The 56,592-nt window shown below is 60.2% G+C and carries 51 protein-coding genes and 2 pseudogenes (1 of these 53 only partly in view); 35 read left to right on the forward strand and 18 right to left on the reverse strand.

Annotation, left to right across the window (positions count from 1 at the left end; genetic code table 11):
* Positions 1-198: 198 nt before the first annotated feature.
* From recC to BMH52_RS26735, 6 genes are all read left to right on the forward strand, one after another.
* On the forward strand, positions 199-3,651 hold the full coding sequence (gene recC, locus BMH52_RS26710) for an exodeoxyribonuclease V subunit gamma (RefSeq protein ID WP_073845573.1): 3,453 nt from the start codon (positions 199-201) through the stop codon (positions 3,649-3,651).
* A complete protein-coding gene (recB, locus tag BMH52_RS26715) occupies positions 3,648-7,319 on the forward strand; it encodes an exodeoxyribonuclease V subunit beta (RefSeq protein WP_073845575.1) in 3,672 nt (1,223 codons plus the stop codon). Before recC ends, recB begins: the two co-directional genes overlap by 4 nt.
* Complete coding sequence (gene recD, locus BMH52_RS26720; protein ID WP_073845577.1) at positions 7,316-9,385, forward strand: exodeoxyribonuclease V subunit alpha; 2,070 nt, start codon at positions 7,316-7,318, stop codon at positions 9,383-9,385. Before recB ends, recD begins: the two co-directional genes overlap by 4 nt.
* 142 nt (positions 9,386-9,527) lie before the next feature.
* On the forward strand, positions 9,528-10,094 hold the full coding sequence (locus BMH52_RS26725; RefSeq protein WP_014719921.1) for a YfiR family protein: 567 nt from the start codon (positions 9,528-9,530) through the stop codon (positions 10,092-10,094).
* Positions 10,091-11,353 (forward strand): diguanylate cyclase domain-containing protein, encoded by a 1,263-nt coding sequence (locus BMH52_RS26730; protein ID WP_020302524.1) that lies wholly within the window; start codon positions 10,091-10,093, stop codon positions 11,351-11,353. The genes BMH52_RS26725 and BMH52_RS26730 overlap by 4 nt, the downstream gene beginning before the upstream one ends.
* Before the next feature lie 5 nt (positions 11,354-11,358).
* Complete coding sequence (locus BMH52_RS26735; protein ID WP_014719919.1) at positions 11,359-11,847, forward strand: OmpA family protein; 489 nt, start codon at positions 11,359-11,361, stop codon at positions 11,845-11,847.
* A 155-nt stretch (positions 11,848-12,002) separates the two neighbouring features.
* On the opposite strand, the pseudogene BMH52_RS26740 reads toward BMH52_RS26735, so the two are convergent.
* Positions 12,003-12,098: pseudogene (locus tag BMH52_RS26740) on the reverse strand (DUF3077 domain-containing protein); the annotation flags it as partial.
* 148 nt (positions 12,099-12,246) lie between these two features.
* Between BMH52_RS26740 and BMH52_RS26745 the strand changes: the two are divergent.
* Genes BMH52_RS26745 through BMH52_RS26755 form a run of 3 tightly spaced genes read left to right on the forward strand, consistent with a single transcriptional unit; the run spans position 12,247 to position 15,043 of the window.
* Complete coding sequence (locus BMH52_RS26745) at positions 12,247-13,194, forward strand: TauD/TfdA family dioxygenase (RefSeq protein WP_072434968.1); 948 nt, start codon at positions 12,247-12,249, stop codon at positions 13,192-13,194.
* A 53-nt stretch (positions 13,195-13,247) separates the two neighbouring features.
* Entirely contained in the window at positions 13,248-14,096 is an 849-nt protein-coding gene (locus tag BMH52_RS26750) for an EamA family transporter (RefSeq protein WP_073845579.1), read from the forward strand.
* Positions 14,096-15,043, forward strand: a complete 948-nt coding sequence (locus BMH52_RS26755; protein ID WP_073845580.1) for a LysR substrate-binding domain-containing protein — start codon at positions 14,096-14,098, stop codon at positions 15,041-15,043. Before BMH52_RS26750 ends, BMH52_RS26755 begins: the two co-directional genes overlap by 1 nt.
* Before the next feature lie 46 nt (positions 15,044-15,089).
* On the opposite strand, the gene BMH52_RS26760 is transcribed toward BMH52_RS26755, so the two are convergent.
* Together BMH52_RS26760 and BMH52_RS26765 are read right to left on the reverse strand one after the other, a co-directional pair.
* Positions 15,090-15,380: a DUF3077 domain-containing protein gene (locus BMH52_RS26760; RefSeq protein WP_034133670.1), complete on the reverse strand. Its 291-nt coding sequence runs from the start codon at positions 15,378-15,380 to the stop codon at positions 15,090-15,092.
* A 330-nt stretch (positions 15,381-15,710) separates the two neighbouring features.
* On the reverse strand, positions 15,711-16,658 hold the full coding sequence (locus tag BMH52_RS26765; RefSeq protein ID WP_014719918.1) for a LysR family transcriptional regulator: 948 nt from the start codon (positions 16,656-16,658) through the stop codon (positions 15,711-15,713).
* 133 nt (positions 16,659-16,791) lie between these two features.
* On the opposite strand from BMH52_RS26765, the gene BMH52_RS26770 reads away from it, so the two are divergent.
* Entirely contained in the window at positions 16,792-18,309 is a 1,518-nt protein-coding gene (locus tag BMH52_RS26770; protein ID WP_014719917.1) for a CoA-acylating methylmalonate-semialdehyde dehydrogenase, read from the forward strand.
* A 15-nt stretch (positions 18,310-18,324) separates the two neighbouring features.
* A complete protein-coding gene (mmsB, locus tag BMH52_RS26775; protein ID WP_020302522.1) occupies positions 18,325-19,212 on the forward strand; it encodes a 3-hydroxyisobutyrate dehydrogenase in 888 nt (295 codons plus the stop codon).
* 47 nt (positions 19,213-19,259) lie between these two features.
* Here mmsB and BMH52_RS26780 read toward each other — a convergent pair whose 3' ends face one another.
* Positions 19,260-19,604: a cupin domain-containing protein gene (locus BMH52_RS26780; RefSeq protein ID WP_003230905.1), complete on the reverse strand. Its 345-nt coding sequence runs from the start codon at positions 19,602-19,604 to the stop codon at positions 19,260-19,262.
* Between the two features lie 364 nt (positions 19,605-19,968).
* Here BMH52_RS26780 and kynB point away from each other — a divergent pair, with 364 nt between their 5' ends.
* Complete coding sequence (kynB, locus tag BMH52_RS26785; RefSeq protein WP_054896995.1) at positions 19,969-20,619, forward strand: arylformamidase; 651 nt, start codon at positions 19,969-19,971, stop codon at positions 20,617-20,619.
* Positions 20,616-21,473, forward strand: coding sequence for a tryptophan 2,3-dioxygenase (kynA, locus tag BMH52_RS26790; protein WP_014719914.1), 858 nt, complete (start codon positions 20,616-20,618; stop codon positions 21,471-21,473). Before kynB ends, kynA begins: the two co-directional genes overlap by 4 nt.
* 160 nt (positions 21,474-21,633) lie before the next feature.
* Here the strand turns inward: kynA and BMH52_RS26795 are convergent, their stop codons facing one another.
* The 4 genes from BMH52_RS26795 to antA all read right to left on the reverse strand — a co-directional run bounded on the left by BMH52_RS26795 (position 21,634) and on the right by antA (position 26,071).
* Positions 21,634-23,034: an amino acid permease gene (locus BMH52_RS26795; protein ID WP_044274391.1), complete on the reverse strand. Its 1,401-nt coding sequence runs from the start codon at positions 23,032-23,034 to the stop codon at positions 21,634-21,636.
* Between the two features lie 71 nt (positions 23,035-23,105).
* Positions 23,106-24,113, reverse strand: coding sequence for an anthranilate 1,2-dioxygenase electron transfer component AntC (antC, locus tag BMH52_RS26800; RefSeq protein WP_073845582.1), 1,008 nt, complete (start codon positions 24,111-24,113; stop codon positions 23,106-23,108).
* A gap of 75 nt (positions 24,114-24,188) precedes the next feature.
* Positions 24,189-24,680 carry an anthranilate 1,2-dioxygenase small subunit gene (antB, locus tag BMH52_RS26805; protein ID WP_072434978.1) on the reverse strand — a complete coding sequence of 164 codons (492 nt, stop codon included), beginning with the start codon at positions 24,678-24,680 and terminating at the stop codon, positions 24,189-24,191.
* Positions 24,680-26,071 (reverse strand): anthranilate 1,2-dioxygenase large subunit, encoded by a 1,392-nt coding sequence (antA, locus tag BMH52_RS26810; RefSeq protein WP_020302518.1) that lies wholly within the window; start codon positions 26,069-26,071, stop codon positions 24,680-24,682. Before antA ends, antB begins: the two co-directional genes overlap by 1 nt.
* A 311-nt stretch (positions 26,072-26,382) precedes the next feature.
* Here antA and BMH52_RS26815 point away from each other — a divergent pair, with 311 nt between their 5' ends.
* Positions 26,383-27,375 (forward strand): AraC family transcriptional regulator, encoded by a 993-nt coding sequence (locus tag BMH52_RS26815; protein ID WP_034128801.1) that lies wholly within the window; start codon positions 26,383-26,385, stop codon positions 27,373-27,375.
* A gap of 143 nt (positions 27,376-27,518) precedes the next feature.
* On the opposite strand, the gene BMH52_RS26820 is transcribed toward BMH52_RS26815, so the two are convergent.
* On the reverse strand, positions 27,519-28,394 hold the full coding sequence (locus BMH52_RS26820) for a LysR family transcriptional regulator (RefSeq protein WP_073845584.1): 876 nt from the start codon (positions 28,392-28,394) through the stop codon (positions 27,519-27,521).
* A 114-nt stretch (positions 28,395-28,508) separates the two neighbouring features.
* On the opposite strand from BMH52_RS26820, the gene BMH52_RS26825 reads away from it, so the two are divergent.
* The 3 genes from BMH52_RS26825 to catA are packed head-to-tail and all read left to right on the forward strand — an operon-like array spanning position 28,509 to position 30,908.
* Positions 28,509-29,636, forward strand: a complete 1,128-nt coding sequence (locus tag BMH52_RS26825; RefSeq protein ID WP_014719907.1) for a muconate cycloisomerase family protein — start codon at positions 28,509-28,511, stop codon at positions 29,634-29,636.
* A gap of 12 nt (positions 29,637-29,648) precedes the next feature.
* A complete protein-coding gene (gene catC / locus BMH52_RS26830) occupies positions 29,649-29,939 on the forward strand; it encodes a muconolactone Delta-isomerase (RefSeq protein ID WP_014719906.1) in 291 nt (96 codons plus the stop codon).
* Positions 29,940-29,978: 39 nt separating this feature from the next.
* Positions 29,979-30,908: a catechol 1,2-dioxygenase gene (catA, locus tag BMH52_RS26835; RefSeq protein WP_073845586.1), complete on the forward strand. Its 930-nt coding sequence runs from the start codon at positions 29,979-29,981 to the stop codon at positions 30,906-30,908.
* A gap of 123 nt (positions 30,909-31,031) precedes the next feature.
* On the opposite strand, the gene BMH52_RS26840 is transcribed toward catA, so the two are convergent.
* Positions 31,032-31,505 (reverse strand): Lrp/AsnC family transcriptional regulator, encoded by a 474-nt coding sequence (locus BMH52_RS26840; RefSeq protein ID WP_003194103.1) that lies wholly within the window; start codon positions 31,503-31,505, stop codon positions 31,032-31,034.
* 144 nt (positions 31,506-31,649) lie between these two features.
* On the opposite strand from BMH52_RS26840, the gene kynU reads away from it, so the two are divergent.
* A complete protein-coding gene (gene kynU, locus BMH52_RS26845; RefSeq protein WP_073845588.1) occupies positions 31,650-32,900 on the forward strand; it encodes a kynureninase in 1,251 nt (416 codons plus the stop codon).
* Positions 32,901-33,032: 132 nt separating this feature from the next.
* Entirely contained in the window at positions 33,033-34,439 is a 1,407-nt protein-coding gene (locus BMH52_RS26850) for an amino acid permease (RefSeq protein ID WP_073845590.1), read from the forward strand.
* On the opposite strand, the gene BMH52_RS26855 is transcribed toward BMH52_RS26850, so the two are convergent.
* Positions 34,385-35,275 (reverse strand): LysR substrate-binding domain-containing protein, encoded by an 891-nt coding sequence (locus tag BMH52_RS26855; protein ID WP_073845592.1) that lies wholly within the window; start codon positions 35,273-35,275, stop codon positions 34,385-34,387. The two genes, BMH52_RS26850 and BMH52_RS26855, sit on opposite strands and share 55 nt — an antisense overlap.
* Before the next feature lie 185 nt (positions 35,276-35,460).
* Here BMH52_RS26855 and BMH52_RS26860 point away from each other — a divergent pair, with 185 nt between their 5' ends.
* The 4 genes from BMH52_RS26860 to BMH52_RS26875 all read left to right on the forward strand — a co-directional run bounded on the left by BMH52_RS26860 (position 35,461) and on the right by BMH52_RS26875 (position 39,803).
* Positions 35,461-36,225 (forward strand): sulfite exporter TauE/SafE family protein, encoded by a 765-nt coding sequence (locus tag BMH52_RS26860; RefSeq protein WP_014719902.1) that lies wholly within the window; start codon positions 35,461-35,463, stop codon positions 36,223-36,225.
* A 41-nt stretch (positions 36,226-36,266) separates the two neighbouring features.
* Positions 36,267-37,163: a LysR family transcriptional regulator gene (locus BMH52_RS26865; protein ID WP_073845594.1), complete on the forward strand. Its 897-nt coding sequence runs from the start codon at positions 36,267-36,269 to the stop codon at positions 37,161-37,163.
* A gap of 103 nt (positions 37,164-37,266) precedes the next feature.
* Positions 37,267-38,160 carry an NAD-dependent epimerase/dehydratase family protein gene (locus tag BMH52_RS26870; protein WP_073845596.1) on the forward strand — a complete coding sequence of 298 codons (894 nt, stop codon included), beginning with the start codon at positions 37,267-37,269 and terminating at the stop codon, positions 38,158-38,160.
* 197 nt (positions 38,161-38,357) lie between these two features.
* A complete protein-coding gene (locus BMH52_RS26875; protein ID WP_073845599.1) occupies positions 38,358-39,803 on the forward strand; it encodes a SulP family inorganic anion transporter in 1,446 nt (481 codons plus the stop codon).
* A 29-nt stretch (positions 39,804-39,832) separates the two neighbouring features.
* Here BMH52_RS26875 and BMH52_RS26880 read toward each other — a convergent pair whose 3' ends face one another.
* Complete coding sequence (locus tag BMH52_RS26880; RefSeq protein ID WP_032902520.1) at positions 39,833-40,207, reverse strand: lysozyme inhibitor LprI family protein; 375 nt, start codon at positions 40,205-40,207, stop codon at positions 39,833-39,835.
* A gap of 189 nt (positions 40,208-40,396) precedes the next feature.
* On the opposite strand from BMH52_RS26880, the gene BMH52_RS26885 reads away from it, so the two are divergent.
* Genes BMH52_RS26885 through BMH52_RS26900 form a run of 4 tightly spaced genes read left to right on the forward strand, consistent with a single transcriptional unit; the run spans position 40,397 to position 44,549 of the window.
* On the forward strand, positions 40,397-41,800 hold the full coding sequence (locus tag BMH52_RS26885) for a gluconate:H+ symporter (RefSeq protein ID WP_073845601.1): 1,404 nt from the start codon (positions 40,397-40,399) through the stop codon (positions 41,798-41,800).
* A 25-nt stretch (positions 41,801-41,825) separates the two neighbouring features.
* Entirely contained in the window at positions 41,826-42,686 is an 861-nt protein-coding gene (locus BMH52_RS26890; RefSeq protein WP_072434992.1) for a MurR/RpiR family transcriptional regulator, read from the forward strand.
* A gap of 1 nt (position 42,687) precedes the next feature.
* Positions 42,688-44,151, forward strand: a complete 1,464-nt coding sequence (locus BMH52_RS26895) for an amidohydrolase family protein (RefSeq protein WP_073845609.1) — start codon at positions 42,688-42,690, stop codon at positions 44,149-44,151.
* Between the two features lie 29 nt (positions 44,152-44,180).
* Positions 44,181-44,549: a glyoxalase superfamily protein gene (locus BMH52_RS26900; RefSeq protein WP_014719894.1), complete on the forward strand. Its 369-nt coding sequence runs from the start codon at positions 44,181-44,183 to the stop codon at positions 44,547-44,549.
* Between the two features lie 639 nt (positions 44,550-45,188).
* Here BMH52_RS26900 and BMH52_RS30060 read toward each other — a convergent pair.
* Positions 45,189-46,052, reverse strand: a complete 864-nt coding sequence (locus BMH52_RS30060; RefSeq protein ID WP_370706066.1) for a methyl-accepting chemotaxis protein — start codon at positions 46,050-46,052, stop codon at positions 45,189-45,191.
* Positions 46,053-46,091: 39 nt separating this feature from the next.
* Positions 46,092-47,108: pseudogene (locus BMH52_RS30065) on the reverse strand (methyl-accepting chemotaxis protein); the annotation flags it as partial.
* Positions 47,109-47,363: 255 nt separating this feature from the next.
* On the opposite strand from BMH52_RS30065, the gene BMH52_RS26910 reads away from it, so the two are divergent.
* The gene (locus BMH52_RS26910) at positions 47,364-47,981 is read left to right on the forward strand and encodes an FKBP-type peptidyl-prolyl cis-trans isomerase (protein WP_014719893.1); all 618 of its coding nucleotides are present in this window, start codon (positions 47,364-47,366) and stop codon (positions 47,979-47,981) included.
* 60 nt (positions 47,982-48,041) lie between these two features.
* On the opposite strand, the gene BMH52_RS26915 is transcribed toward BMH52_RS26910, so the two are convergent.
* The 3 genes from BMH52_RS26915 to BMH52_RS26925 form a co-directional block, all read right to left on the reverse strand.
* Positions 48,042-48,299, reverse strand: coding sequence for a hypothetical protein (locus BMH52_RS26915; RefSeq protein ID WP_005791321.1), 258 nt, complete (start codon positions 48,297-48,299; stop codon positions 48,042-48,044).
* A gap of 160 nt (positions 48,300-48,459) precedes the next feature.
* Complete coding sequence (locus tag BMH52_RS26920; RefSeq protein WP_014719892.1) at positions 48,460-48,801, reverse strand: zinc ribbon domain-containing protein YjdM; 342 nt, start codon at positions 48,799-48,801, stop codon at positions 48,460-48,462.
* Positions 48,802-48,971: 170 nt separating this feature from the next.
* Positions 48,972-49,940 (reverse strand): polyprenyl synthetase family protein, encoded by a 969-nt coding sequence (locus tag BMH52_RS26925; protein WP_014719891.1) that lies wholly within the window; start codon positions 49,938-49,940, stop codon positions 48,972-48,974.
* 239 nt (positions 49,941-50,179) lie between these two features.
* Between BMH52_RS26925 and rplU the strand changes: the two genes are divergently transcribed.
* The 7 genes from rplU to BMH52_RS26960 all read left to right on the forward strand — a co-directional run bounded on the left by rplU (position 50,180) and on the right by BMH52_RS26960 (position 55,716).
* Positions 50,180-50,494, forward strand: coding sequence for a 50S ribosomal protein L21 (gene rplU, locus BMH52_RS26930; RefSeq protein ID WP_007950961.1), 315 nt, complete (start codon positions 50,180-50,182; stop codon positions 50,492-50,494).
* Between the two features lie 34 nt (positions 50,495-50,528).
* Positions 50,529-50,786 (forward strand): 50S ribosomal protein L27, encoded by a 258-nt coding sequence (gene rpmA, locus BMH52_RS26935; protein WP_003176049.1) that lies wholly within the window; start codon positions 50,529-50,531, stop codon positions 50,784-50,786.
* Positions 50,787-50,978: 192 nt separating this feature from the next.
* The gene (gene cgtA / locus BMH52_RS26940; RefSeq protein ID WP_003194084.1) at positions 50,979-52,202 is read left to right on the forward strand and encodes an Obg family GTPase CgtA; all 1,224 of its coding nucleotides are present in this window, start codon (positions 50,979-50,981) and stop codon (positions 52,200-52,202) included.
* Positions 52,203-52,311: 109 nt separating this feature from the next.
* Positions 52,312-53,430, forward strand: coding sequence for a glutamate 5-kinase (proB, locus tag BMH52_RS26945; RefSeq protein WP_019817476.1), 1,119 nt, complete (start codon positions 52,312-52,314; stop codon positions 53,428-53,430).
* A gap of 16 nt (positions 53,431-53,446) precedes the next feature.
* Positions 53,447-53,911: a CreA family protein gene (locus tag BMH52_RS26950; RefSeq protein ID WP_014719889.1), complete on the forward strand. Its 465-nt coding sequence runs from the start codon at positions 53,447-53,449 to the stop codon at positions 53,909-53,911.
* A gap of 102 nt (positions 53,912-54,013) precedes the next feature.
* Positions 54,014-54,496, forward strand: coding sequence for a glutathione peroxidase (locus BMH52_RS26955; protein WP_014719888.1), 483 nt, complete (start codon positions 54,014-54,016; stop codon positions 54,494-54,496).
* Positions 54,497-54,612: 116 nt separating this feature from the next.
* Entirely contained in the window at positions 54,613-55,716 is a 1,104-nt protein-coding gene (locus BMH52_RS26960; protein ID WP_014719887.1) for an NADH:flavin oxidoreductase, read from the forward strand.
* A 379-nt stretch (positions 55,717-56,095) separates the two neighbouring features.
* Here BMH52_RS26960 and BMH52_RS26970 read toward each other — a convergent pair whose 3' ends face one another.
* Positions 56,096-56,592, reverse strand: the 3' end of a protein-coding gene (locus BMH52_RS26970; protein ID WP_019817477.1) for a glycosyltransferase family 1 protein. The gene runs 682 nt beyond the window's last position; the window shows 497 of its 1,179 coding nt (coding positions 683-1,179); its start codon lies off the right edge, out of view; its stop codon occupies positions 56,096-56,098.

Below are 56,592 nucleotides of genomic sequence, written 5' to 3' on the forward strand. Positions count from 1 at the left end.
GTAGAGGTGTCAACATGTGAGAGTAGGTCATCGTCAAGATTAAATTCCGAAACCCCAATTGCGAAAGCAGTTGGGGTTTTGTTTTGCGCGCTCGAAAAGTGTCCGCCTTGTCCCCGCACGCCTGTCAGGCTGTGCCCGCCCCGTGCGCCACAGTGCTAAAGTCCACCCCTCGATTTTGCTTTTCCCAAGGAAGCCGTTATGCCGGACGCGACGTCCCTCAGCCCTGGATTCATGGTGGTTCACGGCAACCGCCTGGACGAACTGCGCAGCCTGGTGGTCAGTTGGATGCGCCGTTACCCACTGGCGCCTTTGGAAAACGAAATCGCCCTGGTACAAAGTAACGGCATCGCCCAGTGGCTGAAGCTGGCCTTGGCTGAAGATCCGCAAGAAGATGATATGGGCGGCTGTGGCATTGCCGCAGCCATCGACGTACAACTGCCTGGCAGCTTTATGTGGCAGCTCTATCGCATGGTCCTGGGCCGCGACGAAATCCCGCCCAAGTCCCTGCTTGATAAAGCCCCGCTGACCTGGCGCCTCATGCGTCTGTTACCCGAGCTGATCGACCAACCGCACTTCGAACCTCTGCAACGCTTCCTGACGCAAGACACCGACCTGCGCAAACGCTACCAACTCGCCGAGCGCCTGGCTGACCTCTTCGACCAATACCAAGTCTACCGTGCCGACTGGTTGGAAGATTGGGCCGCAGGTCGGCACCAACTGCGCAATGGTCGAGGTGAGTCCAAACCGCTCAACCCAGCCAACTGCTGGCAAGCCGAGCTGTGGCGCGCGCTGCTGCTGGATGTGGGTGAAGCAGGCATGGCCGAAAGTCGGGCCGGCGTACATCAGCGTTTCATCGAGCGCATCAACAGCCTTGAACAAGCACCGCCCGGCTTGCCTCCCCGGGTGATCGTCTTCGGCATCTCATCGCTGCCGGCCCAGGCGCTGGAAGCCTTGGCGGGTCTGGCCCGTTTCAGCCAGGTCCTGCTCTGCGTGCATAACCCCTGCCGCCATCATTGGTCGGACATCGTCGCTGACAAAGACTTGCTGCGTAACGAATACAAACGCCAGGCGCGCAAAGCGGGCATGCCCGTCACTATCGACCCACAAACTTTGCACCAGCACGCCCATCCGCTGCTCGCTGCCTGGGGCAAGCAGGGCCGTGATTACATCAGTCTGCTGGACAGCTACGATGATCCCAACAGCTACCGCGCCGCATTTCGCGACGGTCGTATCGACCTGTTCAGCGACAGCGAACCCACCACGCTGCTCAACCAACTCCAGGACGATATCCTTGAACTGCGCCCGTTGAATGAAACCCGTGAACGGTGGCCCGCTGTCGACTTGCAACGCGATACTTCGATCCGTTTCCATATCGCCCACAGCGCCCAGCGCGAAGTAGAAATCCTCCACGACCAATTACTTCATCGCTTCAGCGCCGACCCCACCTTGCGCCCTCGGGATATCATCGTCATGGTCCCCGACGTCGACAGCTACGCACCGCATATTCGCGCGGTCTTCGGCCAGCTCGAACGCCATGACCCACGCTTTATCCCCTTCACCCTCACAGACCAAGGTCAACGTGGCCGCGACCCGCTGTTGATTGCTGTGGAGCACCTGCTCAAACTCCCCGACAGCCGCTTCCCCGTCAGCGAAATCCTCGATCTGCTCGACGTCCCGGCCCTGCGCGAACGCTTCGCCATCAAAGAGCGTGACCTGCCCACCTTGCATCGCTGGATCGAAGGGGCCGGCATCCGCTGGGGCCTGAATGCCGAGCAACGCGCCGGTTTGGGCCTGCCCGCGGAACTGGAGCAGAACAGCTGGCGATTCGGCCTGCGCCGTATGCTGCTGGGCTATGCCGTCGGCACCGGCACGGCCTGCGACGGTATTGAACCTTATGACGAAATCGGTGGCCTCGATGCGGCCTTGATCGGCCCGCTGGTCGGCTTGCTCGACGCCTTGCACGATGCCCATCAAGCGCTATCGGAACCCGCCGCGCCACAGGCCTGGGGCGAGCGTCTACAACGGTTGATGCAGCTGTTTTTCCTGCCCAGCAGCGAGCACGATGACTACCTGCTGGGCCAGCTCGAACAGCTAAGAGAAACCTGGCTGGAAACCTGCGAATCCGTCGGCTTGCAAGACGAGTTACCCCTTACGGTAGTACGTGAGGCATGGCTTGCCGGATTGGATCAGGGGCGCCTGTCCCAGCGCTTCCTGGCGGGAGCGGTCAATTTCTGTACGCTCATGCCCATGCGTGCGATCCCGTTCAAGCTGGTCTGCCTGCTCGGCATGAACGACGGCGATTACCCGCGGGCCCAGCCACCCCTGGATTTTGACCTGATGGGCAGCGATTACCGCCCCGGCGACCGTTCTCGCCGTGAAGACGACCGCTACTTACTGCTCGAAGCGCTGCTGTCAGCCCGTGACCAGCTGTATATCAGCTGGGTAGGCCGCAGCATCCGTGACAACAGTGATCGCCCGGCCTCGGTACTGATCGGCCAACTGCGCGACCACTTGGCCAGCGGCTGGCAGCACGCCAACAATGATCAGCCGCTGCTCGACGCAATGACCCAAGAGCACCCGCTGCAACCCTTCAGCGCACGCTACTTCCACGAAGGCGATTCGCTGTTCAGCTATGCCCGCGAATGGCAATTGCTGCATCAGGCACCGGCGGTCATCACCCAAGAGCAAGGCTTGACCCCTCACCAACAGGAAGAACCCCTGAGCCTTGGCCAGTTACAGGACTTCCTGCGCAATCCGGTCAAACACTTCTTCAGCCAGCGCCTGAAAGTATTCTTCGAAGCCGCTGAAGTGCCCCTGGCTGATGAAGAACCCTTCGTGCTTGACGCATTGCAACGCTACAGCTTAAGCGACAGCCTGCTGAACGCGGCCCTCACCCAACCCGACCAACTCGATCAGGCGCTCAACGCCCAGGCCCTGCGCCTGCAAGGCAGCGGCCTGCTGCCGATGGTCGGTTTCGGTGAATGCCTGCGTAACGAGTTGATCGAGCCGTTGCCGGACCTGGTGCAACGCTATCAACACCTTCTAGCGCTGTGGCCCACCCCGCATACTGGCGCTGAACCGATCAGCTTTGCGTACCAAGGTATCCAGCTGGAAGGTTGGATCAGCGGTCTGCACCGACGCAGTGATGGCGGACTGTTAAGCGTCACCACCATCCCCAACAGTATTGGCTCGATCAAGACACGCAAGTGGCACCGCCTCATCCGCCCTTGGGTCAATCACGTGGTGGCCTGCGCCTGTGGCCTGCCCTTGAGCACCGGCCTGGTAGCCAGTGACGACACCTTGTTGTTGGCCCCACTGGACAAGGCCGGCGCCGAGGACATCCTCGGTAACCTGCTGTTGGCCTGGCACACGGGAATGAGCGCGCCGCTACCGGTCGCAGTGAAAACCGCGTTCGCCTGGCTCGGCCAGACTGACCCCACCAAGGCCCAAGCGGCAGCGAGCAAAGCCTATGAAGGCGATGGCATCACCACAGACGGCGAACGCCGCGAAACGCCTGCCCTTACGCGGCAATTTCCCGACTACGCGGCCCTGGTCGCCAGTGAAGAGTTCGAAGGCTGGTGCGAAACCCTGTATCGCCCGCTGATCAACGCCCCCTGGCGATCGCTTTCCAGCACGGAGGCTGACGCATGATCGGCAAACCCTTGGCCCTGGCGTTCCCGCTCAAAGGCAGCCAGTTGATTGAAGCCAGTGCCGGCACCGGCAAGACCTTCACCATCTCCGCCTTGTACCTGCGCCTGGTGCTCGGCCACGGCGGTGGTGAGTCCGGTTTCGGCCGCGAACTGCTGCCACCGCAAATCCTCGTGGTGACGTTCACCGACGCCGCCACCAAGGAGCTGCGTGAACGCATCCGCATCCGCCTGGCCGAAGCCGCGCGCTTTTTCCGTGACGAAATCGAGCAGCCTGATGCGCTGATTGCCGACCTGCGTGAGCAATATGAACCGCAGCAATGGCCCGCCTGCGCTAACCGGCTGGACATCGCCGCCCAATGGATGGATGAAGCCGCCGTCTCGACGATCCACAGTTGGTGCCAGCGCATGCTGCGCGAACATGCGTTCGACAGCGGCAGCCTGTTCACCCAGACCCTGGAAACTGACCATAGCGACCTGCTGGGCGAAGTGCTGCGCGACTACTGGCGATTGTTCTGCTACCCAATGCACGACGATGCCCTCAACTGGGTGCGCAACCATTGGGGCGGCCCCGCGGCGCTGATGCCACGGGTGCGTGCGTTGTTCGGCAGCGAGCGGCCCACCGACGAAACCCGCGAGCCAGCCGAACTGATCACCGCCTGCCTGCAAGAACGTCGTGCCGCGCTGGTTGCTCTCAAGGCACCCTGGCAACAATGGGCCGCCGAGCTGCGGGATATCTGCCTGCAAGCCGTGGCCGCCAAGGCGGTCGATGGGCGCAAGATGCAAGCGCGCTACTTCGAGCCCTGGTTCGAAAAGATCAGCGCCTGGGCCGCTGACGAAACCCTGGAACAACTGGACATCGGCACCGGCTTCACCCGCCTGACGCCTGACGGCATGGCCGAAGCGTGGAAAGGCGAGCCGCCGCAGCACCCTGGCATCGAGGCCATGGCCAGCCTCAAAGCCAGCCTCGACGCCTTGCCAACGCCCGACGCGGCGGTGCTGCAACACGCTGCCGGCTGGGTCGGCAAACGCTTCGAGGAAGAGAAACGTCGCCGCGCCGAGATGGGGTTTGACGACATGCTGATCCGCCTCAACGCCGCCCTCCAGGCAGACGGTGGCGAGCGCCTGGCCAGCGTGATCCGCGAGCAATTCCCGGTGGCCCTGATCGATGAATTCCAGGACACCGACCCGGTGCAATACAGCATCTTCGACAGCATCTACCGCATCGAAGAAAACCACCTCGACAGCGGCCTGTTCCTGATCGGCGACCCCAAGCAGGCGATCTACGCCTTTCGCGGCGCCGACATCTACACCTACCTGCGCGCCCGGCAATCCACCACCGGCCGTCATCACACCCTGGGCACCAACTTCCGCTCCAGCCATGCGATGGTCGAGGCGGTGAATCACGTGTTCCAGCGTGCGGAAACCGGTCGTGGTGCGTTCCTGTTCCGTGAGCCCAATGGGGATAACCCGGTGCCGTTTCACCCGGTGCTGTCCCAAGGCCGCAGCGAACACCTGCAGGTCGACGGCCAACCAATGCCGGCCATGAACCTTTGGCACCTGCCCACCGACCAGCCGATTTCCAACGTGGTTTACCGTCAACACCTGGCCGCCGCCTGCGCCACGCAAATCGTTGCGCTGCTCAACGGTGGGCAGCAAGGCACGGCGGGCTTTGTAATAGAGGGTAACCTCAAGGGCGTGTTGCCGTCAGACATCGCCATCCTCGTGCGCGATGGCAAGGAAGCCCAGGCCGTGCGTGCCGAACTGGCCCGCCGTGGCGTGCGCAGTGTGTACCTGTCGGATAAAGACTCGGTGTTTGCCGCCCAGGAAGCCCATGACCTGTTGGCCTGGTTGAAGGCTTGCGCCGAACCCGATGTCGAACGCCCGCTGCGTGCCGCCCTGGCCTGCGTCACCCTGAACCTGTCCCTATCGGAGCTGGAGCGTCTGAATCAGGACGAACTGGCGTGGGAATCACGGGTGATGCAGTTCCGTGGCTACCGTGCCATCTGGCGTACCCAAGGCGTGTTGCCGATGCTGCGTCGCCTGCTCCACGACTTCAAGCTGCCGCAAACCCTCATCGCCCGCAGTGATGGCGAGCGGGTGCTGACCAACCTGTTGCACCTCAGTGAATTGTTGCAACAGGCCGCCTCGGAACTGGATGGCGAGCAGGCGTTGATCCGTCATTTGGCCGAGCATCTGGCGCTGTCGGGACAGGCCGGTGAAGAGCAGATCCTGCGCCTGGAAAGCGACGAGCAACTGGTCAAAGTGGTGACCATCCACAAATCCAAGGGCCTGGAATACGACCTGGTGTTCTTGCCGTTCATCTGTTCGGCCAAGCCTGTGGACGGCAGTCGCTTGCCGCTGCATTACCACGATGGACAGGGCAAGTCCCACGTCAGCCTGCGACCCACGGCCGAGCTGATCGCCCAAGCCGACGATGAGCGCCTGGCCGAAGACCTGCGTTTGTTCTATGTGGCCTTGACCCGCGCCAAACACGCCTGCTGGCTAGGCATCGCCGACCTCAAGCGCGGCAATAACAGCAGCTCGGTCTTGCACCTGTCGGCGTTGGGCTATTTGCTTGGTGCTGGCGCGTCGTTAGGCGAATCAGCGGGTCTGGCGCGCTGGTTGCTGGACTTGCAGCAAGGCTGCGCGGCCATCGGTTATGACCATGTGCCGGACGCCCAAGACATCCTGTTCCACCCGCCGCGCAATCAAGCGACCCTGCTCGCACCATTGCTGCCTGAACGTAAGGCCACGGAAAACTGGTGGATTGCTTCCTACAGTGCCTTGCGCATTGGCGACAGCATGAGCGCCGCCAGTCTTGAAGCACCGGAAAGCCCCCAGGCCCAGAAACTGTTCGATGACGAACGCCTCGACCCCGATGCGCCACGGGAAGTGGTGGCGTCCGGCGGTGATATTCATCGTTTCCCACGCGGTCCTAATCCAGGCACCTTCCTCCACGGCTTGTTGGAGTGGGCCGGTGAAGAGGGTTTCAACGTGACGCCCGAGGCCATCGAAAAAGCCGTGGGCGCACGTTGTAACCGCCGCAACTGGGAAGGCTGGATCGTCACCCTCAGCGGCTGGCTGGGTCATCTGTTGCAAACGCCGTTGCCGCTGTACAACGACCACGTGACCTTAAGCGGCCTTCAGCAGTACCAGATCGAAATGGAGTTCTGGTTCGCCAGTCACACAGTCGATGTGCTGGCCCTCGACAAACTGGTGTGCCAGCACACCCACGGCGGTGTTTCCCGTGTGGCCGCTGAGCCGGTGCTGCTCAACGGCATGTTCAAGGGGTTTATCGACCTGACGTTCGAACACGATGGCCGCTACTACGTGGCGGACTACAAATCCAATTGGCTCGGCCCCGACGATTCGGCCTACACCCAGCAAGCCATGGAGCACTCGATTCTTGAGCATCGGTACGACCTGCAATACGTACTTTACCTGCTGGCCCTGCACCGCCAGCTCAAGGCGCGCCTGCCTGATTATGACTACGACCAGCACGTCGGCGGCGCCCTGTACCTGTTTCTGCGTGGCACCCAGTCGGTGAGCCAGGGGGCGTATTTTACCCGGCCGCCCCGCGAGCTGATCGAAAGTCTGGATCTGCTGTTCCAGGGCAAGCCTATCCCGCCCAAGGTCGAGCCCGTCTGGGAACAAGGAGTGTTGCTATGAGCCTGTCGCCGTTACCGCTAGAGGAGCTGGCACCGCTGAGTCGCGCCACCGACCTGGTGCAGTTGCTTGAGCGTTGGGTCGAGCGTGGCTGGTTGCGGGCCCTGGACAAAGCCTTCGTCGGCTTCCTGCATGAGCTTGACGCCCAGGCCGACCCCTTGGTCTTGTTGGCGGCCGCCTTGACCAGCCATCAACTGGGCCATGGTCACGTCTGCCTTGACCTGTTCGAAACCCTCAAGGCGCCGGACTTCGCCCTGTCATTGCCGCCCGAAGGCGACCTGCACGCTGGCGCCATGCTGCTGCCGTCGCAATTGCTGCACGACCTGGACGGTGCCCATTGGTGCCATGCCCTGGCGTGCAGCCCATTGGTAGCGCTGGCGGTCGATGGCAGCGACGCGGCCCAGAGTCGTCCGTTGGTGTTGTCTGGCAAGCGCCTGTACCTGCGCCGCTACTGGACCTACGAGCGACGTATCGACCGCGCCCTGCGCCTGCGCCTTGCGAACGTGGAGCCCGCAGCTGCCGATTTGCCACAACGCCTCAACCGCCTGTTCGACCAACCGGCGCCCGACGGTGTAATTGACTGGCAAAAGCTTGCCTGTGCCCTGGCAACCCGCGGCGCCTTCAGTATCGTCACCGGCGGCCCCGGCACCGGCAAGACCACCACCGTGGTGCGCCTGCTCGCGTTGTTGCAGGCACCCGCTGTGGAGTCCGGCAGCCCGTTGCGTATTCGCCTGGCTGCGCCCACCGGTAAAGCCGCTGCGCGGCTGACCGAATCCATCAGCCAGCAAGTGCTGTCACTGACAGTGCCCGACGACGTGCGGGAAAAAATCCCGACCCAGGTCACCACGGTTCATCGCCTGTTGGGCAGCCGTCCGGGCACCCGCCACTTCCGGCATCACTTGGGTAATCCATTGCCGCTGGACGTGCTGGTGGTGGATGAAGCCTCGATGATTGACCTGGAAATGATGGCCAACCTGCTCGATGCCTTGCCGCCCCATGCGCGTCTGGTATTGCTGGGCGACAAGGACCAGTTGGCGTCGGTGGAGGCCGGTGCGGTACTCGGCGATTTGTGCCGTGACGCCGAAGCCGGCTGGTACAGCCCGCAGACTCTGCAATGGCTGCAAGCGGTCAGCGGCGAAGACCTCAGTGCCAGCGGCCTGCAAGAAGACCTCGATGCCCGTCATCCCCTGGCCCAGCAGGTGGTGATGCTGCGCTATTCGCGTCGTTTCGGCGAAGGCAGCGGCATCGGCCAACTGGCGCGCTGGGTCAACCAGCAGAATGCCGAAGAGGCTCGTCAGTTGCTGGCCGCGCGCCGTCATGACGACCTGTTTTGCCTAAGCCTCAAGGGCGAGCATGACCACGCCCTTGAGCGCTTGGTGCTGGACGGGCAGGGCGACGGCGCCCAGGGTTATCGCTACTACCTGAACCTGTTGCAATCGGCACGTCCACCTCTGGATACGCCGCGCGATGACCCGGCCTGGACCTATTGGGCGCAACAATTGTTGCAAGCCTTTGATGCGTTCCAATTGCTCTGTGCCGTGCGCAAAGGGCCCTGGGGGGTTGAAGGGCTGAACCAGCGCATCACCGCGGCCCTGCGCAAAGTCCGCCTGATCGAAGGCGACGAGCAGTGGTACGAGGGCCGTCCGGTCTTGATGACCCGTAACGACTATGGCTTGGGCCTGATGAACGGGGACATCGGCATCGCGCTGAAACTGCCCGAAAGCGATGGCGGCCCCCACGTGCTACGCGTGGCCTTCCCACGTAACGATGGCCAGGGTGGCGTACGTTTCGTGCTGCCCAGCCGCTTGAATGATGTCGAAACCGTGTATGCGATGACCGTACACAAATCCCAGGGCTCGGAGTTCATCCATACGGCGCTGATCCTGCCGGATGCTTTGAACCCGGTGCTGACCAAAGAATTGATCTATACCGGTATTACCCGCGCCAAGCGCTGGTTCAGCTTGATCGAGCCCCGGGGTGGCGTGTTTGAAGAGGCGGTACGGCGCAAGGTCAAGCGTTTGAGCGGGTTGATGCTGGAGTTGGACGCCGCACCGGAAAAAACTGACTGATAGGTCATGAAATATTTCTGATTCAGATGTCTGATTTTTCTGAAAAAATAGTAGGCCCCGTGCCAGCCGTGCTGCGCGGGGGTTCCCGCCGCTGTGCTATCGTTGCGGCATCACCCTGGAAAATACCTGAGAGAAGTGCTGCATGAACGTGGCTGTCTCGCCCACAGAGCGCAGTTTGAGCTGGAGACGCATGTTGCGGGTGGCGGTTCTGTGCCTGCTCGCGCCGCAGGTATGGGCGCAGACGCCCAGCCTCGCCGAGCAGCGCGCCCAGGCGGTCACCCAGGTCGTGCTGGGTATTCTCAGCTACGCGCGGTGGCCGGTGGAGCCTGCGCAATTGCGGCTGTGCATTGTCGGGCCGACTCAGTACACCGATGACCTGGTCAAAGGCACTACCCAGGCCACCGGTCGTCCGGTGCGGGTGCGGCGCCTGCTGGTCGATCATCCGGATATCGTCAATGCCTGCGACGCCATCTACATCGGCAAAATCACGCCTGACGAACGCAACCGCCTGTTTACTTCGTTGATTGGCCACCCTGTGCTCAGCATCAGCGAAGGGGGCGACCAATGCACGGTGGGCAGCCTGTTCTGCCTGCGGGTCAGCGATGAGCAGGTGTCATTCGAGGTCAATCTGGATTCCGTCGCCCGCAGCGGCGTGCGTATCCATCCCAGTGTGTTGCAGTTGTCTCGCCGTCGAGCGCCTGGCTCATGAGCCGCGATAAAGTGCGGCCGACCCTGCGTTCGGTGATTGCCCGCGGGCATATGATCTTGGCGCTGGTAGCGGTGACCCTGGCCAGTGTTTCCCTGACCCTGCTCGGCGTGCTGGCCCTGCGGGTTTACGCCGAGCACAACCTGCACCTGATCGCCCGCTCCATCAACTACACCGTGGAAGCGGCCGTGGTGTTCAACGATAGCGCGGCGGCCACCGAAGCCCTGAGCCTGATTGCCTCCACCGAAGAAGTGGCCCAGGCAGAAGTATTTGATATCAACGGCAAGCTGCTGGCGCGCTGGGTTCGCCCGGAAACCGGCATGTTGTCACGGGTCGAGCTGCAAATAGCGCACGCCCTGCTCGAACAGCCCATCAGCCAGCCGATTCTGCGCCAGGGGCAAACTGTCGGCAGCATCCACCTGGTCGGCCACGGTGGCAGCCTGTTGCGCTTTTTGCTCAGCGGTCTGGTCGGGATTTTGATCTGCACAGCGCTCAGCGCCTGGGTGGCATTGCACCTGTCGCGGCGTCTATTGAATGGCATCACCGTGCCATTGCAACGCTTGGCCGCCGTCGCCCACGCCGCCCGCAGCGAACGAGACTTCGACCGCCGCGTACCCTCGGCGCAGATCGCCGAGCTCGACAGCCTGGGCAGCGACTTCAATGCCCTGCTCGGTGAGATGGAGGCTTGGCAAAGCCACCTGCAAAGCGAAAACGAAACCCTGGCCCACCAGGCCAGCCACGACAGCCTCACCGGCCTGCCCAACCGCGCGTTCTTCGAAGGCCGGCTGATCCGCGCCTTGCGCAGCGCCGCCAAGGTCAACGAGCGGGTGGCGGTGTTGTTCCTCGACAGCGACCGCTTCAAAGACATCAACGACAGCTTCGGTCACGCCGCTGGCGATGCCGTGCTGGTGGCCGTTGCCGACCGCGTGCGGGCGCAACTGCGCGAGGACGACCTGGTGGCGCGCCTGGGCGGTGATGAATTCGCGGTATTACTGGCGCCCCTGCACAAGGCCGAAGACGCCCATCGCATCGCCGACAAAATCATTGCCAGCATGGACATGCCGATCCCCCTGCCAGGTGATACCCAGGTGTTGACCTCCCTCAGCATCGGTATTGCCATTTATCCCGAGCATGGCGCCACTCCCGGCACCTTGCTCAACGCCGCCGACGCGGCGATGTACCAGGCCAAACGATTGTCCTCGGGCGGCCAGCAAACGGCGGAGTCGGAGCATCCCGTCGTCAACGTTCAACACAGGAGTTGATTCCCTTGTTCGCTAACACACGCATTTTATTTGTTTCTTTACTCGTCGCTTTCCTGGCCCTCAGCGGCTGCCAGACGCCACCCAAAGGCCTGACCCCGGCGCAAGTCGCCGTGCTCAAACAACAAGGCTTCGAGCTGACCGATGAAGGCTGGGCCTTCGGCCTGTCCGGCAAAGTGCTGTTTGGCAGTGACGTCGAAACCCTCAACAAACCCAGCACCGACATCGTCGAACGCATCGGCCAGGCCCTGGTAGGCGCGGGTATCGAGCGTGTGCGTGTCGACGGCCACACCGACGCCTCCGGCAAAGAACCCTACAACGTGGCCCTGTCCCTGCGCCGCGCCAAAAGCGTGGGCAAGGTGCTGACCCGCGTGGGCATGAAAGAAGAAAACATCCAACTGCGCGGCCTGGGCAGCAGCGAGCCGGTGGCGCCGAATACGACCACAGCAGGCCGCACCGAGAATCGCCGGGTGTCAATTGTAGTAATCGCGGACTAAGGCAATTCGCCCGCCTCAACCCGAAACGCAATCTATTGTGGGAGGAGGCCCCCGATAGCCGTGTGTCAGCCAATACAACTGGTGACTGACACACCTATATCGGGAGCAAGCCCCCTCCCACATTTGTTCTGCGGTGTGCTCGCGAGATTGTTCGCTCAACGGCTCGGTGTCATCGCCTGCGGCAAGTCATCCACCACGGCTTTGCCCCTCTCATACAGATAATGCGCGGCCCATGCGTATTGGTCGCCGCGAAAACCTACCAACGACCATTAGGAGTTTTCTCTGTAGGAAAAACCTGTCATGACGAATTTTAATGGCTGGGCTGATGAAGTTTCGCTTTTTCGCAAATGGTGGGCTTAGTTAAATGGACGCTATGAGTAACTACCGTACAGGATTGCGATGAATATAAATGTCAGTCATTTTCGCCAGGGAGTATCTAAAGTCAGGCTTTCAAAAGATGCATTTGCTGAGCTATTGACGGTAAGGGAGTTATTCGAGACTGTAAGTCAAGGTGTTAGATTCGATACCAAGGTCGCTTACATTAATCCTTTACAGTCAAGCGTGCTGAGAGAGGAGCTGAATAGAATACGAAATATGATCGATCATGAAAGTCATGTCTTGATTCTCGATGGCTTTAAGGTGGATAAACTTTCAACGTTCAAATCTCTGGTGTGGACATTCAGTTCCTTACTCGGTGTCCCAATGGTACAGAATCATCTTGGTCATAAAGTGATTGAGGTTTATGACCGAGGTGGCAAAAGCATTGAGGCAGGTGCGAGATACCATCAGACCCGTCAAGGCGCCTATATACATAACGGTGGTGTGAGCGACCCGCTGCCTATCGATTACTTGATCCTGGCCTGTGGACAGAAAGCACTTTTAGGAGGTGAGAGCATTCTCATCGATGCAAGCGCGGTATACGCGGAGTTGATGGCGTTCCCAGACGTATTGGAAGAGCTCAAATGCGACTTCTTTTTTGAGAATCGCGGCATGTCAGAGGATGAGCAACTGTTTAAAGCCCCCATCCTCTACTTTTCCAGTGAAGGTATTCCACTGATCAGATACTTTCGAGTCTACATTGAGTCAGCTCACCTTAAGGCAGGAGTGCCTTTAACAGCAGCTCAAACCCAGGCACTGGACTTTCTGGATACTGTTCTCGATCAGTCATCGGTTCAGCATCGAGTACTGCTGGAGCCAGGGCAAGTGCTTATTTCAGCCGATAACAAGTTTCTGCATACGCGTACGAACTTCATTGATATGAACGCTCCTCGTTCCGAGATCAATGATGCTGAGCCTTTGAGTGATCTGAATCGTTATATGCTACGGCTGTGGTTACGCAAACAATGATGCTTCGGTATTCATAACGTAAGTCCTCCCATATCCGCCATAAGCCGAGCCCCATGGACACCTCCGATATTGCGATCACGTTGGTCTTGGTCTCTGCCTTTATGCACGCCACTTGGAATGCCGTAGTTCGCGCCGGTAGCAGTCGCTTCATGACCTTGGCCATGGTCGACGGCACCGCGCTAGTGATATGCCTGCTGGCGTTGCCGTTTGTCAGTGTGCCTAGCCTGGAGGTATGGGGCTATATACTCGTCTCTGTGGTGCTCAATACGGTGTACCGGCTATTTTTGATTAAAGCGTACGAAACGGGTGACTTCGGTCAGGTTTACCCGGTGATGCGTGGGGTGCCGCCCGTATTGGTCGTGCTGTTTTCTTACTTTCTGCTGCATGAACAGTTGTCCTCCCAGGCGTTGATGGGAGTGTTGCTGATTTGTGTGGGGATTATCAGCTTGACCTTTGTGCGCAGGATGACGGCGCAGATATTCAAGCCGATCCTGATGGCGGTGTGCGCCGGTGCGTTTATTGCGTCTTACACGGTGGTGGATGCTAAAGGTGTAAGAGCCAGTGAGACGGTGCTGCAGTACATTATTTACCTGACAGTATTCCAAAGTATCCCGATCCCGATGCTGGCGTTTTCCAAAGAGCGTTCAACCTTGGCTCGTGCGATACGTGGGCACTGGCGAGTTGGGCTATTAGGCGGTGTTTTTTACCTGGCGTCTTACGGATTGGTGTTGTTTGCCTTGTCGCTGGACGCGGTGGCCAAGGTCTCAGCTCTGCGGGAAACCAGTGTTATTATCGGCGCCATTATTGCCGCGCTGTTCTTTCATGAACGGTTCGGTTGGCGACGGATGCTTTCGGCGTTCGTCATTGTTTGCGGGATCATCTTGATCAAAGTGAGCACCTGATGGCCCAGCGTCCGCCACCCACTCCTATGCTTCAAGCGTTCGTCAGCGCTGCGCAAGCCGGTAGCTTTGCGCGTGCAGCGTCTGAGCTTAACCTCACCGCCAGTGCCATTAGCCATCAAATTGCGGGCTTGGAGGAGTGGTGGGGCGTGTCGTTGTTTGAGCGGCACTCGCGAGGCGTCAAACTGACGGTGGCAGGGCAGGCTTTGTTGCCGGTTACCGATGGTTTCTTCAAATCGCTGGATGGGGTGCTGCATTCACTCAACCCCGGTAAATCCCAACCGCTGTACCTCTCATGCACGTCTTCTCTCTGTTCGACATGGCTGATCCCCAGGATGCACGGTTCTCACACTGAGGCCTCATTCAATCTAGATCTGGTGTTGACCAGCGCCGACATGAACCGCGCCAACCTGGAGGCTCATCAATATGATGTCGCGGTGGTGATGGGGTACGGCGACTACCCGGATCATCATGTCGAATTACTGATGCGCGATGCGGTGTTCCCCGTTTGTTCGCCGGAGTTTCTGCGGTTGAAGGGTGATATCGCGCTGGAGGATGTCGCCCGCAATCCGCTGATTCATCGGGTGGACGATCAGGTGTGTCCGGGATGGGAAAGTTGGTTTGCGTTTCAGGGGCTGGCGGCGCCGCCTTATCACCATGGGCCGAGATTTCCGGATTCGAGCTTGGCGATCAGCCTGGCGGTGAAGGGCGGAGGGATTGCGCTGGGCAGGACTGCGTTGGTGTATGACCAACTGGAAGACGGTGCGTTAGTTGCGTTGAATAGCCCTGTGATGATGTCCCCTGCGGCCTACTACATCATTTGTCGAAACGGGCGTCAGTCGGAGCCGGATATTGCTCGGCTGATTGAATGGCTCAAGAACAGCGCGGGTGAGTTTCTGCGCGAAGTTCAGGCTCGGTATCCGCAAATTGCCGGGGCTGGCGCGGTTTAAATGTGGGAAGGAGCAAGGTCTCCTCCCGCATTCAAACGGTATTCGCTTAACGGCCCGGCGTCATCGCCTGCGTTAAGTCATCCACCACGGCCTTGCCCATCTCACACAGATAATGCGCAGCCCATGCATATTGCTCACCGCGCACATCCATGGCGGCTTCCATCGCGAGTTTCTTGGAGTAAAAAAGTAGGGTGGAGGCGTGTTCCAATGCTTCCTCAATCGGCATGCCGGAATTAACGCGGAACAGTGGTTTTTGGTTTTCGCCGTAGTCGCCGAAGGTGACTACGCCGAGGGTGATGATGGAGGAAAGCGGTGGATCGGGAACGATCTTGGACATGGTTTTTCCTTAGGTTAATAAGTAGAAACCGCCACGGCATGTCGCTAAACATGGAAAGGTGGCAGCTGTGCGCGGGTTAGCGAACCGGTAACCTAGGAACCCGGTAGACCCGAAGGTCTCCCGCGCACAGCCGCCATAACACGATAAGGCGAGCAAAATGGCTAGCCAGGGTGATTTAGGGCGTTGAACCTACGTTTCTCGGGTCGCTAAACCCAGCCGCTGTTTTGCAGCGACCCGAGGAGGCTAGACACTCAAATCCTATGGCGCAATAGGCCAGGGATTCTCTAGGAAACGTCCTGCAATTTAAAGCGAATCGTCGTTGATGGCGCTTTAATCCGCAAACCTGATCTCCCGCGTCTCCCCCATCAACAACCCCTGATTCTGCTCCGTCACTTCCCGGATGTAATCCCACAACAACGTAATCCGCTTCAACTTCCTCAAATCCTCCCGGCAATACATCCAGAACTGTCGCGTAATCGCGATCTGCTCCCCCAGCACCGGCAACAACCGCGGGTCCTGCGCTGCCAGAAAGCACGGCAATATCGCCATCGACCGGCCTTGCTGCGCCGCCACGTACTGCGCGATCACGCTGGTGCTGCGCAAACTCGCGCTGGCGCCGGGCACGACGTTGGCCAGGTACAGCAGCTCCGAGCTGAACGCCAGGTCATCCACGTAGCTGATAAATGGATGCTCGGCCAAGTCCGCAGGTGTGCGAATCGGCGGGTGTTGGTCGAGGTAGTCCTGGGTGGCGTACAGCTGCAGTTTGTAGTCGCACAGTTTGCAGCACACATACGGTCCGTGTTCCGGGCGTTCCAGGGCGATGACGATGTCGGCTTCGCGCTTGGACAGGCTGATGAAGTGGGGCAGGGGCAGGATGTCCACCGAGATCGCGGGATAAGTGTCGACGAAATGGCTCAGTTGCGGGGTGACGAAAAAGCTGCCGAAGCCTTCGGTGCAACCCATGCGCACATGGCCGGACAGTGCCACACCGGACCCGGACACCTGTTCGCAGGCCATGTGCAGTGTGCTTTCGATGGATTCGGCATAACCCAGCAACCGCTGGCCTTCGCTGGTGAGCACGAAGCCGTTGGTCCGGGATTTTTCGAACAGCAGCGTGCCGAGGGACACTTCCAGTGAACTGATGCGTCGCGACACGGTGGTGTAGTCCACCGCCAGGCGCTTGGCGGCCACGCTGGCCTTGCGGGTGCGCGCCACTTCGAGGAAAAACTTCAGGTCATCCCAGTTCAGGGCGCCCAGGGAGGTGATGTTTTTTTGCATATTGGACCGGCTTTTATGTACGTTCTTATTAGAGATTTGCACATCTATACTCCAAAAACAGTCCGAACGCCTCATTCTTCAAGGCGATTCAACGCCTTGGTTCTCTGCATAACGACAACATTCTGGAGACCATATGAACGCATCTGCCGATATTTCCGTGCAACAGGTCAAGTTGCTGATCAACGGCGAGTGGGTCGAGTCCAAAACCACCGAGTGGCAAGACATCGTTAACCCGGCCACCCAGCAAGTGCTGGCCAAAGTCCCGTTCGCCACTGCCGATGAAGTCAACGCCGCCATTGACGCTGCCCATCGCGCTTTCCAGACCTGGAAGCTGACACCGATCGGCGCGCGCATGCGCATCATGCTTAAGCTGCAAGCCTTGATCCGCGAACATTCCAAGCGCATTGCTGTAGTCCTCAGCGCCGAGCAGGGCAAGACCATTGCCGATGCCGAGGGCGATATTTTCCGTGGCCTGGAAGTGGTCGAACACGCCTGTTCCATCGGCACCCTGCAAATGGGCGAGTTCGCCGAGAACGTGGCCGGCGGCGTGGATACCTACACCCTGCGCCAGCCTATCGGCGTATGCGCCGGCATTACCCCGTTCAACTTCCCGGCGATGATTCCGCTGTGGATGTTCCCGATGGCGATTGCCTGCGGTAACACCTTCGTACTCAAGCCTTCCGAGCAAGACCCGTTGTCGACCATGCTCCTGGTGGAGCTGGCGCTGGAAGCCGGCGTACCGGCGGGCGTGCTCAACGTGGTGCACGGCGGCAAGAGCGTGGTAGATGCACTGTGCACCCACAAAGACATCAAGGCGGTGTCCTTCGTCGGCTCGACGGCCGTCGGCACCCATGTCTATGACCTGGCAGGCAAGCACGGCAAACGCGTCCAATCGATGATGGGCGCCAAGAACCACGCGGTGGTGCTGCCGGATGCCAACCGCGAGCACACCCTCAACGCCCTGGTCGGCGCCGGTTTCGGCGCGGCGGGCCAGCGTTGCATGGCCACCTCGGTGGTGGTGCTGGTGGGTGCGGCCAAGCAGTGGCTGCCAGATCTCAAGGCGTTGGCACAAAAGCTCAAGGTCAATGCAGGCAGCGAAGCCGGCACGGATGTCGGCCCGGTGATTTCCAAGCGCGCCAAGGCACGCATCCTTGAACTGATCGAAAGCGGCGTGAAAGAAGGCGCCAAGCTGGAGCTGGATGGCCGCGATATCAAGGTGCCGGGCTTCGAACAAGGTAACTTTGTCGGCCCGACTCTTTTTTCGGGCGTGACCACCGACATGCGCATCTACACCGAGGAAATCTTCGGCCCGGTGCTGGTGGTGCTGGAAGTCGACACCCTCGATCAAGCCATCGCCCTGGTCAACGCCAACCCGTTCGGCAACGGCACAGGTCTGTTCACCCAGAGCGGTGCGGCGGCGCGTAAATTCCAGAGCGAAATCGATGTGGGCCAGGTCGGCATCAACATCCCCATCCCGGTGCCAGTGCCGTTCTTCAGCTTCACCGGCTCCCGCGGTTCCAAGCTCGGCGACCTGGGCCCTTACGGCAAGCAAGTGGTGCAGTTCTACACTCAGACCAAAACCGTCACCAGCCGCTGGTTCGACGATGACACGGTCAACGATGGCGTCAACACCACCATTAACCTGCGCTGAACCTGGGAGACGATCATGAAGATTGCATTTATCGGCCTGGGCAACATGGGTGCGCCCATGGCCCGCAACCTGATCAAGGCTGGGCACGCGCTTAACCTGTTCGACCTGAACCAGGCGGTACTCAAGGAACTCGCCGAACTGGGCGGCACCATCAGCAGCTCGCCGCGTGATGCGGCCCAGGGCGCCGAACTGGTGATTACCATGCTGCCGGCCGCGGCCCACGTGCGCAGCGTGTGGCTGAATGAAGACGGTGTACTCGCCGGCATCGGCAAAGGCATCCCCGCCGTGGATTGCAGCACCATTGACCCGCAAACCATCCGTGAAGTAGCGGCTGCGGCAGCCAAACAAGGCGTGGACGTGGCCGATGCGCCGGTCTCCGGTGGTACCGGCGGTGCCCAGGCCGGGACGCTGACCTTTATGGTTGGCGCCAACCCGGAACTGTTCGCCACCCTGCAACCGGTGCTGGCGCAGATGGGCCGCAATATCGTGCACTGCGGCGATGTCGGCACTGGGCAAATCGCCAAGATCTGCAACAACCTGCTGCTGGGTATCAGCATGGTCGGCGTCAGTGAAGCCATGGCCCTGGGCGATGCACTTGGCATTGATACACAAGTGCTGGCCGGCATCATCAACAGCTCCACGGGGCGCTGCTGGAGTTCCGATACCTACAATCCTTGGCCAGGCGTGATCGAGACCGCGCCATCATCGCGTGGCTATACCGGTGGTTTTGGTGCCGACCTGATGCTCAAGGATTTAGGCCTGGCCACCGAAGCTGCACGCCAGGTGCACCAGCCGGTGATCCTCGGCGCAGTGGCCCAGCAGCTGTATCAATCGATGAGCCAGCGTGGGGAAGGGGGCAAGGACTTCTCGGCGATCATCAACAGCTATCGCAAGCCCAAATAAATACCTGTGGCGAGGGAGCAAGCTCCCTCGCCACAGCTTTTGCTGGGTCAGGCAAATACAAAATACTTACGCACCGTCTCGACCACTTCCCACGTTCCTTTCATCCCCGGTTCCACCACAAAGATATCCCCAGCCCGCAGGTGGATCGGCTCCATGCCTTCAGGCGTGATCACGCAGTAGCCTTCCTGGAAATGGCAGTATTCCCACTTCACGTATTCCACGTACCACTTGCCCGGCGTGCAGATCCAGGTGCCCATGATCTTGCTGCCGTCTTCGCTGGTGTAGGCGTTGAGGTTGACGGTGTGCGGGTCGCCTTCGAGCTTTTCCCATTTGCAGGCATCCAGGACCGGCAGTGGGTGGGTGTCGCGCAGTACGGTGATGGGCTTGGACATGATGACTCCGAGGCAGGGAAGGGAAAGCTCAACCCTAAGGCCTCGGGCGTTGCGCCAGTGGTCTGAACTCGACATTGGGATGCCCAGAAGCGCAGTCACCTGAACACCGCGGTCCCCTGTTGGATCCGGGCTTGCCCGCGATGGCGGTGGCACAGCGAGCATCTCGATTGCCTGACACTCCGCTATCGTTGGCAAGCCAGGCTCCCACGAGAGGTCGTGGCGTATCTGAGCGACAGATCTGTGCATCAAACCGATGTTTCCTCGCAGTAACTGCGAAAGATTTCCCGTGTCGCGCCAGAATTCGCAAGAAAATTCACATCCCTCCCTCGTATCATTCACCTCAGTAACGAGTGAGAGCCTTGCAATGAACCCAATAAAAACGTGGTGGGATATCAGCCCGCCCTTGAGCACGGCCACCCCGACCTGGCCGGGCGATACGCCGTTCCAGGAGGAGCGCGTGTGGCAGTTCGGCCCCGAGTGTCCGGTAAATGTGGGGCGCGTCACCCTGTCGCCGCACACCGGTGCCCATGTGGATGCGCCGCTGCATTACAGCGCTGATGGCGCGCCGATTGGCGAGGTATCGCTGGATGTGTACATGGGCCCTTGCCGGGTATTGCATTGCCTGGGCAGCGGCGCGTTGGTTGAGCCCCATCAGTTGCAAGGGCGTTTGGATAACCTGCCCGAGCGCGTGCTGCTGCGTACTTATCCACAAGCGCCACTGACTGAATGGGATTCGAATTTCACTGCCATCGCCCCGCGAACCATTGAGCTGCTCGCCGGCCTGGGTGTGCGTCTGATCGGTATCGATACGCCGTCCCTGGACCCGCAGCAATCCAAGACCATGGATTCGCACAACGCCGTGGCGCGCCATGGCATGGCGATCCTCGAAGGCATCGTGCTCGATGACGTACCGGAGGGCGACTATGAACTGATCGCGCTGCCGCTGCGCTTCGCCAACCTGGACGCGAGCCCCGTGCGCGCCATTCTCCGCCCGCTCAAGGAGCCCACGCGATGAGCCAATGTCCTTTCTCAGCTGATTACCAACCGCCGGAAGAATGGCATAACGCCGAACTGAATTTTTCCGAGTCCATGAGCTATGGCGATTACCTGGACCTGGGCAAAGTCCTCAGCGCCCAGCACCCGCTGTCGCCGGATCACAACGAAATGCTCTTCATCATCCAGCACCAGACCTCGGAGCTGTGGATGAAATTGATGCTGCACGAACTCAAGGCTGCCAGGGAACATGTGCGCCTGGGTGAGCTGCCACCGGCGTTCAAGATGCTGGCGCGGGTGTCGCGGATCTTCGATCAACTGGTGCACGCCTGGGCGGTGCTGGCGACCATGACCCCGTCGGAATACAAGGCGATTCGCCCGTTCCTGGGGCAGTCGTCGGGGTTCCAGTCGTTCCAGTACCGCGAGATCGAATTCATCCTCGGCAACAAAAGCCCGGCGCTGCTGCGGCCCCATGCTCATCGCCCGGAGTTGCTGCAGCAATTGCAGGTGGCGATTGCCACGCCGTCGCTGTATGACGAGGCCGTAAACCTGATGGTCAAGGCGGGGTTGGCGATTGATCCCAAACGCGCCGAGCGCGACCCGACCGCAGCCACGGTGCACGATGACTCGGTGGAAGCTGCCTGGCGCGAGGTATATCGCGACCCGAGCCGTTACTGGGATTTGTATCAGTTGGCCGAGAAGTTTATCGACCTGGAAGATTCGTTCCGCCAATGGCGCTTCCGGCATGTCACCACGGTGGAGCGCATCATCGGCTTCCAGCCGGGTACTGGTGGTACTGAAGGCGTGGGGTACCTGCGCAAGATGCTCGACACGGTACTGTTCCCTGAACTCTGGCGAGTACGTTCCACGCTCTAATAAAAAAGCCCCGGATTACCGGGGCTTTTTTCTAGGTGAAATACAGTCAATTGTGGGAGCTGGCTTGTCGGGTCGCCGCATCGCTGCGATGGCGGTGTATCAGTCGGCTCATCCATTGGCTGACACGCCGCAATCGCGGGCAAGCCCGCTCCCACAGGGGTTACTGCGCCACGGCAACCTTCCCGTTTCTGATCCGAAACCGATAGGCGATGTAGATAATCCCCACCCACACCGGCATCGCATACACCGACTCGCGAATCCCCGGAATCGCCAGCATCACGCCAATGATCATCACCATGAACGCCAGGCACAGGTAGTTGCTGAACGGGAACCAGAAGGTCTTGAACGACGGCGTCACGCCTTGCTCGCCCATGGCCTTGCGGAACTTGATATGGGTCAGGCTGATCAATGCCCAGTTGATCATCAGCGACGCGACCACCAGGGCAAACAGCAACTCCAGCGCACTGTGCGGCGCGACGTAGTTGACCACCACGCACAGCATCGTCACCAACGCCGAAATCGCCAACGCCCGTAGCGGCACGCCTTGCTTGTTGAGCTTCATCAGCGCCTTGGGCGCATCCCCTTGTTCGGCCAGGCCGAACAGCATGCGGCTGTTGCAGTACACGCCGCTGTTGTACACCGACAACGCCGCGGTCAGCACCACGAAGTTGAGGATGTGGGCGGCGGTGTCGTTGCCGATCAGCGAGAAGATCTGCACAAACGGGCTGCCGCTGTAGGCATCGCCCGACGCGCCGAGGGTTTGCAGCAGTTGATCCCACGGGTACAGCGACAACAGCACGGTCAGCGCACCGACGTAGAAAATCAGAATGCGGTACACCACCTGGTTGATCGCTTTGGGGATCACCTTGCGTGGTTCGCTGGCTTCGGCGGCGGTGATGCCGACCAGTTCCAGGCCACCGAACGAGAACATGATGAAGGCCATGGACATCAACAGCCCCATGCCGCCATTGGGGAAGAACCCACCGTGGCTCCACAGGTTGCTGACCGAGGCTTGCGGGCCGCCGGTGCCGCTGAACAGCAGGTAGCAGCCGAGCACGATCATGCCGACAATCGCCACCACCTTGATGATCGCAAACCAGAATTCGGCTTCACCGAAGAACTTCACGTTCAGAGTGTTGATCAGGTTCACCGCGACGAAGAACACCAGCGCGCTGACCCAGGTTGGAATCTCCGGCCACCAGAACTGGATGTACTTGCCCACCGCCGTCAACTCGGCCATGCCCACCAGCACGTAGAGCACCCAGTAGTTCCAGCCCGCCAGGAAGCCTGCGTAACCGCCCCAGTATTTATGTGCGAAGTGGCTGAAGGAACCGGCCACCGGCTCTTCGACGATCATCTCGCCGAGCTGGCGCATGATCAGGAACGCGATAAACCCGGCCACCGCATAGCCCAGGATCATCGACGGCCCCGCCGACTTGAGTACCCCGGCCGAGCCGAGGAACAAGCCTGTACCAATCGCACCTCCCAAGGCGATCAGCTGAATGTGCCGGTTCTTCAGGCCTCGCTTGAGGCCCACCGGGTTAACCATGTCATCCGCCATTAACATTCCCTTCTACTTGTTTTTCTCAAGGGTGATTGCACGCCGCATCGGCCCCTCAGAACTGCTGAGGGTCAGATATTACTCTGCGTAAACTTTTCGTAATACAGCTGAACGCCATCAAGTGCCTGATCCGCCAGCCATTGCTGGATGGATTCGACCATTGGAGGGGGGCCGCACACGTACATATCCGCCGATCTGTCCCGCAATTCGGCCAGGTCGAAATGTTCGGTCAGGTAGCCGCGTTTGCCCGTCCACTCGGCTGAGGCGTCGCTCAGCACTTCGGTGTAGCGAAAGTTCGGTATTTTTGCCGCGTAGGCGTGGATACGCGCCGCTTCACATAAATCTTCGGCGCCGCGCACGCCGTAGTACAGGTGCACAGGTTGTGTGCAGCCGTTGACGACCAGCTCATCGAGCATGCCCAACAACGCCGACAACCCGGTGCCGCCCGCCACCAGTACCAGCGGTTGGGTGACATGCCGCAGATAAAACGCACCCAAGGGCGCCTCCATCAGCATTTCATCACCTACCTGGCAGCGTTCACGCAGGTAGTTGCTCATGACTCCGTCGGGCAGTAGGCGTACCAGGAACTGCAACTGATTACCCGGCCGGTTGGCGAAGGAGTAGGAGCGCCAGCTATCGGTGCCGGGCACCGACAGACGCGCATATTGGCCCGGCAAAAAATCCAGTGGCTGGTCCAGTTGCACCTGCAAGATGGCGGTGCTGGTCGAGACCTGCTGCACCGCGCTCACCGTGCCGCGTACCTGCACGGGCCCGGGGGCGTTGCACAGGCTCGAATCAAAGTCGAAATAAAAGGTGGCGTCGGACTTCACCCGAGTCTGGCAACTGAGCATCTTGCGCTGTTGCAGGTCGAGGCTGGAGAGCGCTTCCTCGTCGACGTAGTCCTGGGTGTACTCACCGGATTCGCAACGCCCCTGGCAGGTGCCGCACACACCTTCGCGGCAATCGAGCGGGATCTTGATGCCGTTGCGCAGGGCCGCGTCCAACAGGATTTCATGGGCGCCCACCGGGAAGAACAGGGTCTTGCCATCGGCAAAGCTGAAGGCCACTTTGTGATTCATTCACATGACTCCGTGGATAGGTATGAGCCCCTTGTAGGCGCGAGCAAGCTCGCTCCTACAAGGGATGCGGCACCATTACAGGTGATAGAAATCCAGCACCGAGTTGATGGTGTCGTTGAGCAGCAAGGCGTGCTTGCGCATGATCAGCCAGCTGTCGCCCGCAGGCTTGAGGCGGTACGTGGCATGCCCATAGAACTGCTCGGACGTGGCGAGGCGATAGAAGAGCGTGTGCCAGTTCAAACGCACCTCCAACGTGTCGTCGGCCTGCTCGGCAATGCGTACGTTATTGATCAGGTGCAAGGTGCGCGGCATCGGCGTGGCAGAGGCGGCTTTGCCGGTGCGCAGGCGGAACACACGGTCTTCCAGGCCTGAGCGGTTGGCGTAGTAGATCAACGACATTTCGCGTTTAGGGTCTTTGGTGTAGACGTGTTCGGAGTCCCATTGCGGCAGGTGAAACTCACTCTGCGGGTCGAACAACTGCACATAGGCATCCCAGTCCTGGGCGTCGCACAGTTCGGATTTGCGGTAGAAAAACTGCTCGATCTGGTACTGCAATTGCGCATTCATCACTTCACCTCCCGCAGTGTCAGCGCTTGTCGCTCCAGGCCCTGGAGCAGGAACTGCTGCCAGTTGCGATGCTGGTTGACGTACAAACCTTCGTGGGTGAACTCGGTGCCGGTCATGGCTGGTTGGATGCCAATGGCTTCGCTGTTGGGCGTCGGCCCAGTCTCCCAGCGATGGCTGCCTCGTGAGATATCGCTCCAGCGCTCCAGGCGGCCCTGGAAACCGCGCTGGGCTTCGCGAAACTCCACCAGGTCATCCGGCGTGCCCATGCCCGAGACGTTGAAGAAGTCCTCGAACTGGCGAATCCGGTTTTCGCGGTCGGCGTCGGACTCACCCTTGACCCCCAGGCACTGGCTGATGATCTCGGTCTTGTTCCAGGCCACCGGGCGGATGATGCGCAACTGCGAGCTGATCTGGTCGAGAAAGAACAGGCTGGGGTAGATATTCAGGTTGCGCAGGCGGTGCATCATCCACTCGGCCTTCTGCTGGCCGTGTTCTTCTACCAGGCGCGGCATGATGGTGGCGTACCCGGAGCGTACGCTGGGGTTGGGCATGTCGCTGAACAACACGCTGTGGCCATTGTTGAAGGCGAACCAGCCGTCGTCGGTATTTGCGTCGCCGGCGCCGAGCTTGCTGTAGTCCAGCGTCGTGCTGGAACCCGCGCCGTTTTCGGTGTTGACCTGCTGGCGATGCTGCACGGTGGCCACGTAGTTGTAGTGCACGGTGCTGACGTGATAACCGTCCAGGCCGTTTTCGTTTTGCAGCTTCCAGTTGCCGTCGTAGGTGTAGGCGGACTTGCCCGGCAGCACTTCCAGCTCACCGGTGGCCGATTGCGCCACCATCATGTCGAAGAACACTTTGGCGTCGCCGAGGAAATCTTCCAGGCTGTTGGTGCCGTTCACGTCCAGGCTGATAAACACAAAGCCCTTGTAGCTGTCGATGCGCGCTTTTTTCAGGCCGCGGGTGGCCTTGTCGAAACCTTCCGGGTATTCCCCCGGCGCCTTGACCTTCACCAGTCGGCCATCGCTCTTGTAGCACCAGGCGTGGAACGGGCAGGTGAAGGTGGACTGGTTGCCCTTGCCCACGCGGGTGAGGGTGGTGCCGCGATGCTGGCAGGCATTGATCAGCGCGTTGAGCCGGCCTTCGCCGTCGCGGGTGATGATCATCGGCTGGCGCCCGGCGCGCATCGTCACGAAGTCGTGGTTATGGGCCAGTTCGCTTTCGTGGCAGGCGTAGATCCAGTTCTTCTCGAAGATCAATTCCATCTCCAGGTCGAACAGCTCGGGCTCGGTGAACATGTCGCGGGCGATGCGGAACACTTCATCCGCCGGGCGAAAGTCCAGGCAACTTTCGATAAAGGATTTCCACTGCTCGACGGTTCTTGCACCACTCATGGGAGGCACCTTTTGATCATGGCTAAACGGTGAGCCATTAAGCGGCTGCGATGCGGTGGCGGGCTATCCGCTTAATGGGGGAACGCAGGCCGCAAAGTTGGGCAGCAAATACCCATGGCGGTGCGCGCAGGTGACGGTATGCGCTACTGTGATGGTGGGCGATGGTCGTAAACCCCTGGGATTTATCCACATAGTCGACCGTTACTATCCACCCAGTGGCCACGCTGCTGGCGTGGCCTGGAACTTGCTGTCGAGGTTCAACGACGCGCCGCCAGAGCGCGCAAATGCCTAACCGCCGTGGGTGCACCCTGATGAGTAGCCAGACACGCGATATTCATATTCAACGCTTCGACCTGGAAGGCGCGCGCAGCTGGATGTCCGGCATCTGCGGGCCCCATCGCCTGGCGACGGCCACCCCCGAGCGCCTGCGCTTTCACCACAGCGCCAACGTGTTCAAGTCCCGCGCCACCACCCTGGGCGTGATCGAATACGGTACCGATGTGACCATCGACATCGAAGACGCCGAGCACTTTCGCAGCTACAGCTTGAGCCTGCCGCTGGTGGGCGAGCAGGAGCTGAGCAAGAACGGTGAGCGCCTCAGTTCCAACCGCGACCAGGGCGTGATCATTTCACCCAATGAGCATCAGGTGCTGGCGATTTCCGGTGACTGCCGCAAGTTGCAGGTGGTGATCACCCGCGCGGCGATGAGCGAGTCACTGGAAGGTTTGCTGCAACGGCCCATCGATGCACCGCTGCGGTTTGAGTCGGTGATGGATGCTGTGGACGGAGCACCGGCCTCGTGGTGGCGCATGGCGCGATACTTCATCGCCGAACTGGAATGCAGCAGCGAGTTGTACGAGCAGGCGGCGTTTACCCGTGACCTGGAAAGCTCGCTGATCAAGGGGCTTATCCTGGCCCAACCGAATAACTACTCTGAAGAGTTGCGCGAGGTGTTGGGGGTAAAACTGCCGCACTACTTGATCCGTGCGCGGCAATTCATCCACGACAACGCCCGTGAAGTGCTGCACCTGGAAGACCTGGAAGCGGCGGCGGGCGTGTCGCGGTTCAAACTGTTCGATGCGTTTCGCAAGTACTTCGCACTGTCGCCCATGGCGTATCTGAAGAAGCATCGGCTGGGGGCGGTGCGCCAGGAAATTTTGGAGCAGGGCTCAATGCGCACTATTTCTGAAATCGCCCTGGGCTGGGGGTTTACGCACCTGGGGCGGTTTTCGGCGGAATACCGCAAGCTGTTCGATGAGTCGCCCAGCCAGACATTGCAACGCAAGCGCCTGCGCAGCCTCTGAAACCAATGAAGATCAAATGTAGGAGCGAGCTTGCTCGCGAAAAACGTTAACGATAACGCGTGCTTGCTGGATGAGCGCGGCGCCTGTGAGTTTTTCGCGAGCAAGCTCGCTCCTACAAGGGAATTGCGGTGTTTGGGAAAATCTCAGATCAACTCCTCAACCAGTTGCAGGCAATGAGTCAGCCCCGGCGACTGGTCATTCACCCGCCGGCTCAGAATGATCGGCGAAGTCGCAGTGGCCTCCACAATCGGCGTATAGCCAATATCCGCCCGATGCAGCACCTGCACCGACGCCGGCACCAGCGTCACGCCCATACCGGCGCCCACCAGGCCGATAGCGGTCTGCAATTCGTTGGTCCACTGCGCCACCTTCACGCTCAAGCCATGGGCGTCGAACAGCGCGATCACATGGTCGGCATAACTGGGGCGCGGGTTGCCGGGGTAGAGCACGAAGGGTTCGCCGGCCAACTGGGCGAGAGTGGCCGGAGCGCCCAGCAACGGGTGACCGCTGGGCAGTACCGCCACCAGGCGGTCTTCCACCAGTACGCGCTGGACAATGGCCGGGTCGTCGATGCGAATACGCCCGAAGCCCACGTCAATGCGGCCAGCCTTGAGCGCTTCGACCTGCTGCAAAGTGGTCATCTCCGACAAACCCAGCTCCAGCTCCAGGGCGTCGTGAGTGCGCAGGCGCCGAATCAGCTCCGGCAGCACGCCATACAAGGTCGACGGCGCAAAGCCGATGCCCAGCCAGGTTTTCTCGCCTTGGCCGATGCGCCGAGTGGTGTCGCAGACCTTGTCCAGTTGTTCGAGCAGTACATTGGCGTGCTCATAGAAAAAACGCCCGGCTTCGGTCAGGCGCAAAGGCCGACTGCGCTCCAGCAGCACCACCCCCAGTTCATCCTCCAACTGCTGGATCTGCCGGCTCAAGGGCGGCTGGGCGATGTGCAGGCGTTCGGCAGCCCGGGTGAAGTTAAGGGTTTCGCCCAGCACCTGGAAATAGCGCAAGTGACGCAGTTCCATATCGACTCCTTTCATACCTTGAGGGTATTGCACCAGACCAATTCTATATTGGAACCCCAAAAAAATGCGGCACAGAATCTACGCAAATCTATAAAGAACCCAACGGGTATTGCCATGCCGATTTGCGCCATCGAATCGATCGACACGCTTATTGTTGATCTGCCCACCATTCGCCCGCACAAGCTGGCGATGCACACCATGCAAAACCAGACCCTGGTGATCATCCGCCTGCGTTGTGCCGACGGCATTGAAGGCATCGGCGAAGCCACCACCATTGGCGGCCTGAGCTACGGCAATGAAAGCCCCGACAGCATCAAAATCAATATCGACCGCCACTTTGCGCCGCTATTGATCGGTCAGGACGCGAGCAACGTCAATGCGGCCATGTTGCGCCTGGAACGCAGTATTCGCGGCAACACCTTTGCCAAGTCCGGTATCGAAAGCGCCTTGCTCGACGCGCTCGGCAAACGCCTCGGGCTGCCGGTCAGCGAGCTGCTGGGCGGGCGTGTGCGTGATGCGTTGCCGGTGGCCTGGACCCTGGCCAGCGGTAATACCGAACAGGACATCAACGAGGCCGAGAAAATGCTCGACCTGCGCCGTCACCGCCTCTTCAAATTGAAGATTGGCGCGGGCGAGGTCAACCGCGACCTGGCCCATGTGATCGCGATCAAAAAAGCCCTGGGCGAGCGCGCCAGTGTGCGCGTCGACGTCAACCAGGCCTGGGATGAGGCCGTGGCCCTGCGGGCATGCAAGGTGCTCGGCGACCACGGTATCGATCTGATCGAACAACCGATCTCGCGCAACAACCGTGGCGGCATGGCCCGGCTCAACCTGTCGAGCCCGGTGCCGATCATGGCCGATGAATCTATCGAATGTGTGGAAGACGCCTTTAACCTGGCCCGTGAAGGCGCGGCCACGGTGTTCGCCCTCAAGATCGCCAAGAACGGTGGCCCTCGCGCTGTATTGCGCACGGCGGCGATTGCCGAAGCGGCTGGCATCGGCCTGTACGGCGGCACCATGCTCGAAGGCGGCATTGGCACCCTGGCCTCGGCCCATGCCTTTCTCACGCTGAACACCCTGGCGTGGGGCACCGAATTGTTCGGCCCGCTGTTGCTCACCGAAGACATCCTCACCGAGCCACCGGTGTACCGCGATTTCCAGCTGCATGTGTCCACTGCGCCGGGCCTGGGCCTGACGCTTGATGAAGAGCGCCTGGCGTTCTTTCGCCGTGACAAACACTAAGAGGCCTCTGCCATGTTGTTCCACGTAAAAATGACCGTGAACCTGCCCCTCGATATGCACCCCGAGCGTGCCGCCAGCCTCAAGGCCGAGGAGAAAGCCTTGGCGCAGCGCCTGCAACAAGAGGGCAAATGGCGCCACCTGTGGCGCATCGCCGGGCATTACGCCAACTACAGCGTGTTCGATGTCGACAGCGTCCAGGACCTGCACGACCTGCTGATGCAACTGCCATTGTTCCCCTACATGGCCATCGAAGTGAATGCGCTGTGCCGCCATCCGTCGTCGATCCATGCGGACGACCGCTGAGCCGGCTTGCACCTATAACTACAAGATGAGGAATGCACCATGTCCATCCGCCTGTCCCAGACTGCCCATGCTCAACGCTTTCTCGAAGAAGCCAGCGGCAACCTCAATGACGCGGGCAACCCACGTACCAAGGCGCTGATTTACCGGATCCTGCGCGACACCGTGAACATTATCGAAGACCTGGAAGTGACCCCGGAAGAATTCTGGAAGGCGGTCAACTACCTCAATGAGCTGGGCAAAAACCAGGAGGCCGGTCTGCTCGCTGCCGGCCTGGGCCTGGAGCATTATCTGGACCTGTTGATGGACGCCGCCGATGAGCAGGCAGGCAAGTCCGGCGGTACACCGCGCACCATCGAAGGCCCGTTGTATGTGGCCGGCGCGCCGCTGTCCCAATACGAAGCACGGCTGGATGATGGTCAGGACGACGCGGTGCCGTTGTTCATGCGCGGGCAAGTGCGCGATACCGCAGGCAAGCCATTGGCGGGGGCGATTGTCGATGTGTGGCAGGCCAATACCGGCGGCACTTACTCGTGGTTCGACCCGAATCAATCTGAATTCAACCTGCGTCGCCGTATCGAGACCGACGCCCAGGGCAACTACCGTTTTCGCAGCATCGTACCTTCGGGCTACGGTTGCCCGCCGAGCGGGCCGACGCAACAGCTGCTCGACCAATTGGGGCGCCACGGGCAACGGCCGGCGCATATCCACTTCTTCATCTCGGCGCCTGGGCACCGGCACCTGACCACGCAGATCAACCTGTCGGATGACCCGTACCTGCACGATGACTTCGCCTATGCCACCCGCGATGAACTGATTGCCGAGATCCGCTTCAGCGACGATCCGCAACTGGCGCGGGAATTTGGCGTGCAAGGACGGTTTGCGCAGATTGATTTTGACTTTGAGTTGCAGCCTGCCGCCGCGCCGGTCGAGCAGAAACGCATGCAACGCGTACGCGCCCTCGAGGACTGAATACGGTTGGAAATGTGGGAGCGGGCTTGCTCGCGAATGCGGTGTGCCAGTTAATACATGGGCTGGCTGATCCACCGCATTCGCGAGCAAGCCCGCTCCCACAGGGTTTCTATGGTGGTGCGGTTACTTGCGTAGGACCAGGTCCAACACCTCATCCCGGTCCTTGATCTTCTGCAGCACGATCTCCGAACGGATATCCATCACCCCCGCCGTGCGGTTCAGGTGGTTCACGATAAAGTCCGAAAAGTGCTTGAGGTTGCGCGCCTGCACCCGCAGCACATAGTTGCTGGCGCCGGTGATCACATAGGCGCTCGCCACCTCCGGCCAGCCTTGCACCTTCTTGATGAACGTCTCATGCCAGTCCTCCACATCCTGGCGCAACGACAGGTGCACGATGGCTTCCAGCTCGATCCCCAACTGCTCGGCGTTCAATACCGCGCGGTAGCCGCTGATGATTCCCTCGCTCTCCAGCAGGCGCAAACGGCGCAGGCATGCAGACGGCGACAGCGCGACTTTTTCCGCCAATTCCTGGTTGCTGATGCGGCCATCCTGTTGCAGGAAATGCAGGAGGCGCAGGTCGGTGGCGTCGAGAATCATGCTTGGAAGATATCCGCGTATTTGGAGGTTAAATTCGAATTTCCTACAGCTTAAATAGCCGTTTACCCACCACTTTGCACGAAAATTCTCTAAAAGTTCGTTCATTATTTGGTCCATCCTCACCTATAAAAACCAGGACGACCCATGACCACTCGAAGCCATTGCCGCGCCCTCGACGCGCAGGACCCGCTAGCACCCCTGCGTGCCCAATTCGCCTTGCCCAAGGGCGTGATCTACCTCGACGGCAACTCCCTCGGCGCGCGCCCGTTGGCGGCGCTGGAACGCGCACAACAGGTGATCGCCGAGGAGTGGGGCAACGGCTTGATTCGTAGCTGGAACAGCGCTGGCTGGGCGCAGTTGTCCCAGCGCCTGGGCAATCGCCTGGCGCCATTGATTGGTGCGCGTGACGGCGAGGTAGTGATCACCGACACCACCTCGATCAACCTGTTCAAAGTGCTCAGCGCCGCCTTGAGTGTGCAGCGCCAACGTACACCTGCGCGCAAGGTCATCGTCAGCGAAGCGAGCAACTTTCCCACCGACTTGTACATCGCCGAAGGCTTGGCCGAATTGCTGCAACAAGGCTATTCCTTGCGCCTGGTGAACAGCCCGGCGGAACTTCCCCAGGCCATCGATGCGGACGTGGCGGTGGTGATGCTCACCCACGTCAACTACAAGACCGGCTATATGTACGACATGGCGGCCCTGACCGCGCTGAGCCACGAGTGCGGCGCGCTGAGCATCTGGGACCTGGCGCATTCGGCGGGCGCGGTGCCTGTCGACCTGCATCAGGCCAATGCGGATTATGCGATTGGCTGCACCTACAAATACCTCAACGGCGGCCCGGGCTCCCAGGCGTTTGTGTGGGTCAGCCCGGCGTTGGTGGATGTGGTGCGCCAGCCGTTGTCGGGTTGGTTCGGGCATACCCGCCAGTTCGCCATGGAGTCCACCTACGCCCCCAGCGCCGGCATTGCACGCTACCTCTGCGGAACCCAACCGATTACCTCGCTGGCCATGGTGGAATGCGGCCTGGATATTTTTGCCCAGACCGACATGGCGCGCCTGCGGACTAAGTCCCTGGCTTTGACTGACCTGTTCATTGCGTTGGTCGAAAGCCGTTGCGACCCCCACGGCCTGGAGCTGATCACCCCGCGTGAACACGCCCGGCGCGGCAGCCACGTCAGCTTTGAACACCCCGAAGGTTACGCCGTGATCCAGGCCTTGATCGCCCGAGGCGTGATCGGCGATTACCGTGAACCGCGGATCATGCGCTTTGGTTTCACGCCGCTGTACACCAGCTTTACCGAGGTGTGGGACGCCGTGGAAATTCTCGGTGAAATTCTCGACAACGCCACCTGGGACCAGCCGCAATTCAAAGTCCGCAACAGCGTTACTTAAGGGCAACACAGAACAAATGTGGGAGCTGGCTTGCCTGCGATAGCGTCGGTGCATTCACTACCGTTATCGCAGGCAAGCCAGCTCCCACAGGTTCAGCGTCAGCCACCATCACAATAATAAAGGGGCACACCCGTGACCACGCCAGACAACGGCTTTGCAAAGATTACCCACCGTGAACTGGGCCTGAGGCGCCAGCTCACTTCCGGCCAGATGAGCATGATCGCCATCGGTGGCGCCATCGGCACCGGGCTGTTCATGGGCAGCGCCTACGCCATCGGTTATGCCGGGCCGAGCGTGCTGGTGAGCTACGCCATCGGCGCGTTGATTACCTTGCTGCTGATGGGCTGCCTGGCGGAGATGACGGTGGCCCATTCCACCTCCGGCTCCTTTGGCGCCTATGCCGAGTTCTACATCAGCCCGTTGGCCGGGTTCCTGGTGCGGTATGCCTACTGGGCGGCGATTGTGCTGGCGGTGGGGGCCGAGGTCACGGCGGTGGCGATGTACATGAAGTACTGGTTTGCCAACGTGCCGGAGTGGGTGTGGATCGTGTCGTTTTCCAGTGTGCTGATCCTGCTCAACGCGATCAGCGTGAAGACCTTCGGCAACTTCGAATACTGGTTCTCGACGATCAAGATCAGCGCTATTGTCGGTTTCATCATACTGGCGGTGTATGTGGTGTTCGGCTCTGGTAACCCCGACTACGGCGTGCAGAACTACACGGCCCACGACGGCTTTTTCCCCCATGGCTTGAGTGGCATGTGGATCGCGGTGATCGTGTCGATCTTCAGCTACCTCAGTGTCGAGATGATCGCCGTGGCCGCCGGTGAAGCCGCCGACCCGGAGCAGGCAGTGAAGAAAGCCTTCCGCGCTACCATCGTGCGGCTGGTGGTGTTCTATCTGCTGACCCTGGCGCTGATGCTCGCCATCGTACCGTGGAACCAGGCCGGCCAGGCCCAGAGCCCGTTTGTCACAGTGATGCAGACTATCGGCATTCCCGGTGCCACCGGGGTGATGAATTTCGTGATCCTGATCGCGGCGCTGTCGGCCATGAACAGTCAGCTCTACATCACCACGCGCATGATGTTCAGCCTGTCGCGCGCTGGTTTTGCGCCCAAGTCCATGGGCGCGCTGAGCAAGAACGGCATCCCGCTCAACGCATTGCTGCTGTCCAGCTCGGGCATTGCTCTGGCGACGTTGCTCAACGTGGTGTACCCGGAAAGCTCGTTCACCCTGATGATGGCGATCTCGATGTTCGGCGCAATCTTCACCTGGTTCATGATCTTCCTCACTCACCTGTTTTTCCGCCGCTATCGCAAGCGTCATGGCGGGGCGAAGTTGTCGTTCCAGTTGCGCCTGTTTCCCTACAGCACGTTGCTGGGGTTGGTGCTGATGGGGGCGGTGATGATCACCACCTACTTCACCGACGCCTTCAAGATGACACTGGTGTTTGGCGTGCCGTTCCTGCTGATTCTGTCGGCTGTGTATTACGGGTTCTTCCGCAAGGGCAGGGCCAAGGCGTCGAACAAAGCCCTGGCATAACCCGGCAGTTGCTCGAACGAGCGTGCGCATAACAGCAGTTTGCGGCAGGCCCACTCCTCTTGCAGGGGGTGGGCCTTGAAACGACGTTCTGATGGCCAGCGCGCCAAGGCGGCCTGAGGCACGATGCCCAGGCCCGCGCCGCCGGCGACCATGCGAATCACCCCATCAAAACCGTCGGCGCGAATGCGCGTCTGCAAGCGAAAGCCAGCGTGCAGTGCCTGTTCTTCCAGGTAAACCGCCAACGCGCTGTTGGCCCCCAGGCCCACGTAGTCGTATTGCAAGCTCTCGATAAAACTCGCGCTGGTCAACGGGTGGTCCAGGGGCATGATCAGCACCAGCGGGTCGTCGCGAAACGCCAGGGTCTGCAAGCCGTGGGTGTCTACCGCATCGGAAATAATCCCCAGGTCGGCGGTGCCCTGGCGCAAGGCGTGGGTGATGCGCAGGCTGGGCAACTCTTGCAGGTCGATATCGAGGTTGGGATGCTCGCGCAAAAACTGCGCGAGCAGCTCCGGCAGGTATTCGCTGAGGGCGGTGGTGTTGCACAGCAGGCGTACCTGGCCTTTGACGCCATTGGCGTATTCGGCCAGGTCTTGCTGCAGATGGTCGGCCTGCTGCAACAGCAGGCGAGCATGCCGGGCCAGGGCTTTGCCCGCGGGTGTTGGGGTTACGCCACGGCGGCCGCGCTCGAGAAACGCGATGCCCAGTGAAGACTCCATGGCTCGGATGCGTGCGCTGGCGGCAGCCAGGGACAGGTGGCTGCGGGCCGCGCCAGCGGTGATATTGCCGCTGTCCAGGATGTGCAGGTAGAGGCGCAGGTCGATGAGGTCAAAGTGCATGAAGTTTCCCAGTGACTGGAAGGGCCTCATCGCAGGCAAGCCAGCTCCCACACTTGAATGTATTCACAATTCCAAATGTGGGAGCTGGCTTGCCTGCGATAGCGTCATCAGCCTCACGCAAAACAAGAGGCTGGCTCAGTATATGGCGAATTTTCAGCCACTCTCCAGCCCTGCACAATCGATGCATGAATACCTTCCTCTCCTTCTACCAAAACCTCGGTCCCGCACTGACAGCGCTGGTCATCACTACCTTCCTGCTGGCCGGTACGGTGAAGGGCGTCATCGGCCTGGGCTTGCCCACTGTAGCCATGGGCATGCTTGGCCTGGCTATGCTGCCGGCGCAGGCTGCGGTATTGCTGATCATTCCTTCGACGGTAACCAACCTCTGGCAACTGTCCTTTGGCGGGCACTTGGGTGCCTTGCTCAAACGCCTGTGGCCGATGCTGTTGCTGATTTTTCTCGGCACCGGGCTGGGCACCTTGTGGCTAGGCATGGGTAGCGGACCTTGGGTGGTGCGTGCCCTGGGCGCGGCTTTACTGGTGTATGCGCTGAGCGGGTTATTCCTGCCGACCTTCAAGGTCGCGCCCCGAACCGAGCGCTGGCTGGGCCCCATGTGCGGGGTGATCACCGGCATCATTACCTCGGCCACCGGTGTCTTCGTGATCCCTGCGGTGCCGTACCTGCAGGCGCTGGGCTTGAGCCGTGACCAGTTGGTGCAGGCGCTGGGGCTGTCGTTCACCGTATCGACGTTGGCACTTGCCGCCGGGTTGGCTTGGCGCGGTGTGCTGGGCGGGGGTGAAATGGGGGCGTCGGTGTTGGCGCTGGTGCCGGCCTTGCTGGGGATGTGGCTGGGCCAGGTGGTGCGTCGGCGTATCAGTGCCGTGTGGTTCAAACGTGGATTTTTTACCGGCATGGCGTTGTTGGGAGGCCATTTGTTGCTGGCTGGTTAATAATGAGCGGGCATTTTTCAGCCGTTAATGAAGGACTGCCCGTGAAAGCCCGTTCCGATGAGCTACAGATCTTCGTCAGCGTGATTGAATGCGGCTCGATTTCTGCCGCCGCCGAAAAGGTCGGGCAAACGCCGTCTGCGGTCAGCCGTACGCTGTCGCGCCTGGAAGCCAAGCTCGATACCACGCTGATCAACCGCACCACGCGACGCATGGACTTGACCGAGGAGGGCAAGTACTTCTTCGAGCAGGCCAAGCTGATCCTGGCGCAGATGGATGAGCTGGAAGAGCGCCTGTCCTCGCGCCAGAAAAAGCCGGCCGGGCGCCTGCGTATCAACGCCGCCGTGCCGTTCATGCTGCATGGGATCGTGCCGTACATCGCCGAATTTCGCAGCCTCTACCCGGATATCCAGTTGGAGCTCAACAGCGATGATTTGATCATCGACCTGCTGGAGCAAAGCACCGACATCGCCATTCGCATCGGCGCCCTTGCCGACTCGACCCTGCATGCGCGGTTCCTGGGCAGCACGCCGCTGCATGTCCTGGCCAGCCCCGACTACCTCAAGCAGTACGGCACGCCGACGACCGTTGCCGAGTTGGCTGATCACACCTTGCTGGGCTTCACCCACACCGAGACCCTCAACCACTGGCCGCTGCGTCACGGCGAAGGTGACCGCTGGCTGATTCAGCCCGGCGTCAGTGCATCCAGTGGCGAAACCGTGCGCCAGTTGGCGCTGCAGGGGCAGGGTATTTGTTGCCTGTCGAATTTCATGACCGTCGCTGACATCGACGCCGGCCGCCTGGTGCCCATGCTGGAGGCGTCCAACAGCGGTTATCGCCAGCCGATCCACGCGGTGTTCTATCGCAACTCGCAATTGGCACTACGCATCCAGTGCTTCCTGGACTTTATTCAGGCCAAGCTGGCGCGGTATGCGCGCTGATTCGTGACCTGAGCGCAAGAGTGAATTGGGCCGCACGGGCTTATTCGGCAGCAGTGGGAGCTGGATACTGGGCGCATCACTTACCCAGTCAGGAGCAACCTCCATGAATGTATTCGTTACCGGTGCAGCAGGGTTTATTGGCGGTTCCATCGCTACCGGCCTGGTCAACGCTGGCCATGACGTCACCGGCTTGGTGCGCAGCGCCGAACAAGCCGCCGAAATGACCGCCCTGGGCATTACGCCGGTGATCGGCACCCTCGACGACGCAGCCGTATTGACCGAGCAGGCACAGAAGGCCGATGCGGTGATCAACGCCGCCAGCAGCGACCATCGCGCCGCTGTGGAAACCTTGCTGGCCGCCTTGAAAGGCTCGAACAAGCCGTTCCTGCATACCAGCGGGTCGAGCATTGTCGGTGATGCGTCGGGCGGCAAGGCCAGTGAGGTCATCTACTTCGAAAGCAATCTGCCTGAGCCCACCGTCGACAAGGCTGCCCGCGTGGCTATCGACAACCTGATCCTCGCGGCGGCCGCTGACGGCATCAATTCGGCGGTGATCTGCAACACCCTGATCTACGGCCACAGCCTGGGCGTGAAGCGTGACAGCGTGCAATTGCCGCGCTTGCTCAAGCAGGCGCGCAAAAGCGGAGTAGTGCGCCATGTGGGCAGCGGGCAGAACATCTGGTCCAACGTGCATATTGAAGACGTGGTCGCCCTGTATCTGCTGGCGCTGACCAAAAACGTCCCGGGTACTTTCTACTTTGTGGAAAGCAGCGAAGCAGCATTCATCGACATGACCACGGCGATTGCCCAAGCGCTGAACCTGGGCGAGCCGCAGGATTGGCCATTGGCCGAGGCTGAGGCCGAGTGGGGGTATGAAATGGCCAACTATGGCTTGGGCTCCAATAGCCGAGTGCGCGGCAAGCACGCTCGTGAGCTGTTGGGTTGGGTGCCCAAGCGTACTTCGGTGGTGGAGTGGATTCGCGACGAGATGGTGTGATGTTCGCTTAGCACCGCGGTGCGGCCTTCGCGAGCAAGCCCGCTCCCACATTTGAATCTATTCACAGATCCAAATGTGGGAGCGGGCTTGCTCGCGAAAGGTGCGACTCGGTATATCGGACCTGACACTTCACTAGCCCCACCCGCCGCAATTCCGTACCATTCCCCGCCTTATCCCCCGCAACTCCCTGGTACTCCATGAACCTCACCCGTCTGCGCGCCGACGCCCTGGCCGGCCTCACCACGTCTTTCGCCTTGCTGCCCGAATGTATCGCCTTTGCCTTGGTGGCTCATCTCAACCCGCTGATGGGCCTCTACGGTGCTTTCATCATTTGCACCCTCACCGCGTTGTTCGGCGGCCGGCCAGGCATGGTCTCGGGCGCCGCCGGTTCGATGGCGGTGGTGATCGTCGCGCTGGTGGTGCAACACGGTGTGGAGTATTTGCTGGCGACGGTGTTGTTGGGCGGGTTGATCATGGTCGCTTTCGGCCTGTTGCGCCTGGGCAAGCTGGTGCGCATGGTGCCGCATTCGGTAATGCTCGGCTTCGTCAACGGCCTGGCGATCATCATTGCGCTGGCGCAATTGGAGCATTTCAAGAGCGGCGAAACCTGGCTCAGCGGCACGCCGCTGTACGTGATGGCCGGGCTGGTGGCAGTCACCATGGCCATTGTGTACCTGCTGCCGCGCCTGACCCGTGCTGTACCGCCCGCGCTGGTGGCGATTCTCGGTGTGGGCCTGGCGGTGTACCTGCTCGGTTTGCCGACCCGTACCTTGGGGGATATGGCGCACATCGCCGGTGGCTTGCCGACCTTCGCGCTGCCGCAGATTCCCTGGACCCTGGAAACCCTCGGCATCATCGCGCCCTACGCGTTTTTGATGGCGATGGTTGGCCTGTTGGAAACCTTGCTGACCCTCAACCTCACCGACGAAATCACCGAGACCCGTGGTTATCCTGACCGCGAAAGCGTGGCCCTGGGCGCGGCGAATATGGTCTCGAGCCTGTTTGGCGGCATGGGTGGTTGCGCGATGATCGGGCAAACCGTGATCAACCTCAGCTCCGGCGGGCGTGGGCGTTTCTCCGGGGCGTTTGCCGGGGTGATGATTCTGTTGTTCATTCTGTTTCTGTCGCCACTGATCGAGCGGATCCCGCTGGCGGCGTTGGTGGGCGTGATGTTCGTGGTGTCGCAACAGACCTTCGCCTGGGCGTCGCTACGGGTGATCAACAAGGTGCCGCTCAATGATGTGCTGGTGATCATGGCGGTGACGATCATTACGGTGTTCACTGACCTGGCCACCGCTGTGCTGTGCGGTATCGTCATCGCCGCGCTGAACTTCGCCTGGCAGCAGGCGCGGGAACTGTACGCCGATGAACACCTGGAGGCCGATGGCAGCAAGCTCTATCGGCTGCATGGCACGTTGTTCTTTGCCTCAACCACGCCGTTTTTGAATCAGTTCGATCCGGCCAACGACCCGGCTCAGGTCACGCTGGATTGCCGTCACCTGAGCTTTGTCGACTATTCGGCGATTGCCGCCCTGATGACCCTGCGCGAGCGCTACACCAAGGCTGGCAAGCACCTGCGGGTACTGCATTTATCCGAGCGCTGCAAAAAACTGCTCAAGCGCGCCAAGGTTCATCACGACTGACGCCTTCTTCTGTAGGAGCGAGGTTGTTATTACGGCCCGACCAGGTCTTCCAGCTCCTGGGCGCGGGTCTGGGTCATGTCCAGCACGCAGCCTGAGCCGTTTACCTGATCAATCGTGCCGCCGGTGGCGCTGCCTGCGTAGGCGCAATTGGCGTCGCGGTATTTGATCCACAGGCGCTGCACGTCTTGCAGTTGCTGTTTGCGCGGGCCTTCCTGGGCGGCGAGGGCGGTTTTGTAGGCACGGTTCAGGCGGTCGTCCTGCACCTTGGTTTGCCGGGCGTTGCAATTGACCATGTCGGCGGTGGTATTGGCGCTGTCCATGCATTTTTTCAAGGCAGGGTTGTCGGCGGCATAAGCGCTGCTGCACAAGAGCAGGACGCTGGCGGCAATTGTGGTGCGAATCATGAGCGGGTTCCTGGGCAATGGATGCGCAGTCTATGACTCAAGGGCGGCGTTTGAGTTTCCGCCTTCACTGATCTTCATGTAAGAACACCCTCCGAATTTTCATCCACCCACGTCGGGCATATCCCCAAGCGACAGCGCTTATCCGTGGACGAAAATTACTTTCATAAAAATTGAAAATGCTCCTCGGGAATGATTTATGAGTTTCACAACCAATTCGACGTGACCCTTTCCGAGGAGTACCGCATGGCCGCATCACCGGGCTTCGGGCTGTTGGTATACGCTGCCATCGCCATCATTGCATTGATCGTGCTGATTGCACGCTACCGACTCAACCCCTTTATCGTGATTACCCTGGTGTCCATCGGCCTGGCGCTGATGGCCGGAATGCCAGCGGACACCATCATGGGTTCGTACGAGGCGGGTGTCGGCAAGACCCTGGGGCATATCGCCCTGGTGGTGGCGCTGGGTACCATGCTCGGCAAGATGATGGCCGAGTCCGGTGGCGCCGAGCAGGTGGCGCGCACGCTGATCAACCGCTTCGGTGAGCGCAATGCCCACTGGGCGATGGTGTGTATCGCGTTCCTGGTGGGGCTGCCGCTGTTTTTCGAAGTCGGCTTTGTGTTGCTGGTGCCGATTGCCTTTACCGTGGCGCGGCGCGTGGGCGTGTCGATCCTGATGGTCGGGCTGCCGATGGTCGCTGGCCTGTCGGTGGTGCATGCGTTGGTGCCGCCGCACCCGGCGGCAATGATGGCGGTGCTGGCCTATAACGCCTCGGTCGGGCAAACGGTGCTGTATGCAATCCTGATTGGCATCCCCACGGCGATCATTGCCGGGCCCGTCTACGCCAAGTTCATCGTGCCGCACATTCAGTTGCCGGCGCAAAACCCGCTGGAGCGCCAGTTCATCGAGCGTGAACCGCGTACACGCCTGCCCAGCTTTGCGCTGACCATGGGCACCATCCTGTTGCCGGTGGTGTTGATGATGATCGGCGGCTGGGCCAACGTGATTTCTACGCCGGGCAGCGGTTTCAACCAGTTCCTGTTGTTTATCGGCAACTCGGTGATCGCCCTGTTGGTGGCGACCCTGGTGAGTTTCTGGACCTTGGGCCTGGCCCAGGGCTTCAACCGCGAGTCGATCCTCAAGTTCACCAACGAATGCCTGGCGCCGACCGCCAGCATTACCTTGCTGGTGGGCGCGGGCGGTGGGTTGAATCGCATCCTGGTGGACGCTGGTGTTACTCATGAAATCCTTGGCCTGGCTCATGCGTTCCAATTGTCGCCGCTGGTGATGGGCTGGCTGTTCGCCGCGTTGATGCGCGTCGCCACCGGCTCGGCCACGGTGGCCATGACCACCGCGTCCGGGGTGGTCGCGCCGGTCGCCTTGGGCCTGGGTTATCCACACCCTGAATTGCTGGTGCTAGCGACTGGTGCGGGCTCGGTGATCTTTTCCCACGTTAACGACGGCGGCTTCTGGCTGATCAAGGAATACTTCAATATGACGGTCATCCAGACCTTCAAGACCTGGACCGTACTGGAGACCCTGATTTCGCTGGTCGCCTTCGGTCTGACCTACGGCTTGTCCCTGGTGTTATGAGCCTGATTCTATAACCGGAGCCTGCATGGACATCCTCTACCAGATCCGCGCCCGCCAGGACTCGTTCAGCGCCGGCGAAGGGCGCATCGCCAAGTTGATGCTTGAAGATGTGGGCTTTGCCGCCTCGGCCAGCCTGGAGGCGTTGTCCCAGCGGGCCGAGGTCAGCACCGCGACCTTGTCGCGTTTTGCCCGCAGCGTTGGCTGCCGTGACTTGCGCGATTTGCGCCTGCAACTGGCCCAGGCCAGTGGTGTGGGCAGCCGCTTCCTGGACCCGGCGGGGTTGCCGGAACAGTCGGCCTTTCATCGGCAAATTCTGGGCGATATCGAAGCGACGCTGCGCCAGCATTTGTCAGGTTTTAACCAGCACAGCTTTGTCGATGCGGTCAGTTTGCTGGGCAAGGCGCGGATGATTCATGCGTTCGGCATGGGCGGCCCCTCCAGCCTGTGCAGCGATGAATTGCAGGTGCGCCTGGTGCGTCTGGGCTACCCGATTGCGGCCTGCCATGACCCGGTGATGATGCGCGTCACGGCCGCGACCCTGGGCACGCAACATGCCTTAATTGTCTGTTCCCTCACCGGCCGCACACCTGAATTACTGGATGTGGTGAAACTGGCGCGCAACTACGACGCACGGATCATTGCCATCACCCTCGCGGACTCTCCCCTGGCCGAATTGGCGGATGTCCTGCTGCCGCTGCAACCGGCGGAAACCAGTTTTATCTACAAACCCACCGCCGCCCGCTACGGCATGCTGCTGGCCATCGACCTGCTCGCCACCGAGCTGGCGCTGGCCCTGCCGGACGACAACCAGGAACGCCTGCGCCGGATCAAGCTGGCCCTGGATGATTACCGCGGCGGCCCTGGCAGCCTGCCGCTTGGAGACTGATATGACGTACGACACGCTGATTCGCCAGGCGCTGATCATCGATGGCAGTAACACCCCAGGGTATATCGCCGATGTGGGCGTGCACGCAGGGCGCATCCGCACGATTGGCGACTTGTCCACAGCCCGGGCCGAGCAAGTCATCGACGCCCATGGCCGCGTATTGGCGCCGGGTTTTATCGACGTGCACACCCACGATGACACGGTGGTGATCCGCCAGCCGCAGATGTTGCCCAAGCTCAGCCAAGGCGTGACCACGGTGATTGTCGGCAACTGTGGCATCAGCGCCTCGCCGGTGAGTTTGCGCAGCGACCCGCCGGACCCAATGAACTTATTGGGCAAGCGTGAGCAGTTCTGTTATCCGCGGTTCAGCGATTATCGCAACGCAGTGCAAGGCGCCGATCCGGCAGTGAACGTTGCCGCCCTGATCGGCCACACGGCGCTGCGCAGCAACCATATGGCTGACCTGCATCGCACCGCCACGCCCTATGAAATCGCGGCCATGCGCGTGCAGTTGCAAGAGAGCCTGGAGGCCGGTGCCCTTGGGTTATCCACAGGCCTGGCCTACGCCAGCGCATTCAACGCCGAGACTGATGAGGTGTTGCAGCTTGTTGAAGAACTGACGGCCTACGGTGCGGTGTACACCACGCATTTGCGCAGCGAGTTCGAGCCGGTACTGGAGGCAATGGATGAGGCGTTTCTGATCGGCCGACATGCCAGGGTGCCGGTGATTATTTCCCACCTTAAATGCGCGGGTGCCGGTAATTGGGGGCGCAGTCCGCAGTTGTTGGCGGCTCTGCAAGCTGCAGCGGAAAATCATCCGGTGGGCTGTGATTGCTATCCCTATGCTGCCAGTTCCTCGACCCTGGACCTCAAACAAGTCACCGACGCGTTTCGCATCACCATCACCTGGTCGACACCGCACCCGCACATGGGCGGGCGCGATTTGCAGGACATCGCTGGCGAGTGGAACGTTTCGCTGTTGGAGGCCGCTCGCCGTTTACAGCCGGCAGGGGCGGTGTATTACGGGATGGATGAAGCCGACGTTCGGCGCATCCTTGCGCATCCGTTGTCGATGGTGGGCTCGGACGGCTTGCCTGAAGACCCGTTTCCTCATCCCCGCTTGTGGGGGGCCTTCCCACGTGTACTCGGGCATTTCAGTCGGGATGTCGGCTTGTTCCCTTTGCACACGGCGGTGCACAAGATGACCGGCTTGTCGGCGGCGCGCTTTGGGCTGGCCGAGCGTGGCGAGATCCGTGAAGGCTACTGGGCTGACCTGGTGTTGTTCGACCCCCTGCGGGTGCGGGATGTGGCGGATTTCACCGCACCGCAGCGCGCAGCTGAAGGGATTGATGGCGTGTGGGTCAATGGCGTATTGAGCTATCGCGATGGGCAGGCGAACGGCGCGAGAGCAGGCCGGTTCCTGGCGCGTAGCGGGGATTTGCGTGGTGGGTTTACGGCTCTATAGTGGGGCTTCTTTTATACGGAGCTGTCGCCATGCACTTAGGAAAAGTCGTCCCCATTCTGCGGATTTTCGACGAGGTCAAAGCCTTGGAATTCTACGTCGACTTCCTGGGGTTCAAGGTCGATTGGCAGCATCGTTTCGAGGCGAACTTCCCGTTGTACCTTCAGGTCTCGCTGGGGGAATGCGTGCTGCATTTGTCCGAGCATCATGGTGATGCTTCACCGGGGGCGGCGGTGCGAATTCAGGCCCAAGGGGTCGATGCGTATCAGCAGCAGTTGCTGGGCAAAGAGTACCGATATGCCAAGCCTGGGGTTGAGGACACGCCCTGGGGTTCGCGGGAGATGAGTATCCGTGACCCGTTTGGGAATCGGCTGGTGTTTGTCGAGGACAGCGAGGTCTGAAGGGTAAATGGCAGGCAAAAAAAACCGCCTTAGTAGGGCGGTTTTTTATTGCAAACCCAGTGAGTGGCTGGGGTTTGCTATCTCAAAGGACGCATTGACCCGCAGGTGGATACTAACTGCCGGTCACGTCGTCACGCAAGACGGAACGATGGCCGGCATGGATCCTTTAGGCATCTTCTCTTGCCTGATTTTGACTGCAAAAGCTTGCAATGAATCTATCGGCGATACTGGATATTTGACCACTGTTAGACACACCTTAGACGGGAATGTTGGTTAGGATCTTCCCCGTTCTGCGTTTGTCGCTTTTGGGGGGCCGGGTACGCGCGCGAATTCTGGACTGACCGCCACGGGCTAGTAATCCGTGCCGGATTGATGCGGAAGGCCCACTAGCCCGGCCACCTCAAAGGACGCATTGACCCGCGTCCAAAGGCTCACGTGTTCCGGTAAGTGCGCTGGAGGTAAGGCCCAACTCTAGGAGGGCCGAGTATGTCTAAGTTTGCACGACGTACGTGGAACCTCGTAGTGAATGCTTTACGTGTTTATCACGTGTGGACATTCCTGCGGGACAGCTTTGATGACCAATAAGGTCTGAGAAGTGGAGCCGCCTCGGCTTAAATTGAGGCGGCTTTTTTTGGTTTTTTAAACCCGGAAATGACTGACCATCTGCTGTAACTGGCTACCCAATCGAGCCAGTTCCACACTCGACTTGGCCGTCTCATCACTGGCAGTCGCGGTCTGCTCGGACACATCCCGCACATTCACGATACTGCGGCTGATCTCTTCCGCCACGGCGCTTTGCTGTTCGGCGGCCGCTGCAATCTGCTGGTTCATCGACTGGATATTCGACACGGTGCGGGTGATGTTTTCCAGGGATACCCCAGCCTTGCGCGTCAGTTCGACGCTGCTGTCGGTGAGGCTGCGGCTGTTGTTCATCACGCTGGCCACTTGTTGGGTGCCGTTCTGCAAGCCGGCCACCAGGCCTTCGATTTCTTCGGTGGACTTCTGTGTACGTTGCGCCAGGCCACGCACTTCGTCGGCGACCACGGCAAAGCCACGGCCGGCTTCCCCGGCACGCGCAGCTTCAATGGCGGCGTTAAGTGCCAGCAAGTTGGTCTGTTCGGCCACGGCCTTGATCACGTCCATCACGCTGCCGATCTTGTTGCTCTCTTGTTGCAGGTGCGTCATGGCGTCGGTGGAGCGCGCCACTTCGGCCGCCAGGCGTTCGATCTGGGCGATGGCTTCAGCCACCACTTTATCGCCTTCGCGGGCTTGGCCGTCGGCGTCGGAAGCGGCTTGGGAAGCCTGCTCGGCATTGCGCGCGACTTCTTGCACAGTGGCCGTCATTTCATGCATGGCGGTAGCGACCTGATCGGTCTCGATCTTCTGGCTGTTCACGCCGGCGCTGGTCTGCTCGGTCACCGCTGACAACTCTTCGGCGGCGCTGGCGATCTGAGTGACGCCATCGCGGATGCCGCTGATCAACTCGCGCAGGGTCGTGCCCATGCGCTGGATGCCTTGTTGCAGCACGCCCAGCTCATCACGACGGGTTACCTGGATGTTGTGGCTCAAGTCGCCCGAAGCGATGCGCTCTACCACCGCCAGGGTGTCCTGGATCGGGCGGGTGATCTGTCGGGTGATGACCCAGGCGGCAATTACGCCAACCAGCAAAGCCAGCAAGGTGCTGATCAATTGCAGGCTGCGGGCTTGGGTGCTTTCAGCGTCGCGACGTTCCAGTTGAATGTCGTACAGCTTGTCGCTGATGGTCACGATATCGGCGCCCTGGGTGGTCATTTCGGCGCGGGCGGTGACGATGTTGGCGTTGGCTGCCTTGTAGCTCTGCACGGCGCTGCGGTAGGCACCGAGGGCGGTTTCCAGGGCCGACAATGCGCTTTGCTGACCGGTACCGAACGCCGCGCTGAGGTCCTTCAAACCGGCGACGGCTTTTTCCAGTTGCGCCGCAGCGCGGGCTTCGGTTTCTGCGTTGGGACTATTGGTATAGCCGCGCACTTCGTAGCGAGCTTGCTGGAACTCATTCTTGGCTTGGGTCACGGCCAGAAATTGCGTGAAGCGTTCCGGGCTATCCGGCGCCTGTTGCACACTGGTTTGCAGCGCATTGATTTGCGCGTTGGCGATATCGGCCTTGGCGCCCATGACGTCGCGCGCAGCGTTGCCATTGCGGTAGGCCTCGCGCATTTTGTTCAAGGACTGGCGGTAGGCGGTAATGACGGCTTTCTGGTCATTGAGCAGCTTGAGGTTTTCCGGGCTCTTGAAGCTATCCAGCAGCTTCTGTTGCTGAGCGGCGAAGGCATCGAGGCTGGTCTGTACGTTCTGCGCCACGGCTTCGTCGCCATTGGCCAGCATGTATTGCAAGCGCACGATGCGCAGCTTGGTCAGCGAGGCGTTGAGCTGGGTGATATCGCTCATCCAATTGCTACGGTCGATCAAGCCGCCGAGGCTGGTCCAGCCCGTGAGCGCCAGGACTGAAGTGAGGACCAACACCAGGCCGAAGCCCAGGCCGAGTTTGAGATTGACGCTGATGTTACCGAACCAGCTGTTCATCGAAAGCTCCTTGAAGAGTGATGTCTGTCTGCTGGACGGTGTGTTGTTGTTTGAGCCAGCCAAGATGTGTAGGGCTGTATCGGCGGCAAGGGACAATTCTGAAATACTTTTATTGCCGGGCGACGAAGGGTCATCGGCACGCTAATGCGATGCCGGGGTGGGGCTGATCATGGGCCGCTCTTGTGTGCTAGTCTGCGGGCCCTTTTAGTTCTGGGCAGCGCGGGAAACCGTGGTGTCCTACAGCGGAGCCTCTTCATGTCCGAAGTTAATCTGTCCACCGACGAAACCCGCGTCAGCTACGGTATCGGCCGTCAGTTGGGCGACCAACTGCGCGACAACCCGCCACCGGGCGTGAGCCTGGACGCAATCCTGGCCGGTCTGACCGACGCGTTTGCAGGCCAGCCAAGCCGTGTTGACCAAGAGCAAATGGCAGCCAGCTTCAAAGTGATCCGCGAAATCATGCAAGCCGAAGCCGCTGCCAAGGCTGAAGCTGCTGCGGGCGCTGGCCTGGCTTTCCTGGCAGAAAACGCCAAGCGTGATGGCATCACCACCCTGGCTTCCGGCCTGCAATTTGAAGTGCTGACCGCCGGTACCGGCGCGAAGCCGACCCGTGAAGACCAAGTGCGCACCCACTACCACGGCACCCTGATCGACGGCACTGTGTTCGACAGCTCCTACGAGCGCGGCCAACCTGCGGAATTCCCGGTGGGTGGCGTGATCGCCGGCTGGACCGAAGCCCTGCAACTGATGAATGCCGGCAGCAAATGGCGCCTGTACGTGCCGAGCGAACTGGCTTACGGCGCTCAAGGCGTTGGCAGCATCCCGCCGCACAGCGTTCTGGTATTCGACGTCGAGCTGCTCGACGTTCTGTAAGACCTGCTGATTACCTGTTGGGACGAACGCGTTCGCCCCAACAGGCATTTGCCAGTTTCTTCATGGATGGAACTTGCCATTCAAGTCGGTCGCCGGGCGCAACGCTCGTGCATAGCAGAACAGAAACAGATTCCTTACCACCTCCTTCAGCACCCCAGGCTCACTGGAACTCAGGCCATTCACGTCCAGATCGCCTTGGTCCTGTAGCTCGTTCAGCGCTTCTTCCTCAAGCACCGCACAGACTTCACCGGTTTCCCGATGCAGGATTCGCAGGTAAGGGTGGGGGCGATCCAGCCAGGCATCTATCAAATAAGTCATGGTCGTTCTCCTTGATGGGTTTCAATGAGAATAATTCTTATTCGTAGAATAGCAAGCGTCTATTGGCAGTTTCTGGGTTTTTCTGTGTGGGTATTGCGTTCGATCAACGCAGAGGGCGAAACGCCATCCCGCGGCGGGCGCGGGATGGAATGCAGCAGGATCAGACTTTGCGTACGAACTCGGACTTGAGTTTCATCGGGCCGATCCCGTCGATCTTGCAGTCGATATCGTGGTCGCCGTCGCACAGGCGGATGTTCTTGACCTTGGTGCCGACCTTGACCACCAGGGAAGTGCCCTTGACCTTGAGGTCCTTGATCACGGTGATGGTGTCGCCGTCCTGCAGGACATTGCCCACAGCGTCTTTCTTCACGGTTTCATCACCAGCCACTTCGGCCTCGCCAGTGGCGGACCATTCATGGGCGCATTCCGGGCAGATCAGCTGGGCGCCGTCTTCGTAGGTGTATTCGGAATTGCATTTCGGGCAGGGAGGCAACGTGCTCACTAAAGCTCCTAGAAAGTCAGGGATGGCTAAAAGTCGCACATTATATAGGGTTTTAAACGCGGATGGGGTTGGACTCGTCCTAATGTGGGAGCTGGCTTGCCTGCGATAGCGGCAGTGAGTTCACTCCAGTCATCGCAGGCAAGCCAGCTCCCACATCAAACAGCGCGGAATCAGTGAGTACGGGCGACCGCAAACTCACTCAGCTCAACCAGGGCATCCCGGTATTCACTGGCCGGCAGCGCTTGCAGGCATGTGATCGCCCGCGCCACGTAGTCACGCGCCAGTTGCGCCGTGTACTCCAGGGAACCCGAAGCTTCTACAGCGGCACGGATGGCTTCCAGGTCTTCGATCCCGCCTTTCTGGATCGCCTTGCGCACCAGGGCGGCCTGTTCCGGCGTGCCTTCGCGCATGGTGTAGATCAGCGGCAAGGTCGGCTTGCCCTCGGCCAGGTCGTCACCGACGTTCTTGCCCAGGGTTTCGGCGTCGCCCTTGTAGTCGAGCAGGTCATCCACCAGTTGGAACGCCACGCCCAGATGATCACCAAAGGTACGCAGGGCTTCGGCCTGTTCGGCGGTGGCGCCACACAGCGCGGCAGCACTGTGGGTAGAGGCTTCGAAGAGCATCGCGGTTTTGCCGCGAATTACTTCCATATAGGTTTCTTCGGTGGTGCTGGCGTCGCGCACCTTGGACAGCTGCAACACTTCGCCTTCGGCGATGATGCGCGTGGCCTGTGAAAGAATCTTCATCACCGGCATCGAGCCCAGCTCGACCATCATTTCGAACGAGCGCGAATACAGGAAGTCGCCCACCAACACGCTGGGCGCATTGCCCCACATCGCGTTTGCAGTCTCGCGACCACGGCGCATGCCGGACATGTCGACCACGTCATCATGCAGCAAGGTGGCGGTGTGCAGGAATTCGATCGTGGCGGCCAGCAGGCGCAGGTCATCGCCTTGGCGGCCCAGGGCCTTGCCGCACAGCAACACTAATAAAGGACGCAGGCGTTTGCCGCCCGCCGACGTAATATAGTCGCCAATTTTGGAGACCAGCGGCACTTTAGACGTCAGCTGCTGTTTGATGATGCCGTCGACGGCGCTAAAATCGTCCGCGACCGCGCGGTAGAAAGCTTGGGGTTGCATCAGCGACAGTCGCTCCAGAAGGGTTGCGCGGCATGCTAGGACCCTGACCCCCGGGTGTCAAGGCGCGATAGACGGCCCCTTGCAAGCCTCCCATAGCTTGCGTACAATCGCGCACCCTGAACTTCCTGGGCAGCACCTGCCTTACGCAATTGCATTCGGGACGTCCATCCCATGCAGCCATGCCAGCCAATACCTCTTCTTATAAAGCGCTGGGTGAGCAGGATTATCGGAGAAATACCATGTCGTACGCAGTAATTGTTACTGGTGGCAAGCAATACAAAGTCGCCCCAGGTGAATACCTGAAGATCGAGAAACTGGAAGTCGCTACTGGCGAATCCGTTACTTTTGATCGCGTTCTGTTGGTCGCCAATGGCGATGACGTGAACATCGGCGCTCCAGTTGTTGCTGGCGCTACCGTTGTGGCTGAAGTGATCTCCCAAGGTCGTCACGATAAAGTCCGCATCATCAAGTTCCGTCGTCGTAAGCACCACATGAAGCGTATGGGCCACCGCCAGTGGTACACCGAGATCAAAATCACCGGTATTCAGGCTTAATTTCAGCCTAATTCCTCACTAGGAGAATTGACTCATGGCACACAAAAAAGCTGGTGGTAGTACCCGTAACGGTCGCGACTCAGAAGCCAAACGCCTTGGCGTGAAGATGTATGGCGGCCAGAAAATCATTCCGGGCAACATCATCGTGCGTCAGCGCGGCACCCAATTCCACGCCGGTTACGGTGTTGGCATGGGTAAAGATCACACCCTCTTCGCTAAAATCGAAGGCGTGATCAAGTTCGAAGTAAAGGGCGCGTTCAACCGCCGTTACGTGAGCGTTGTCGCAGCTTAATTGCGAGATCGCTGGAAAAGCCCTGTCTTGCGACGGGGCTTTTTCGTTTGTGGAGTGAGTCTCTTGCAAAGCTGTCTGTGATGAGCTCAGGCGCTGGTTTGCGGTCGCTGATTGAGGTCGCTGCGCTCATTTTTGCAAGAGTCTTATGTCTTGGTTTCTTAAGCTCGTCCATGCGGCGAGAGGCGTTTTGTTATGAAGTTCGTTGATGAAGTTTCCATCCGAGTAAAAGCAGGCGACGGCGGTAACGGTTGCATGAGTTTCCGTCGCGAAAAATTCATCGAAAACGGTGGCCCGAACGGCGGTGACGGCGGTGACGGCGGTTCCATCTACATGATGGCCGACGAAAACCTCAACACCCTGGTCGACTACCGTTACACCCGGCACTTCGATGCCGAGCGTGGCTCCAACGGCGGCAGCACCGACTGCACCGGTAAAAAAGGTGAAGACCTGGTACTGCGCGTACCGGTCGGCACCACGATCATCGACTCCGCGACCCAGGAAGTGATTGGCGACCTGACCAAGGCCGGCCAGAAACTGATGGTTGTGCAGGGCGGCTGGCACGGTTTGGGTAACACCCGATTCAAGTCCAGTACCAACCGTGCACCACGCCAGACCACGCCGGGCAAGCCGGGCGAGCAGCGCGACCTGAAGCTGGAAATGAAAGTACTGGCGGACGTGGGCCTGCTGGGCCTGCCGAACGCGGGTAAAAGTACCTTCATTCGTTCGGTATCGGCCGCCAAGCCGAAAGTGGCCGACTACCCGTTCACGACCCTGGTGCCAAACCTGGGCGTGGTCAGCGTAGACCGCTGGAAAAGCTTCGTAGTCGCCGACATTCCTGGCTTGATCGAAGGCGCTTCCGACGGCGCGGGCCTGGGTATTCGCTTCCTCAAGCACTTGTCCCGTACCCGTTTGCTGCTGCACCTCGTCGACATGGCACCGCTGGATGACACCAGTGCCGCCGATGCCGCCGAAGTCATCGTCAGCGAACTGACCAAGTTCAGCCCGGCCCTGGCCGAGCGCGATCGTTGGTTGGTACTGAACAAGTGCGACCAGATCCTTGAAGAAGAGCACGAAGAGCGCGTCAAGGAGATCGTTGATCGCCTGGAGTGGGAAGGCCCGGTCTACGTCATCTCGGCCATCGCCAAAGAAGGCACCGAGCGCCTGACCCGCGACATCATGCGTTACCTGGAAGACCGTGCCGACCGCCTGGCGGCCGACCCGGTGTACAAGGCCGAACTCGCCGAACTCGACCAGCAGATCGAAGACGAAGCCCGTGCCCAGTTGCAGGCCCTGGACGACCAGCGCGCCCTGCGCCGCAGCGGCGTGAAGTCAGTCCACGACATCGGCGACGATGATTGGGACGAAGAAGACGTGGATGATGAAGATGGCCCGGAAATCATTTACGTGCGTGACTGATCCGTTGCGATAAACTTGAACGCCGCTCCCTGGAGCGGCGTTTTGGTATCCGGGTATAACGTTATGGGCAGCGCTGGGTCGCGCGGCCCTCACTCTAAGGTTGAAGATGATGCGGAGCAAAGTGACAGGTGCGCAGCGCTGGGTCGTGAAAATCGGCAGTGCGCTGTTGACGGCGGATGGCAAGGGTCTGGACCGCGCAGCCATGAGCGTCTGGGTCGAGCAGATGGTGGCCTTGCATGAGGCAGGCGTTGAGTTGGTATTGGTGTCGTCCGGAGCGGTTGCCGCCGGGATGAGCCGTCTCGGCTGGACCGCGCGACCCAGCGCGATGCACGAACTGCAAGCCGCTGCCGCCATCGGCCAGATGGGCCTGGTGCAAGCCTGGGAGTCCAGCTTTGCCGAGCACGGTCGCCACACGGCGCAGGTGCTGCTGACCCACGACGACCTGTCCGACCGCAAGCGCTACCTCAACGCCCGCAGCACCTTGCGCGCGCTGGTGGAGCTCAAGGTCATCCCGGTCATCAACGAGAACGACACCGTGGTCACCGACGAAATCCGCTTCGGTGACAACGACACCCTGGCCGCCCTGGTGGCCAATCTGGTAGAGGCCGACCTGCTGGTGATCCTCACCGACCGCGATGGCATGTTCGACGCCGACCCGCGTAACAACCCCGATGCCCAGCTTATCTACGAAGCCCGCGCCGACGACCCGGCGCTGGATGCGGTCGCCGGCAGTGTCGGCGGTGCCCTGGGCCGCGGTGGCATGCAGACCAAACTGCGCGCCGCTCGCCTGGCCGCGCGTTCCGGTGCCCACACCATCATCGTCGGCGGGCGCCTGGAGCGCGTGCTGGATCGCCTCAAGGCCGGTGAGCGCATTGGTACGCTGCTGTCGCCGGAACGCGGCATGTTGGCCGCGCGCAAGCAGTGGCTGGCCGGGCATCTGCAAACCCGTGGCACCTTGGTGTTGGACGCGGGAGCCGTATCGGCCTTGTCCCAGGGCAACAAGAGCCTGCTGCCGGTGGGTGTGAAGTTGGTACAGGGCAGCTTCCGCCGTGGCGAGATGGTGGTGTGCGTTGCGCCAGACGGTCGCGAGATCGCGCGCGGCCTGGCCAACTACAGCGCTCTGGAAGCACAGAAGATTATTGGACAATCCTCCGACGCCATTGTCGGACTCTTGGGTTATATGGCGGAACCGGAACTGGTTCACCGCGACAACCTGATCCTGGTTTAACCATAGGAAATACACGATGCGCGTGATAAAGGGATTGCTCGGCCTGCTGTTGGCCATGCCGCTGCTGGCTTCGGCCGAAGAAGTCGGCCAGGTGTCGACAGTGTTCAAGTTCGTCGGCCCCAACGACCGGATTGTGGTTGAAGCGTTTGACGACCCCAAGGTCGATGGCGTGACGTGCTACTTGTCCCGCGCCAAGACCGGCGGGGTAAAGGGCGGGCTGGGTCTGGCCGAAGACCGTGCCGAGGCCTCGATCGCTTGCCGCCAGGTGGGCCCGATCCACTTCAAGGGTGAACTCAAGGACGGCGACGAAGTGTTCAAGGAGCGCACCTCGCTGGTGTTCAAGACCATGCAGGTGGTGCGTTTCCTCGACAAGAAGCGCAACACCCTGGTGTATCTGGTCTACAGCGACCGCTTGATCGAAGGCAGCCCGCAGAATGCGGTGACGGCGATCCCGATTTTGCCCTGGCCGACCGCTCAGTAACCTGCAGGCGAGTTTCGTCACCGGCGTCTATGATTGCAGCCTTTCGGGTTGTAAGCTCCGAAGGGCTGCAATGCAAAGAACATGGGATATCTGGAGTTCGTCATGAGTGCTTTCCACGATCTGAAACTCAAAGCCTTGGACGGACAAGCGCTACCGCTGGCGCCTTTCAAGGGCCAAGTCGTGCTGGTGGTGAATGTGGCGTCCAAATGTGGTTTGACCCCGCAATACGCGGCGCTGGAAAACCTCTACCAGCAGTACAGGGACCAAGGGTTCACAGTGCTCGGCTTGCCATGCAACCAGTTTGCAGGCCAGGAGCCCGGCACCGAGCAGGAGATTCAGCAGTTCTGCAGCCTGAACTACGGCGTGACCTTTCCACTGGGCAGCAAGATCGAGGTCAACGGCCCTGATCGGCACCAGCTGTACCGCTTGCTGGCGGGCGAGGGCGCTGAGTTTCCTGGGGATATCACCTGGAACTTCGAGAAATTCCTGTTGGGTAAGGATGGCCGGGTACTTGCGCGTTTCTCGCCCCGTACGCCCCCAGAAGATCCCTCCATCATCCAGGCCATCGAAAAAGCCCTGAGTTGACGCCTACAGGTATTCGGGCGCTTCTATACCTTAATCATTTAGATCAATAGTGCTTTGAGAGACGCTCTGCTCTCCATATTATCCACGTCATAAATTTCTTAGCCGTGGAGCGCTCCATGCCCGTCCAAGCCTTGTTCAAACCCTTCCAGCTCGGTGCATTGCAATTGTCGACCCGCGTGGTCATGGCGCCCATGACCCGCTCGTTCTCCCCAGGTGGCGTACCCAACTCGAAAGTCATTGAGTACTACCGTCGCCGTGCCGCTGCCGGTGTGGGCTTGATCATCACTGAAGGCACCGTGGTCGGGCACCCAGCCTCCAACGGCTACCCCAACGTGCCGCATTTTTACGGTGAAGCCGCCTTGGCCGGCTGGAAGAAAGTGGTCGATGCAGTCCACGCCGAAGGCGGCAAGATTGTCCCGCAACTGTGGCATGTGGGCAGTGTGCGCCGTATCGGCACTGAACCTGACGCCAGCGTGCCGGCTTATGGCCCGATGGAAAAGCTCAAGGACGGCAATGTCGTTGTGCACGGCATGACCAAACAGGACATCACGCAGGTGATCAACGCCTTCGCCCAAGCGGCCAAGGATGCCCAGGCGATCGGCATGGACGGCGTGGAAATCCACGGTGCCCACGGCTACCTCGTCGACCAGTTTTTCTGGGAAGGCAGCAACCAGCGCACCGACGAATACGGTGGCAGCCTGGCCAACCGCTCGCGCTTTGCCATCGAACTGATCCAGGCGACCCGCGCCGCTGTCGGCCCGGATTTTCCGATCATCTTGCGTTTCTCCCAGTGGAAGCAGCAGGACTACACCGCGCGCCTGGTACAAAGCCCTGAAGCGTTGGGTGAGTTCCTCAAGCCATTGTCTGACGCTGGCGTGGATATTTTCCACTGTTCCACCCGTCGTTTCTGGGAGCCGGAATTTGAAGGCTCGGACCTCAACCTGGCCGGCTGGACGCGTCAGCTCACCGGCAAGCCAACCATCACGGTGGGCAGCGTGGGCCTGGATGGCGAGTTCCTGCAGTTCATGGTCAACACCGACAAAGTCGCCCAGCCTGCCAGTCTGGAGAAACTGCTGGAGCGCCTGAACAACGATGAGTTCGACCTCGTGGCAGTGGGCCGTGCATTGCTGGTGGACCCGGATTGGGCGGTGAAGGTGCGCGAAGGGCGTGAAGGCGACATCCTGCCCTTCAGTCGTGAGGCGTTGACGACCTTAGTGTAAGGACTCGGACTCCCTGTGATGGGGCACAGGGAGTTCTGTTGCTTTAGTGATTAATACTCTGGCCGCTTATTCAGCTCTTTGTGATGATCAGTCTTGAGCCCATCTTTGTGCCCAGGCTGGCCGTAGGTTGGCGGTTCTGCACGGGATTGATCCAGCCATTGTTGCTGGCGTGTCCACTCCGCGGTTGGCATGTTGACGCCATTGCGTACACCCATTCCATAAATTGGCATTGTTCATTATCTCCATATTCAAAGGGCCTGCTTGATCGGCAGGTCTCTATGATTGGCGTTACGCAACCGTTGGTTCCCGGTTTAAATACCAGGCAAAACTTGAGTGGCCGGTAGCAGGCTGGCCATGCGTTTGATCATTGACCGATTGTTCAGCGCACGTAAGGTTGCGTTGGAAGGTCAAAACTCTCCCCGCACACCCCACGTAACTGATGCTCGAATTGCTCGACAATCGCTGGCCAGCCTTGGCGGCTTGCGTGTTGACGGGCATTGAGGCGCATACGGCGTAAACCTTCTGCGTCCTCCAGCAGCCAATTGGCGGCATCGCAAAACGCATTTTCATCCCCCGGCATCGCCAGCACCCCGTTATAGCCATGACGAATATGCTGGGTGGCGGCTGCCTGGTCGTAGGCCACAACTCCCAGTCCTGAAGCCATGGCCTCCAAAACCACATTACCGAATGTTTCGGTCAGGCTGGGGAACAGGAACACATCACCGGATGCGTAATGACGAGCCAGTTCTTCACCGCGCAAAGCACCGCAGAAAATGGCGTCGGGAAGGTCTTTCTCCAGCATGGCTCGTTGCGGCCCATCACCAACGATGATCAGTTTCATCTGACGCAGTGGGTATCTGTCTTGCAAGGTCTCGA

The organism is Pseudomonas sp. BTN1 (assembly GCF_001907715.1).
Lineage (GTDB): Bacteria > Pseudomonadota > Gammaproteobacteria > Pseudomonadales > Pseudomonadaceae > Aquipseudomonas > Aquipseudomonas paracarnis.

Excerpts from the sequence above, each read along its gene's own strand:
- BMH52_RS26880 (WP_032902520.1), bottom strand. The coding sequence starts at position 40,207 with ATGATTCGCACCACAATTGCCGCCAGCGTCCTGCTCTTGTGCAGCAGC.
- kynU (WP_073845588.1), top strand. The coding sequence starts at position 31,650 with ATGACCACTCGAAGCCATTGCCGCGCCCTCGACGCGCAGGACCCGCTA.
- BMH52_RS26825 (WP_014719907.1), top strand. The coding sequence starts at position 28,509 with ATGCCGATTTGCGCCATCGAATCGATCGACACGCTTATTGTTGATCTG.
- BMH52_RS26770 (WP_014719917.1), top strand. The coding sequence starts at position 16,792 with ATGAACGCATCTGCCGATATTTCCGTGCAACAGGTCAAGTTGCTGATC.
- recB (WP_073845575.1), top strand. The coding sequence starts at position 3,648 with ATGATCGGCAAACCCTTGGCCCTGGCGTTCCCGCTCAAAGGCAGCCAG.
- BMH52_RS26870 (WP_073845596.1), top strand. The coding sequence starts at position 37,267 with ATGAATGTATTCGTTACCGGTGCAGCAGGGTTTATTGGCGGTTCCATC.
- rpmA (WP_003176049.1), top strand. The coding sequence starts at position 50,529 with ATGGCACACAAAAAAGCTGGTGGTAGTACCCGTAACGGTCGCGACTCA.
- BMH52_RS26795 (WP_044274391.1), bottom strand. The coding sequence starts at position 23,034 with ATGGCGGATGACATGGTTAACCCGGTGGGCCTCAAGCGAGGCCTGAAG.
- BMH52_RS26900 (WP_014719894.1), top strand. The coding sequence starts at position 44,181 with ATGCACTTAGGAAAAGTCGTCCCCATTCTGCGGATTTTCGACGAGGTC.
- BMH52_RS26875 (WP_073845599.1), top strand. The coding sequence starts at position 38,358 with ATGAACCTCACCCGTCTGCGCGCCGACGCCCTGGCCGGCCTCACCACG.
- catA (WP_073845586.1), top strand. The coding sequence starts at position 29,979 with ATGTCCATCCGCCTGTCCCAGACTGCCCATGCTCAACGCTTTCTCGAA.
- BMH52_RS26820 (WP_073845584.1), bottom strand. The coding sequence starts at position 28,394 with ATGGAACTGCGTCACTTGCGCTATTTCCAGGTGCTGGGCGAAACCCTT.
- BMH52_RS26885 (WP_073845601.1), top strand. The coding sequence starts at position 40,397 with ATGATTTATGAGTTTCACAACCAATTCGACGTGACCCTTTCCGAGGAG.
- BMH52_RS26855 (WP_073845592.1), bottom strand. The coding sequence starts at position 35,275 with ATGCACTTTGACCTCATCGACCTGCGCCTCTACCTGCACATCCTGGAC.
- BMH52_RS26840 (WP_003194103.1), bottom strand. The coding sequence starts at position 31,505 with ATGATTCTCGACGCCACCGACCTGCGCCTCCTGCATTTCCTGCAACAG.
- BMH52_RS26915 (WP_005791321.1), bottom strand. The coding sequence starts at position 48,299 with ATGACTTATTTGATAGATGCCTGGCTGGATCGCCCCCACCCTTACCTG.
- BMH52_RS26730 (WP_020302524.1), top strand. The coding sequence starts at position 10,091 with ATGAGCCGCGATAAAGTGCGGCCGACCCTGCGTTCGGTGATTGCCCGC.
- recC (WP_073845573.1), top strand. The coding sequence starts at position 199 with ATGCCGGACGCGACGTCCCTCAGCCCTGGATTCATGGTGGTTCACGGC.
- BMH52_RS26910 (WP_014719893.1), top strand. The coding sequence starts at position 47,364 with ATGTCCGAAGTTAATCTGTCCACCGACGAAACCCGCGTCAGCTACGGT.
- BMH52_RS26750 (WP_073845579.1), top strand. The coding sequence starts at position 13,248 with ATGGACACCTCCGATATTGCGATCACGTTGGTCTTGGTCTCTGCCTTT.
- proB (WP_019817476.1), top strand. The coding sequence starts at position 52,312 with ATGCGGAGCAAAGTGACAGGTGCGCAGCGCTGGGTCGTGAAAATCGGC.
- antC (WP_073845582.1), bottom strand. The coding sequence starts at position 24,113 with ATGAATCACAAAGTGGCCTTCAGCTTTGCCGATGGCAAGACCCTGTTC.
- BMH52_RS26725 (WP_014719921.1), top strand. The coding sequence starts at position 9,528 with ATGAACGTGGCTGTCTCGCCCACAGAGCGCAGTTTGAGCTGGAGACGC.
- recD (WP_073845577.1), top strand. The coding sequence starts at position 7,316 with ATGAGCCTGTCGCCGTTACCGCTAGAGGAGCTGGCACCGCTGAGTCGC.
- cgtA (WP_003194084.1), top strand. The coding sequence starts at position 50,979 with ATGAAGTTCGTTGATGAAGTTTCCATCCGAGTAAAAGCAGGCGACGGC.
- antA (WP_020302518.1), bottom strand. The coding sequence starts at position 26,071 with ATGAGTGGTGCAAGAACCGTCGAGCAGTGGAAATCCTTTATCGAAAGT.
- BMH52_RS26755 (WP_073845580.1), top strand. The coding sequence starts at position 14,096 with ATGGCCCAGCGTCCGCCACCCACTCCTATGCTTCAAGCGTTCGTCAGC.
- BMH52_RS26780 (WP_003230905.1), bottom strand. The coding sequence starts at position 19,604 with ATGTCCAAGCCCATCACCGTACTGCGCGACACCCACCCACTGCCGGTC.
- BMH52_RS26960 (WP_014719887.1), top strand. The coding sequence starts at position 54,613 with ATGCCCGTCCAAGCCTTGTTCAAACCCTTCCAGCTCGGTGCATTGCAA.
- kynB (WP_054896995.1), top strand. The coding sequence starts at position 19,969 with ATGAACCCAATAAAAACGTGGTGGGATATCAGCCCGCCCTTGAGCACG.
- BMH52_RS26745 (WP_072434968.1), top strand. The coding sequence starts at position 12,247 with ATGAATATAAATGTCAGTCATTTTCGCCAGGGAGTATCTAAAGTCAGG.
- antB (WP_072434978.1), bottom strand. The coding sequence starts at position 24,680 with ATGAATGCGCAATTGCAGTACCAGATCGAGCAGTTTTTCTACCGCAAA.
- BMH52_RS30060 (WP_370706066.1), bottom strand. The coding sequence starts at position 46,052 with ATGGGCACGACCCTGCGCGAGTTGATCAGCGGCATCCGCGATGGCGTC.
- BMH52_RS26925 (WP_014719891.1), bottom strand. The coding sequence starts at position 49,940 with ATGCAACCCCAAGCTTTCTACCGCGCGGTCGCGGACGATTTTAGCGCC.
- BMH52_RS26765 (WP_014719918.1), bottom strand. The coding sequence starts at position 16,658 with ATGCAAAAAAACATCACCTCCCTGGGCGCCCTGAACTGGGATGACCTG.
- rplU (WP_007950961.1), top strand. The coding sequence starts at position 50,180 with ATGTCGTACGCAGTAATTGTTACTGGTGGCAAGCAATACAAAGTCGCC.
- BMH52_RS26760 (WP_034133670.1), bottom strand. The coding sequence starts at position 15,380 with ATGTCCAAGATCGTTCCCGATCCACCGCTTTCCTCCATCATCACCCTC.
- mmsB (WP_020302522.1), top strand. The coding sequence starts at position 18,325 with ATGAAGATTGCATTTATCGGCCTGGGCAACATGGGTGCGCCCATGGCC.
- BMH52_RS26895 (WP_073845609.1), top strand. The coding sequence starts at position 42,688 with ATGACGTACGACACGCTGATTCGCCAGGCGCTGATCATCGATGGCAGT.
- BMH52_RS26950 (WP_014719889.1), top strand. The coding sequence starts at position 53,447 with ATGCGCGTGATAAAGGGATTGCTCGGCCTGCTGTTGGCCATGCCGCTG.
- BMH52_RS26955 (WP_014719888.1), top strand. The coding sequence starts at position 54,014 with ATGAGTGCTTTCCACGATCTGAAACTCAAAGCCTTGGACGGACAAGCG.
- BMH52_RS26815 (WP_034128801.1), top strand. The coding sequence starts at position 26,383 with ATGAGTAGCCAGACACGCGATATTCATATTCAACGCTTCGACCTGGAA.
- catC (WP_014719906.1), top strand. The coding sequence starts at position 29,649 with ATGTTGTTCCACGTAAAAATGACCGTGAACCTGCCCCTCGATATGCAC.
- BMH52_RS26860 (WP_014719902.1), top strand. The coding sequence starts at position 35,461 with ATGAATACCTTCCTCTCCTTCTACCAAAACCTCGGTCCCGCACTGACA.
- kynA (WP_014719914.1), top strand. The coding sequence starts at position 20,616 with ATGAGCCAATGTCCTTTCTCAGCTGATTACCAACCGCCGGAAGAATGG.
- BMH52_RS26890 (WP_072434992.1), top strand. The coding sequence starts at position 41,826 with ATGGACATCCTCTACCAGATCCGCGCCCGCCAGGACTCGTTCAGCGCC.